This is a genomic window from Amycolatopsis sp. NPDC051373, from assembly GCF_040689465.1.
In the GTDB taxonomy this organism is placed as follows: Bacteria; Actinomycetota; Actinomycetes; order Mycobacteriales; family Pseudonocardiaceae; genus Amycolatopsis.
In genome coordinates this window covers 123543-180889 of the sequence record NZ_JBFBAE010000011.1, presented here as the reverse complement: position 1 = coordinate 180889, position 57347 = coordinate 123543, and the positions used below count along the sequence as shown (strand labels likewise).

At 71.8% G+C, this 57347-nt stretch carries 51 protein-coding genes and 1 pseudogene (1 of these 52 only partly in view); 18 read left to right on the top strand and 34 right to left on the bottom strand.

What is annotated here, in order from left to right; translation table 11 throughout:
* The 4 genes from AB0383_RS22155 to AB0383_RS22140 all read right to left on the bottom strand — a co-directional run.
* Positions 1 to 749, bottom strand: the 5' portion of a protein-coding gene (locus AB0383_RS22155) for a hypothetical protein (RefSeq protein WP_366188402.1). Its footprint begins 121 nt before the window's first position; 749 of the gene's 870 nt are visible here — the first part of the coding sequence; it begins with the start codon at positions 747 to 749; its stop codon lies beyond the left edge, outside the window.
* Positions 746 to 1996 carry a DUF6596 domain-containing protein gene (locus AB0383_RS22150; protein ID WP_366188450.1) on the bottom strand — a complete coding sequence of 417 codons (1251 nt, stop codon included), beginning with the start codon at positions 1994 to 1996 and terminating at the stop codon, positions 746 to 748. Before AB0383_RS22150 ends, AB0383_RS22155 begins: the two co-directional genes overlap by 4 nt.
* Positions 1989 to 2375, bottom strand: coding sequence for a YciI family protein (locus AB0383_RS22145; RefSeq protein ID WP_366188401.1), 387 nt, complete (start codon positions 2373 to 2375; stop codon positions 1989 to 1991). The genes AB0383_RS22150 and AB0383_RS22145 overlap by 8 nt, the downstream gene beginning before the upstream one ends.
* Positions 2376 to 2482: 107 nt before the next feature.
* Positions 2483 to 3331 carry an SDR family NAD(P)-dependent oxidoreductase gene (locus tag AB0383_RS22140; protein ID WP_366188400.1) on the bottom strand — a complete coding sequence of 283 codons (849 nt, stop codon included), beginning with the start codon at positions 3329 to 3331 and terminating at the stop codon, positions 2483 to 2485.
* Between the two features lie 111 nt (positions 3332 to 3442).
* On the opposite strand from AB0383_RS22140, the gene AB0383_RS22135 reads away from it, so the two are divergent.
* On the top strand, positions 3443 to 4003 hold the full coding sequence (locus AB0383_RS22135) for a TetR/AcrR family transcriptional regulator (protein ID WP_364170967.1): 561 nt from the start codon (positions 3443 to 3445) through the stop codon (positions 4001 to 4003).
* Here AB0383_RS22135 and AB0383_RS22130 read toward each other — a convergent pair.
* On the bottom strand, positions 3993 to 5225 hold the full coding sequence (locus AB0383_RS22130; RefSeq protein ID WP_366188399.1) for a cytochrome P450: 1233 nt from the start codon (positions 5223 to 5225) through the stop codon (positions 3993 to 3995). The two genes, AB0383_RS22135 and AB0383_RS22130, sit on opposite strands and share 11 nt — an antisense overlap.
* Positions 5226 to 5627: 402 nt before the next feature.
* Positions 5628 to 6290 (bottom strand): TetR family transcriptional regulator, encoded by a 663-nt coding sequence (locus AB0383_RS22125; protein ID WP_364170971.1) that lies wholly within the window; start codon positions 6288 to 6290, stop codon positions 5628 to 5630.
* 88 nt (positions 6291 to 6378) lie between these two features.
* Here AB0383_RS22125 and AB0383_RS22120 point away from each other — a divergent pair, with 88 nt between their 5' ends.
* A complete protein-coding gene (locus AB0383_RS22120; RefSeq protein WP_366188398.1) occupies positions 6379 to 6576 on the top strand; it encodes a hypothetical protein in 198 nt (65 codons plus the stop codon).
* A gap of 8 nt (positions 6577 to 6584) precedes the next feature.
* On the opposite strand, the gene AB0383_RS22115 is transcribed toward AB0383_RS22120, so the two are convergent.
* On the bottom strand, positions 6585 to 6734 hold the full coding sequence (locus tag AB0383_RS22115) for a hypothetical protein (protein ID WP_366188397.1): 150 nt from the start codon (positions 6732 to 6734) through the stop codon (positions 6585 to 6587).
* 233 nt (positions 6735 to 6967) lie between these two features.
* Here AB0383_RS22115 and AB0383_RS22110 point away from each other — a divergent pair, with 233 nt between their 5' ends.
* Positions 6968 to 7465: an SCO family protein gene (locus AB0383_RS22110; protein WP_364170975.1), complete on the top strand. Its 498-nt coding sequence runs from the start codon at positions 6968 to 6970 to the stop codon at positions 7463 to 7465.
* Between the two features lie 54 nt (positions 7466 to 7519).
* Here the strand turns inward: AB0383_RS22110 and AB0383_RS22105 are convergent, their stop codons facing one another.
* Both AB0383_RS22105 and AB0383_RS22100 read right to left on the bottom strand, forming a co-directional pair.
* The gene (locus tag AB0383_RS22105; protein WP_366188396.1) at positions 7520 to 11152 is read right to left on the bottom strand and encodes a discoidin domain-containing protein; all 3633 of its coding nucleotides are present in this window, start codon (positions 11150 to 11152) and stop codon (positions 7520 to 7522) included.
* Positions 11153 to 11416: 264 nt separating this feature from the next.
* Complete coding sequence (locus tag AB0383_RS22100; RefSeq protein WP_366188395.1) at positions 11417 to 12985, bottom strand: phosphodiester glycosidase family protein; 1569 nt, start codon at positions 12983 to 12985, stop codon at positions 11417 to 11419.
* A gap of 587 nt (positions 12986 to 13572) precedes the next feature.
* Here AB0383_RS22100 and AB0383_RS22095 point away from each other — a divergent pair.
* Positions 13573 to 15876 carry a LuxR C-terminal-related transcriptional regulator gene (locus AB0383_RS22095; protein ID WP_366188394.1) on the top strand — a complete coding sequence of 768 codons (2304 nt, stop codon included), beginning with the start codon at positions 13573 to 13575 and terminating at the stop codon, positions 15874 to 15876.
* Between the two features lie 3 nt (positions 15877 to 15879).
* Here the strand turns inward: AB0383_RS22095 and AB0383_RS22090 are convergent, their stop codons facing one another.
* On the bottom strand, positions 15880 to 16449 hold the full coding sequence (locus AB0383_RS22090) for a TetR/AcrR family transcriptional regulator C-terminal domain-containing protein (protein WP_364170983.1): 570 nt from the start codon (positions 16447 to 16449) through the stop codon (positions 15880 to 15882).
* Between the two features lies 1 nt (position 16450).
* Between AB0383_RS22090 and AB0383_RS22085 the strand changes: the two genes are divergently transcribed.
* The 3 genes and pseudogenes from AB0383_RS22085 to AB0383_RS22075 form a co-directional block, all read left to right on the top strand.
* Complete coding sequence (locus AB0383_RS22085) at positions 16451 to 17503, top strand: hypothetical protein (RefSeq protein ID WP_366188393.1); 1053 nt, start codon at positions 16451 to 16453, stop codon at positions 17501 to 17503.
* A gap of 21 nt (positions 17504 to 17524) precedes the next feature.
* A complete protein-coding gene (locus tag AB0383_RS22080; protein WP_364170987.1) occupies positions 17525 to 18454 on the top strand; it encodes a LysR family transcriptional regulator in 930 nt (309 codons plus the stop codon).
* A 96-nt stretch (positions 18455 to 18550) separates the two neighbouring features.
* A pseudogene (locus AB0383_RS22075) lies at positions 18551 to 18766 on the top strand (muconolactone Delta-isomerase family protein); the annotation flags it as partial.
* A 536-nt stretch (positions 18767 to 19302) separates the two neighbouring features.
* Here the strand turns inward: AB0383_RS22075 and AB0383_RS22070 are convergent.
* Positions 19303 to 20226 (bottom strand): LysR family transcriptional regulator, encoded by a 924-nt coding sequence (locus tag AB0383_RS22070; protein WP_364170989.1) that lies wholly within the window; start codon positions 20224 to 20226, stop codon positions 19303 to 19305.
* Between the two features lie 73 nt (positions 20227 to 20299).
* Here AB0383_RS22070 and AB0383_RS22065 point away from each other — a divergent pair, with 73 nt between their 5' ends.
* Positions 20300 to 21301 (top strand): DMT family transporter, encoded by a 1002-nt coding sequence (locus tag AB0383_RS22065; protein ID WP_364170991.1) that lies wholly within the window; start codon positions 20300 to 20302, stop codon positions 21299 to 21301.
* On the opposite strand, the gene AB0383_RS22060 is transcribed toward AB0383_RS22065, so the two are convergent.
* Entirely contained in the window at positions 21219 to 22358 is a 1140-nt protein-coding gene (locus tag AB0383_RS22060) for a hypothetical protein (protein ID WP_364170993.1), read from the bottom strand. The two genes, AB0383_RS22065 and AB0383_RS22060, sit on opposite strands and share 83 nt — an antisense overlap.
* Before the next feature lie 4 nt (positions 22359 to 22362).
* Positions 22363 to 22929, bottom strand: coding sequence for a hypothetical protein (locus AB0383_RS22055; RefSeq protein WP_366188392.1), 567 nt, complete (start codon positions 22927 to 22929; stop codon positions 22363 to 22365).
* Positions 22930 to 23028: 99 nt separating this feature from the next.
* Here AB0383_RS22055 and AB0383_RS22050 point away from each other — a divergent pair, with 99 nt between their 5' ends.
* On the top strand, positions 23029 to 23409 hold the full coding sequence (locus tag AB0383_RS22050; RefSeq protein WP_366188391.1) for a hypothetical protein: 381 nt from the start codon (positions 23029 to 23031) through the stop codon (positions 23407 to 23409).
* A gap of 145 nt (positions 23410 to 23554) precedes the next feature.
* Positions 23555 to 24058: a hypothetical protein gene (locus AB0383_RS22045; RefSeq protein ID WP_364170998.1), complete on the top strand. Its 504-nt coding sequence runs from the start codon at positions 23555 to 23557 to the stop codon at positions 24056 to 24058.
* Positions 24059 to 24076: 18 nt separating this feature from the next.
* Here AB0383_RS22045 and AB0383_RS22040 read toward each other — a convergent pair whose 3' ends face one another.
* Positions 24077 to 24916, bottom strand: a complete 840-nt coding sequence (locus AB0383_RS22040; protein WP_364171000.1) for an alpha/beta hydrolase — start codon at positions 24914 to 24916, stop codon at positions 24077 to 24079.
* Between the two features lie 104 nt (positions 24917 to 25020).
* On the opposite strand from AB0383_RS22040, the gene AB0383_RS22035 reads away from it, so the two are divergent.
* On the top strand, positions 25021 to 26163 hold the full coding sequence (locus AB0383_RS22035) for a serine hydrolase domain-containing protein (RefSeq protein ID WP_366188390.1): 1143 nt from the start codon (positions 25021 to 25023) through the stop codon (positions 26161 to 26163).
* A gap of 569 nt (positions 26164 to 26732) precedes the next feature.
* Here AB0383_RS22035 and AB0383_RS22030 read toward each other — a convergent pair.
* Together AB0383_RS22030 and AB0383_RS22025 are read right to left on the bottom strand one after the other, a co-directional pair.
* Positions 26733 to 27386 carry a phosphate uptake regulator PhoU gene (locus AB0383_RS22030; RefSeq protein ID WP_364171004.1) on the bottom strand — a complete coding sequence of 218 codons (654 nt, stop codon included), beginning with the start codon at positions 27384 to 27386 and terminating at the stop codon, positions 26733 to 26735.
* Between the two features lie 11 nt (positions 27387 to 27397).
* Positions 27398 to 27757: a hypothetical protein gene (locus tag AB0383_RS22025; RefSeq protein WP_364171006.1), complete on the bottom strand. Its 360-nt coding sequence runs from the start codon at positions 27755 to 27757 to the stop codon at positions 27398 to 27400.
* Positions 27758 to 27931: 174 nt separating this feature from the next.
* Between AB0383_RS22025 and AB0383_RS22020 the strand changes: the two genes are divergently transcribed.
* On the top strand, positions 27932 to 28579 hold the full coding sequence (locus AB0383_RS22020; protein ID WP_364171008.1) for a DUF4232 domain-containing protein: 648 nt from the start codon (positions 27932 to 27934) through the stop codon (positions 28577 to 28579).
* 14 nt (positions 28580 to 28593) lie between these two features.
* Here the strand turns inward: AB0383_RS22020 and AB0383_RS22015 are convergent, their stop codons facing one another.
* The 3 genes from AB0383_RS22015 to AB0383_RS22005 form a co-directional block, all read right to left on the bottom strand.
* Entirely contained in the window at positions 28594 to 29190 is a 597-nt protein-coding gene (locus tag AB0383_RS22015) for a TetR/AcrR family transcriptional regulator (RefSeq protein ID WP_364171010.1), read from the bottom strand.
* 82 nt (positions 29191 to 29272) lie between these two features.
* Positions 29273 to 29842, bottom strand: coding sequence for a helix-turn-helix domain-containing protein (locus AB0383_RS22010; protein WP_364171012.1), 570 nt, complete (start codon positions 29840 to 29842; stop codon positions 29273 to 29275).
* Positions 29843 to 29909: 67 nt separating this feature from the next.
* The gene (locus tag AB0383_RS22005; protein WP_364171014.1) at positions 29910 to 30593 is read right to left on the bottom strand and encodes a GntR family transcriptional regulator; all 684 of its coding nucleotides are present in this window, start codon (positions 30591 to 30593) and stop codon (positions 29910 to 29912) included.
* Between the two features lie 138 nt (positions 30594 to 30731).
* Between AB0383_RS22005 and AB0383_RS22000 the strand changes: the two genes are divergently transcribed.
* A complete protein-coding gene (locus tag AB0383_RS22000; RefSeq protein ID WP_364171016.1) occupies positions 30732 to 32471 on the top strand; it encodes a helix-turn-helix domain-containing protein in 1740 nt (579 codons plus the stop codon).
* Positions 32472 to 32815: 344 nt separating this feature from the next.
* On the opposite strand, the gene AB0383_RS21995 is transcribed toward AB0383_RS22000, so the two are convergent.
* The 10 genes from AB0383_RS21995 to AB0383_RS21950 all read right to left on the bottom strand — a co-directional run bounded on the left by AB0383_RS21995 (position 32816) and on the right by AB0383_RS21950 (position 45054).
* A complete protein-coding gene (locus AB0383_RS21995) occupies positions 32816 to 33103 on the bottom strand; it encodes a hypothetical protein (protein ID WP_366188389.1) in 288 nt (95 codons plus the stop codon).
* Positions 33103 to 34125 (bottom strand): ABC transporter permease, encoded by a 1023-nt coding sequence (locus AB0383_RS21990; RefSeq protein ID WP_366188388.1) that lies wholly within the window; start codon positions 34123 to 34125, stop codon positions 33103 to 33105. The genes AB0383_RS21995 and AB0383_RS21990 overlap by 1 nt, the downstream gene beginning before the upstream one ends.
* The gene (locus AB0383_RS21985) at positions 34122 to 36656 is read right to left on the bottom strand and encodes an ATP-binding cassette domain-containing protein (RefSeq protein ID WP_366188387.1); all 2535 of its coding nucleotides are present in this window, start codon (positions 36654 to 36656) and stop codon (positions 34122 to 34124) included. The genes AB0383_RS21990 and AB0383_RS21985 overlap by 4 nt, the downstream gene beginning before the upstream one ends.
* A 31-nt stretch (positions 36657 to 36687) precedes the next feature.
* Positions 36688 to 37833, bottom strand: coding sequence for a substrate-binding domain-containing protein (locus AB0383_RS21980; RefSeq protein ID WP_366188386.1), 1146 nt, complete (start codon positions 37831 to 37833; stop codon positions 36688 to 36690).
* Between the two features lie 215 nt (positions 37834 to 38048).
* On the bottom strand, positions 38049 to 38975 hold the full coding sequence (locus AB0383_RS21975; protein WP_364171024.1) for a 3-hydroxyacyl-CoA dehydrogenase: 927 nt from the start codon (positions 38973 to 38975) through the stop codon (positions 38049 to 38051).
* Positions 38972 to 40204, bottom strand: coding sequence for an iron-containing alcohol dehydrogenase (locus AB0383_RS21970; RefSeq protein WP_364171026.1), 1233 nt, complete (start codon positions 40202 to 40204; stop codon positions 38972 to 38974). The genes AB0383_RS21975 and AB0383_RS21970 overlap by 4 nt, the downstream gene beginning before the upstream one ends.
* A complete protein-coding gene (locus AB0383_RS21965; RefSeq protein ID WP_364171028.1) occupies positions 40201 to 41691 on the bottom strand; it encodes an NAD-dependent succinate-semialdehyde dehydrogenase in 1491 nt (496 codons plus the stop codon). The genes AB0383_RS21970 and AB0383_RS21965 overlap by 4 nt, the downstream gene beginning before the upstream one ends.
* A gap of 24 nt (positions 41692 to 41715) precedes the next feature.
* Positions 41716 to 42477: an SDR family oxidoreductase gene (locus AB0383_RS21960; protein ID WP_364171030.1), complete on the bottom strand. Its 762-nt coding sequence runs from the start codon at positions 42475 to 42477 to the stop codon at positions 41716 to 41718.
* Between the two features lie 14 nt (positions 42478 to 42491).
* Complete coding sequence (locus tag AB0383_RS21955; protein WP_364171032.1) at positions 42492 to 44117, bottom strand: NAD(P)/FAD-dependent oxidoreductase; 1626 nt, start codon at positions 44115 to 44117, stop codon at positions 42492 to 42494.
* 31 nt (positions 44118 to 44148) lie between these two features.
* Positions 44149 to 45054 carry an alpha/beta hydrolase gene (locus AB0383_RS21950; RefSeq protein WP_364171034.1) on the bottom strand — a complete coding sequence of 302 codons (906 nt, stop codon included), beginning with the start codon at positions 45052 to 45054 and terminating at the stop codon, positions 44149 to 44151.
* Between the two features lie 221 nt (positions 45055 to 45275).
* On the opposite strand from AB0383_RS21950, the gene AB0383_RS21945 reads away from it, so the two are divergent.
* Positions 45276 to 45995: a glucose 1-dehydrogenase gene (locus AB0383_RS21945; protein WP_364171036.1), complete on the top strand. Its 720-nt coding sequence runs from the start codon at positions 45276 to 45278 to the stop codon at positions 45993 to 45995.
* On the opposite strand, the gene AB0383_RS21940 is transcribed toward AB0383_RS21945, so the two are convergent.
* Complete coding sequence (locus AB0383_RS21940; RefSeq protein ID WP_364171038.1) at positions 45989 to 48010, bottom strand: hypothetical protein; 2022 nt, start codon at positions 48008 to 48010, stop codon at positions 45989 to 45991. The two genes, AB0383_RS21945 and AB0383_RS21940, sit on opposite strands and share 7 nt — an antisense overlap.
* Positions 48011 to 48044: 34 nt before the next feature.
* Positions 48045 to 49286 (bottom strand): carboxylate--amine ligase, encoded by a 1242-nt coding sequence (locus AB0383_RS21935; protein ID WP_364171040.1) that lies wholly within the window; start codon positions 49284 to 49286, stop codon positions 48045 to 48047.
* Positions 49287 to 49553: 267 nt separating this feature from the next.
* Here AB0383_RS21935 and AB0383_RS21930 point away from each other — a divergent pair, with 267 nt between their 5' ends.
* Positions 49554 to 49817 carry a GlsB/YeaQ/YmgE family stress response membrane protein gene (locus AB0383_RS21930; protein WP_364058448.1) on the top strand — a complete coding sequence of 88 codons (264 nt, stop codon included), beginning with the start codon at positions 49554 to 49556 and terminating at the stop codon, positions 49815 to 49817.
* Between the two features lie 44 nt (positions 49818 to 49861).
* Here AB0383_RS21930 and AB0383_RS21925 read toward each other — a convergent pair whose 3' ends face one another.
* From AB0383_RS21925 to AB0383_RS21915, 3 genes are read right to left on the bottom strand one after another with little or no spacing between them, the layout of a single operon-like run.
* Positions 49862 to 50608 carry a dienelactone hydrolase family protein gene (locus tag AB0383_RS21925; RefSeq protein WP_366188385.1) on the bottom strand — a complete coding sequence of 249 codons (747 nt, stop codon included), beginning with the start codon at positions 50606 to 50608 and terminating at the stop codon, positions 49862 to 49864.
* Between the two features lie 36 nt (positions 50609 to 50644).
* The gene (locus AB0383_RS21920) at positions 50645 to 51202 is read right to left on the bottom strand and encodes a TetR/AcrR family transcriptional regulator (protein WP_364171043.1); all 558 of its coding nucleotides are present in this window, start codon (positions 51200 to 51202) and stop codon (positions 50645 to 50647) included.
* The gene (locus AB0383_RS21915) at positions 51195 to 52253 is read right to left on the bottom strand and encodes an agarase (RefSeq protein WP_364171045.1); all 1059 of its coding nucleotides are present in this window, start codon (positions 52251 to 52253) and stop codon (positions 51195 to 51197) included. Before AB0383_RS21915 ends, AB0383_RS21920 begins: the two co-directional genes overlap by 8 nt.
* A gap of 101 nt (positions 52254 to 52354) precedes the next feature.
* On the opposite strand from AB0383_RS21915, the gene AB0383_RS21910 reads away from it, so the two are divergent.
* From AB0383_RS21910 to AB0383_RS21900, 3 genes are all read left to right on the top strand, one after another.
* The gene (locus tag AB0383_RS21910) at positions 52355 to 53191 is read left to right on the top strand and encodes a DUF4436 family protein (RefSeq protein WP_364171047.1); all 837 of its coding nucleotides are present in this window, start codon (positions 52355 to 52357) and stop codon (positions 53189 to 53191) included.
* A gap of 236 nt (positions 53192 to 53427) precedes the next feature.
* Positions 53428 to 54351 carry an acetamidase/formamidase family protein gene (locus AB0383_RS21905; protein WP_364171048.1) on the top strand — a complete coding sequence of 308 codons (924 nt, stop codon included), beginning with the start codon at positions 53428 to 53430 and terminating at the stop codon, positions 54349 to 54351.
* 221 nt (positions 54352 to 54572) lie between these two features.
* The gene (locus AB0383_RS21900; protein WP_366188384.1) at positions 54573 to 57230 is read left to right on the top strand and encodes an exo 1,3/1,4-beta-D-glucan glucohydrolase; all 2658 of its coding nucleotides are present in this window, start codon (positions 54573 to 54575) and stop codon (positions 57228 to 57230) included.
* Positions 57231 to 57347 lie beyond the last annotated feature (117 nt).

Sequence of the window (57347 nt, the reverse complement as noted above, 5' to 3'; positions counted from 1 at the left end):
TCCGCGTCGGTCACACGGTAGGACGCCGTGCGGACGGCTTCGGCGTAGGTCTGCCACGGTTCGGCCACCGGCGCGTCCGCGATGAGCGCCGCGCGCAGGGCCCGGTCGGTGACGCCGCGGGCCTCGGTCACCGCGTGGCGGAGGTTCGAGACGACGTCGCCGTGGTCGGTGTGCGGACCGCCCGACAGCAGGAAGCCCGGGAAGCGGTAGCCGAAGCGGTGCAGCGACCGGGTGCCGCTCTCCAGCTGGCCGTCGCGCAGCTCGAAGCCGAACGCGTTGGCCAGGCGGTTGACCACGTCCCACACCAGGTTCACCCGCAGTGCCTCCAGCACGGCCGGCGCGGGCACGTCGGCGACCGGCGACGCGTCCGGCTCGCCGCCCGGCTGCGAAACGGTGTCGAGGAAGGCGCGCACCGCCCGCAGTTCCGGGCGGGCGGACGCCGGCTCGTCCGGGTCGACCTCGCCCTCGCCGGCGATGCGCGTGAGCTCCGCGTGGGTGACGATGCAGAACGGGCACTCGTGCAGCTTCGCGGTGCCCATCGCCAGGTACTCGCGCTCGCCGGGCGTCCAGGACGACGGGCCGCGCATGGCCGCCGCCGTGAGGTCCAGCAGGGCGCGGGTCATGAACTCCGGCCGGTACAGCAGCGTCAGCACGATGTCGGGACTGTCCACGCGGGACACCGCGGACGTGGCCGAGAGGAACAGCTTCGCGCGACGACGGTGGCCACGCTCCAGAATGGACAGTCTCACGGTGTCTCCCCAGGGTCGAGTGCGTCGAGGTCGAGCAGGCGGCGGGCGAGGAACCGCCGGTCCGCCGGCGTGTGGGCCAGTTCGTGGGCACGCCGGTAGGCGGTGGCCGCTTCGGCACGCCGGTCGAGGCGGCGCAGCAGGTCGGCGCGCGCGGCGTGCATCAGGTGGTAGTGCTCGAGGCCGTCGATGCGGTCGATCAACGCGAGCCCGTCGGCCGGGCCCCGCGCCATCGCGACCGCCACGGCGTGGTTCAGCGCGACGACGGGGGAAGGCGTGAGCTCCAGCAGCCGCGTGTACAGGCCCGCGATACCGGCCCAGTCCGTGAGTTCGGCCGACGGCGCCTGCGCGTGCAGCGCCGCGATCGCGGCCTGCACCTGGTACGGCCCGGGCTCGCCGTGGCGCAACGCGCGGTCCAGCAGCCCGAGGGCTTCCGCGATCTCGGCCCGATCCCACCGCGCGCGGTCCTGGTCTTCCAGCAGCACCACGTCACCTTCGCCGTCGTGGCGCGCGGCCGCGCGCGAATCGTGCAGCAGCAGCACCGCGACGAGGCCGAGCGCCTCCGGTTCGTCCGGCATCAGCGTGGCCACGAGCTTGCCGAGCCGGATCGCTTCCTGCCGCAACGCGGTGTGCTCGGGTGAGCCGGCCGCGGCGGTGTAGCCCTGGGTGAAGATCAGGTACACCACGGCAAGCACGCCGGCGAGCCGTTCGGGCAGCAGGTGATCAGGGGGGACTTCGAGCGTGATGCCGGCGTCGCGGATCTTGCGCTTGGCCCGGACCAGCCGCTGTGCGAGCGTGGCTTCACCGATCAGGAAGGTCCGCGCGATCTGCCCTGCCGTCAGCCCGACCACGGCCTGCAGCGTCAGCGCAACGCGCGCCGGCTCGGCGAGCGCCGGGTGGCAGCAGGTGAAGATCAGGCTGAGCCGTTCGTCGCCGACTTCGAGCAGGCGCCGGTCGGAGAAGTCGGACATCGGCACCTCCTCCGACCGGACCCCGATCGCCGCGAGCTTCTCCCGGCCCAGGCGGGCGCGGCGCAGCCGGTCGATCGCGCTGTTGCGCGCCGCCGTGAGCAGCCACGCGACCGGGTCGTCAGGTACGGCGGCCCATTTGCGCAGGGCGAGTGCGCACGCCTCCTGCAACGCGTCTTCGGCGAGCTCGAAGTCGCCGAGCACGCGGATCAGCGCGGCGAGCATTCGCGCACGGTCCGCGCGGTAGACCCGCTCCACCGCAGCGGGCGCCGACTCACTCAGCAGGGGCCGCCACGTCAACCGGCGCGTGGCTCACACCCGGGATCCCGACGACCGGCCGCACCTCGATCGACCCTTCCTCGGCCATCGGGCACAACGCGGCGAGTTCGAGGGCTTCGTCGAGGTTGCGGCAGTCGAACAGGTAGAACCCGCCGAGGTGTTCGTGGGTTTCCGCGAACGGGCCGTCGGTGATCAACGTGCGCCCGTCCCGCACACTCACGGTGGTCGCCGTCGACTCCGGCTGCAGCGGCTTGCCCTCCACCCACACGCCGCGGCGCCGGCACTCGTCGGCGAACGCGTTCACCCGCGCCACCGCCTCCTCGAACCCGGGGTCGCCTGGTTCGGGGCGTACGCAGTTGTAGATCAGCAGCATGTACTGCACGTGTCCTCCGCCTCATCTGGTCCAGCTCGTCCGAAGAGGATGACGAACAGCCCGACCGTAACTCGACACGGCGCGGCGAGCGTGGCGAAAAGTTTCTTCGGACCGGTTCAGCCGAGCAGCGACGGGTGCGGCTCAGGAGGCGCGCCGAGCTCGTCGCGACGGCTGCGCGGGGCGGTGCCGTCCACGTCGGTGACCCCGAGCCGCGCGCCGAGCTCCGCGCCGATGAGCGCGCGGCCCGAGTAGGCCATCAGGTCGGGCGACGCGTAGAGCGCGGCGATCACGCGGCCGGTGAACTGCGGCGACTCACGCGGGACGGCCGTGCGGGCGGCCGGTGGGAGCGTCGCGAGGTGCGCCTCGGCGCGTTCGGTGCGCAGGCCGCCCATCCAGATCGATACGGCGGCGACGTGGTGCGGACGCAGGTCTTTCGCCATGTCCGCGGCCATCTTGTCCGCGCCCGCCTTCTGCGCGCCGTAGGCCGGGCCCTGGTGGTAGGACACGGCGCCGTAGTGGCCCGTGTGGACGATCAGGCCGCGGCCGTTGGCCAGCAGCAGCGGCGCGGCGTGGTGGGCGGCGACGAAGTGCGAGCGCAGGCCGACGGTGATCAGGTCGGCCGCCTCGATCGGGTTGGCCCAGAACCCGCCGGGTCGCATCGGCTCGGCGACCTTCGCCGCGTTGTTCACGAGGATGTCGAGCCGGGCGTGCTCCCGCGCGCCCCGGGCGAACAGCGCGGCGACGGCCTCGTCGTCGGCGTGGTCCACGACCACGGGCACGCCGGTGCCGCCGGCCTCGTCGATCAGGGCCGCGGTGTCGGCGACCGTGCCGCCGTGGGGCGAGTCGCCGGGCTTCGCGCTGCGGCCGGTGACGTAGACCGTGGCGCCGGTCGCGCCCAATGCCAGGGCGATGCCCTTGCCGGCGCCGCGGCTCGCGCCGGTGACCACGGCGATCACGGGGGCCATGGGATCTCCTCTCCATCCGGACGTCGTGTCCGTTTCCTGCCACCGACGATATGGACACGGCGTCCGGTTGTCATGGTGATAGCGGACACGGCGTCCGGATACACTGGCGGCGTGACCGGTCCGGCCAAACGCCAGCGCGCCGATGCGCGCCGCAACTACGACGTGCTCCTCGAAGCAGCGAAGGACGTCTTCGCGCGCCTGGGGACCGACGCACCGCTGGAGGTCGTCGCGCAGGAGGCGGGGGTCGGACGCGGCACGCTGTACCGGCACTTCCCGTCGCGCGAGCACGTGTTCGCCGCGATCATGCGCGAGAGCGCGGACCTGCTCGACGCGCGGGCCCGCGAACTGCTCGACGCACCCGACGGCGCCGGCCGGCTTCCGGAGTGGCTGCGGCTCTACGACCGCGCCGCTACGGAGTACCCCGGGATGAGCGGGCACGTCGGCGACGGGCTGGCCGACGACGGCTCCCCTGTGGCCACCACCTGCGCCCCGATGAAGACGAGCTTCGCCGCGTTGCTCGACCGCGCCCGCGCCGAGGGCCACGTCCGGCCCGACGTGACGGCGACGCAGGTGCTCACCCTCGTCGGCGCTCTGCCGAAGGACCCGGCGACGGGCCGCACCGCCGAGCCCTACCTCGACGTGGTGCTGGAAGGGCTTCGCATCACCAAGTGACGGGCAGCTCGTACATGCCGTATACGGAACCGTTGTGCTTGAAGGGAATCTCGTCGAGGCCGGCCGCGAGGGCGAGCGTCGGGACACGCCGGTAGAGCGTGTTGTAGACGACCTGCAGCTCCACCCGCGCGAGCGGCTGCCCGAGGCACTGGTGCACGCCGAACCCGAACGCCACGTGCCGGCGCGAGTCCGGGCGGCGCACGTCGAGCCCGTCGGGATCGGGGAACACGCTCTCGTCGCGGTTGGCGATGTCGTTGGCCATGATCAGGCCCTCGCCCGCGCGGATCGTCTCACCTGCGATCTCGATGTCCTCGATCGCCACGCGGCGGCGGCCGTTGTGCGTGATCGTGAGGTAGCGCAACAGTTCCTCGACCGCACCGGCGATCACGGCCGGGTCGTCGGCCTCGCGGACCAGGGCGAGCTGCTCGGGGTGGCGCAGCAGGGTCAGCGTGCCGAGCGCGATCATGTTGGCAGTGGTCTCGTGGCCCGCGATCAGCAGCAGCACGCCCATCTGCGCGGCCTCGGCGCGCGTGAGCTCCCCGGCCTCGACGCGGTCGGCGAGGCCGGACAGCAGGTCGTCCTGCCGGTGGGCGAGCTTCTCCCCCATCAGCTCGTCGAGGTACCCCAGCAGCGCGCGGTGCCCGCCGGCGCGTTCGGCCGGGTCGGCGTCGCGCTTGATGATGACCTTGCTGTTGGTCTGGAAGAAGTCGTGGTCGCGGTAGGGCACGCCGAGCAGCTCGCAGATCACCAGCGAGGGCACCGGCAGCGCGAACGCCTCCACCAGGTCCACCGGGTTCGGCCCGGCGAGCATCTTCTCGAGCGAGTCGTCCACGATCTTCTGCACCGCCGGCCGCAGCGCCTCGATCCGCCGCACCGTGAACGGCGCCGTCACCATCCGGCGCAACCGCGCGTGCTCCGGGTTGTCCATCAGGATGAAGCTGATCGCGGACCCTCCCGGCGGCAACGGCGCGGGGCTCGGGTAACCCGGCCGCGTGATGTCCACGCTCACCCGCGCGTCCGCCAGCAGCGCCCGCTGGTCCGCGTACCGCGTGACCAGCCACGGCGTGCTGCCGTCCCACAGCCGCACCCGCGCCAGCGGCCCCGCCTCCTGCAGCTCGCGCGCCCGCGGCGGCGGGTCGAACGGGCACCCGGCCGCCCGGGCCATCGGGAACTCGGGCACCTCGTCGGCGCCCGGGGTGGCCTGGTCCAGCGTGCTCGTCATGCGTTCCTCCGCGGCGGGTGGGTTCGTCGGTCTGAAGTGGACGGTGGTGGAGTGGTCACCCGTGTGTTGTTACAGCGCAGGCGGGGCGCGGCCGGGGTGCCGCAGGCCCGCCGCGACGTCGGCGCTCGGCAGCGGCATTGCCCAGCCCGCGCCCACGACGCGCGGGGCCGGTGTGCTTGTCGCGCCGACCAGGCGCGCACATGCGCAGGCACAGCCGGCGCGCCTCCCATCGGCCATCGGTTGCCGCCCCGATAACCGAGGCGGCTGCAGAGCTCTCGCTGTGGCGCCCCAGAGCGCGTGCTCGAGCACAACTGGAGCGAACGCCATCGACCATCGGCTGCCGACCGCAGGGCCGGGCGCTTGCCCTGGCAACCCAGCACACGCGCGCGACCGGCACGAGCGTCAGCGGGCATCGGGTGTCGTCACCGTGGCCGGGGCGAGCCAGAGGCCGACGATGGCGTCGACGAGGCCTGTGCCGGCGGTGGGCCAGTCGGGGCGCGGGGTGGGGGTGGCTTCGGCGAGGGCGCGTTCGCGTTCGGCGCAGGTGTGGACCATCAGCAGGCGCGCCATGGCGTCGCGTTCGGTGCGGGCGGCGGGGGTGAGGTGGGGCAGGCAGGTGTCGAGGCCGTGGAGGATGCGGTGCAGCGCCGGGGCGCTGAGGGCCTCCTCGATCATGATCCCGCGCAGCGCGGGATCGGTCATCACCTGCGCGGCGAAGCGCGCGAACCACGTCGGGGCGCGCAGGGCGGCCAGGTGGTCGGTGACGGGCCGCACCAGGCACTCGACCCAGTCGCGCACGCCGGCGTCCTCGGCGACCCGCGCGACCATGCGCGTCCGGATCGCCTCGATGCCCTCCGCGTGCTTGCGGGCGATCGCGCGGACGAGGTCGGCTTTCGTGCCGAAGTGGTAGCCCACGGCGGCGTTGTTGCCCTGGCCCGCGGCCTCGCTGATCTGCCGGTTGGACACCGCGTACACGCCGTGCTCGGCGAACAGCCTCTCGGCCGTCGCGAGGATCCGCTCCCGCGTCGACTCCGCGCGGATCGCCTTCCCGGTCACTCCGGCCACCGTTGCTCCTCCCCGCGTCGGACCTGCGGTTCGTGATCAGTCAACCGGATCTTCGCGAGTTAAGTCAAGTGCTTGAATTCAGACCAGGGTGTGCGGCACCCAGCGGCGCATCACGCAGGACGAGGACGGCACCGTCGTCGACGTCGTCGCGTGGGACAGCGAAGCCGACGCACGCGCCGGCGCCGCCGGCATCATGACCGAGCTCGCCGGCTCCCCCGTACACGCGATGATCGACCAGACGACCGTCGACTTCCGGATCCTGCCGGTGATCCACCGGCTCGACTGACGGGGAGGCTACGCCGCGACGGGGTACCGGTTCTGGAAGTCCAGCCGGTGGTCGGACCCTGCCGCCAGGCGGTCGAGTTCTTCGTCGAGCTTCGGGAACGTCTGCCACGGCTGCTCGCCGGTGGCATCGGCGGCCCGGTCGACGACGAGCTGCTCCAAGTCCGGGACCCGTTTCGCTTTCCAGACCTTGCCGGCCAGGCTGACCAGCAGGTCGTCGAGCTTTTTGTCGGGCCGGTCCCAGCAGCCGTGCGTCCGCGCGAACCGCGCCAGCCGCTCGTCGATGCCCTGTGCGAGCAGCAGCTCGTAGCCGGCTCCCTCGTGATCCGAGCCGCACGTTCACGACGGAGTAGCGTCACACCGCGCGACAGCCAGCACGACAAGGAGGACCCGGCGTGACGCCGATCGACGCCACCTTCAGCCTCGTCGACCACCACGGCGCGGCGGTGACCGAGCAGGACTACCGAGGCAAGTGGGTGACGGTCTTCTTCGGCTTCACCCACTGCCGCATGGTGTGCCCGCGTGCGCTCGGCCGCCTTACGGCCGCGCTGGACGAACTGGGGCCACTCGCCGACAAGGTGCAGCCGCTGTACATCACCGTCGACCCGGAGCGCGACAGTCCCGAGGTGATGCGCGCTTACCTCGAAGGGGACCACCCGCGCTTCACCGGCCTCACCGGCACGCCGGAGCAGATCGAGCGGGCCAAGCGTGCCTTCCGCGTTTTCGCGCGCCGCAAGGACGATCCCGAGGACCCTGACGGCTACGCGGTGCCGCACACCGCCATCACCTACGTGCTGAACCCCGGCGGCGCCTACGCAACGCACCTCACCGACGGCCTCGACGACAAGACATTCACCGAACGGCTGCGCGAAACCGTCACGCAAGAAGCCTGAAAACTGGGGTCCGGTTGCCGGAGCGGCCCTGCGGCCAGCTCCGGCAACCGGAGGTCAGCTCAGCTTCGCCGGCACGTTGTAGGCCTCCACCGACAGCCGCGGGGACTTCACGGACCGCCGCGGCGCGATCGTGACCGTGCGGGACTCCCCTGGCAGCAGCCAGAAGTAGTTGTCGCCGTAGATCGTCGGCAGCACGCGGTCCTTGCCGTTGTTCTCGCGCAGCGACAGCCGGACCATCGCGGCCACGGTCGTGCCCGTGTTGCGGATCGTCGCGGTGTAACCGTCCTTGCCCGCCGAACGAAGGCTGGTCGACAGTTGCGTGCGCCCCAGCTGGTTGAGCGCGCGCATCGCCGTGTCCGCCTGGTAGCGCCAGTAGGTGTTCTCCGAGACGACGGCGCCGTGCGAGTCCGTCATCGTCAGGCGCAGCAGGTGCAGTGCGGGCAGGTCCGCACCGAACGGCACCGTGAACGCGGCCGTGCCCGAGATCGGGGCCACGTCGACCTTCTGGGTCTGCGCCGCGCCCAGCGGCTTGCCGTCGAGCCCGTGCAGCTGCGCGGTCACGGTCATGCCGCTCATCGCGTTCGGCGTGTGGTTGATCGCCCGCACCTGCCAGGTCGTGAGGTCCGCCTGCACGTGCCTCGACTCGCAGCCCTTCCGGGAACCGTAGTAACTGCCGTTCACGTCCAGGTCGTAGTCGTAGGTCTGCCACACCGTGCTGTGCCAGGCCGGGTGCGACATCCACAGCAGCACGCCGGTGGCGTCGTTCCACAGCTTGGAGTTCCACGCCTCGAAGATCGCGCGCATGCTCTCGAAGTTCACGAACTGCGCCTTGCGGCAGAACTCCTCCAGGCTCGACGACGGCGCGAGCCGGGCGTCGATCGCCGCCAGGTAGGTCTGCGGCGACTGGTTGCCCTGCGTGGACCAGTCGTGCAGGAACCACGGCGCGCCGATCGGCCAGCCCGCGTCGCCCTCGCCGACGAGGTTGCGCATGCTCTCCACCACGGACACCGTGGGGATGCCGATCTCGCTCCAGAAGCCGGCCTTGCCGCCCGTCGCCTCACCGGTGAAGTACTGCTTCGGGTCGAGCCAGCGGTACGGGCCGTCGCCGGTGATCACGCCGCCGGCGGAGTTGCTCTGGTAGAGCAAGTCCGTGTTCTCCGTGACGATCGAGCGCAGCGCCTGGTCGATCACCGCCGGCGGGGTGCCCTCGTTGCAGCCGAACCACACCGCGACCGACGGGTGGGCGCGGTAGCGCAGCACCGTGTCCGTGGCCTGGGCCAGGAAGATGTCGTGGTTGGCCGGGTCCGTGGAGAAACCGTCCCAGAACTCCGTCCACACGAGAATGCCGTAGCGGTCGCACGCTTCGAACAGCTCTTCGCGGTAGGAGGAGCCGATCCAGTTGCGCAGCATGGTGAAGTTCATGTCGCGGTGCATCGCGACGACGTTGTCCACGCGCTCCGGCGGCATCCGGCGCAGCAGCTCGTCCCAGCCCCAGCTGCCGCCGCGGCAGAACACCTTGACCCCGTTGACGATGAACGTCAGCGGCTTCGCGGAGTTGTCCACCGACGCCGCGTCGGTCCAATTGTCGCCGTCGGCCGAGACCTGGATCCGGAACGTCTGCGCGTACGCGGTCTCCCACGCCAGCACGACGCGGTCGAACGACGTCGTGGCGCCGAGGTCGACCTGCAGCCACTGGTTGTCGGCGTACTCCGAGGTCCAGCGCGTCTTCGGGTCGCCGTCGAACGCGTTCTGCGGCGGGTTGCCGTCGGCGACCGTGGAGCTGGTGCCCGTCTTGCCCTGGGCCAGGTCGGTGCCGGCGTTGGCACTGTCCACCACGGACATCGTCCAGAGCGAGAAACCCCAGCCGGTGGCGCGTTTGTCGCACTGCACGCGGACGTAGCGCGCCTGCTGCGGCGCGAGGTCCACGGTCTGGGAGGCGACACCGTCGACGGGCACGATCGGCACGTCGTAGGTGTAGGTGATCTGGCGGATGCCGAACTTGAGGCTCTTGCGGTCGCTCACCGCGGAGCCGATGGCGGCGGTCACGGTGAGGTCGTGCAGGGTGGCGTCGCCGTAGCCGTTGGGCCACCACAGCTTCGGGTTCTTGATCCGCAGCTGGCCGAACGCCGACGGCGCGAAGACGGCCGCGCCCTCCTCGCCAGGCGCGACGGTGACGGTGCTGGACAACGAGATCCCGTCGAACGCCGCGGTGACCTTCACGCGCTGGGCCACCGAACCGGCGTTGCGGACGGGGACCGTGATGGTCACCTCGGCGACGTCGGTCGCGGGCAGGTTGGGCAGCTTGGTGTCCACGCGGGTGTCACCCACCACGATCGCGCCGGTCGAGCGCAGCCGGACGTGGTTCCAGATGCCGGACGCGCGGTCGCGCACCGCGGGCATCCAGTCCCAGCCGGACACCGCGACGAGCGTGGGCGAGTTGGCGAACATCGTGCCGCCCGCGTCCACGAAGGACTGCCCGGCCGGCCCCTTGTCGCCCGGGCTGCCGGGGAACGGCATCGGCGCGATCTTCACGGCGACGTTCTGGTCGCCGGTGCGGCGCAGCGCGGCTGTGACGTCGAGGGCGGCGCGGCCGAACGGGTGCGCCAGGTTGCCGACGTGGGCGCCGTTGAGCCAGATGTCGGCCTCGTGGTTGACGCCGTCGAACTCGAGCCACACGTGCCGGCCCGCGGAGGTGTCGAGACCGCGCGGCACGGAGAACGTGCGGCGGTACCACCAGGAGTGCCGCGACAGGGCCTCCGGGATGTGCATGTTGCCCATGCCCTTGACCGGGTCGGGCAGCTGGCCCTGCTCCACGAGCGAGCCGAGCACGGTGCCCGGCACGGACGCCGGCAGCCAGCCGCGCGTGTCTACCGCGGTGCCCGACAGGACGGCGCCGTCGGTGCTCGGCGCCCAGTCCTGCATGGTGAGGACCCAGCCGGACTCCAGCGGCACGGAGCCGTCGGCGGCCACCGCCAGAGCGGGCGGGTTATCGTGCCCGCGCACGGGGAACGACGTCCAGCCGCGGACCGCCGGGCGGTTGTCGCGGGTCGAGCCGTAGACCTGGAACCCGTTGAGCCCCAGCGGGTTGGTGGTCGAGCCGGCGGAGCTCGTGAGGCGGACCCAGCGCGCGGTGACGGCCGGCTGCAGCGGGATGGTCACCACGCCGCCGGTGCCCTGCGCGGTGCTGTGGACGGTGCGCCAGGACTTGCCGTCCTGGGAGATGTCGAGGTCGAACGCGGTCGCGTAGCTCGACTGGACCTCGGTGCCCTTGGTGTTGCTGCGCGAGGCGGTCGTGTCGAACGCCGGGTCGCCCGGGCGGGCCTCGAACGTGAGCACCACGGAGTCGACCTGGCAGCGGCCCTGCAGGTCCACGATGATCCACTGCGAGTCGCCCTTGGCCGCGCGCCAGCCGGAGCCCTGCACACCGACCTGCGCGAGGCCGTCCACCGCGAACTCGGCGGGGGTGGCCGCGTAGTCCGTGGAGGACACCTGCACGGGGCGGAACAGCGCCAGGTCGGTCGAGGTGTGCCCGTCGGTCACCGCGGGGGCCGCGGGCGCCGCCGAGGCCACGCCGGGCAGCACCGCCGTCAGGCCGAACCCGGCCAGCAACCCGGTGCCGGCGGCCAGCACGCCCCGTCGCGACAGTGCCGAATCCGCGCCCGGCGCGCCGCTCTGGTCCAACGTCATGGGATCTCCCGGTCTCGAGACAAAACCCGTCCACATGACGCGGGGACCGCAGGCGTCGACGTCGACGGGTGACAACGTTGCCAGGAAGCTTCCCGGCCGGTCACCCGCTCGTCAAGAAGACAAGAGAGACAAGAATCGGCCGTGATGACATCGATGTCGGGACCTGGGAGGGCGCCGGTCGTCAAGAGCCGGAGTGAAAGCCGAGGTGCCCGGTTTGTCCGGCCGGGCGCGTCCGGGTGGAGCGGACGCGCCCGGCCGGACGCGTCAGCGCACGAGCACCGCGTCGCCGATCGGACGCTCGCCCGTGGCGTCCGACGGGTGGTTCACGAGCTGTCCCGCGACGGCCATGGCGGTGGAGCCGCCGCCGTCGAGGTTGAGCGCGTCGACCGCGCCGAGGCTGCGCATCAGCTGCGCGCCCTCCTCGATCGTCACGCCTTCGCTGACGCCGGGCTGACGGCCGTCGACGGTCACGAGGAGCAGGCGGCCCTGCGCGTCGAGCCCGGCCATCGTGCGCGGCTGGCGCTGCTCGGCCCACGCGTAGCCGAACGACAGGTCCTGCGGGTCCAGCACGCCCTCGGTCGCGGCGTCGATGGCCTGGCGGCCGTGCCGCAGCAGCACCGGCGCCGCGCTGACGATGCCGTCGCCGGCGCGGAGGTCGACCGGCCGGCCCGACGCGGTGCGCACGCGTTCGTCGACGGTCAGCTTGCGGCCGGCCACGGCGTGGGCGGCGAGCCAGCCGGCAGCCGGGCCGATGCCCTGCACGGCGGAACCGCCGGCGGGCACCGCGCCACCGCGCGCGCCCACGGTGAGCACGCGGCCGTTGCGGTCGAGCGTGACCTGCGTGCCCGTGCCGGTCGGCAGGGCGGCGCCGAACTCGGCGGTGAAAACGACGAGGTCGTCGACGGTGGTGCAGGTGAAGTCCTGCCGCGGCTTCGTGGTGGGCGTCAGGCCGGGCCGGCCGCAGTCGCGCACGACACCGGGTTTGCGGTTCACGCCTTCGACCGCGTGGGTCGCCGCGCCGGAGCGCAGCGTCACCGTGGACGTCAGGTTCTCGATGGACACGTCGCCGCGGCGGCCCAGGACCAGCGCGGCGCGGGCGCCGGACGACTGCGACTCGAGCTTGCCGTCGTACGCGGCGAGCCCGGCGGGCACGCCCTGGAAACCGTCGGCGTCAGCGGTCACGAAGAACCCGCCGTTCACGGCCACGAGCGCACCCGTCTTCGCCGCGATCGACGACGTGGTTTCCCGCTGTGCCACCGTGCCGTCGTGCGTCGCCTCGATGCTGCCGTGGAAGCGGCCGCGGTCGATCACGGCGACGTGCACGCGTTCGGCGTCGGGCGCCTGATCGGCGTCGTAGCCCGTCCACTCCGCGACGGCGCTGAACCCGGCCGCCTTGAGCGTCGTCGCGGCCGCGGTGGCCGCCGCCTGCGTCGGGTAAGAGCCGGTGCGCACGCGCACACCCTCGACGCCGTGCGGAGTGTCGGAAAAGCCGGGCCAGCGGACGGTGTCCTGGCGCACCGGGTAACCCGCCGCCTTCAGCCGGGCGGCGGTGTCGCGCGCCCACGCCGCCGTGCCGAGCTCGGCGGTCGTCGCGGCGCCGGTGAGGATGTTCTTGGCCGGCGCGGTGATCGTGACCGTCCAGAACGGAGGGTGGGCCGTGCGGCTCAGCACGCCGGTGCGCACGGTGACGCCCGGCGCGACCGCGTCGGTGGTCCAGGTGTAGCCGGCGGGACCGGGCACCGAAGCGTCGGCGGCCGGCGTGAGAACCGCCGCCGCCCCTGCGACGACGACGGCTGCCGCGAGCACGCGCCGAGCGCGTGACGAGGTGAACACTGTGGGTTTCTCCCTTGCCTCAAGCGGATCCGGGTGAGTTCACTCGCTGCGGTCGACCCGGACCTGTCCGGCGGCTGGAGGTGCGGTGAACCTCTGCCGAACCGGGTGCGTACGTAATTTCTCCGTAGGACTCCCGATGTGCGAGCCAGGCTGAGACGCGAACCTGGAAGGGCAAGAAGCACCACCGACACGGAGGTTTTTTCGATGGCGATCGACTCCCCTCGCCAGCCGTGCCCGGTCTGCTTCCGGTCCACCGTCCTCATCAGTCACTGGTGGGGCCGGCAGTGGACGCACGTGGGTACCTGGCGCCCCGGCTGCGAGCCGGCCGAGCGTGACCGGGAAGCGTTGCACTCCCCCACACCGGACACCAGACCGCCCGCATCGGATCTGGCTGCCTGAAAGAGAATCGCGCCCCCGCGGAAAGGAGGTCCTCACTCTCCCCCTGATCGAGTGAGCCGACCCGCTGGACCCCGTACCACGCAGCACACGACGTGGTACGGGGTTCGGTGCTGCCCGGATAAAACGGAACAACCTGACATCGGCCGCCGCGCGACGTAGTCTCACACCAAGTCGTGGAGGTGGTCTCGATGGGGACGCTGCCCGCCGAGCTGACCAGCTTCATCGGCCGGCAGCGGGAACTGGTCGAGATCCGCAGGCTGCTCTCCGCGGGCCGCCTCGTCACCCTGACCGGGGCCGGCGGCGTCGGCAAGACGCGGCTCGCCATGCGCGTCGCCGACCAGGTGGCGCACACGTTCCCCGACGACGTCTGGTTGATCGAGCTGGGCGACCTCCACGATCCCGCGCTGCTCGTGCAGACGGTCGGCGCGGCGTTCGGGATCCGCGACGCCGACGAGGACCCGCCGGCCCGGCTCGCCGATTACCTGCGCGACAAGAGCCAGCTGCTGGTGCTCGACAGCTGCGAGCACCTCGCCGACGCCTGCGCGCGGCTCGCGCGCGACCTCCTCGCCGGCGCGCCAGACCTCCGGATCCTCGCCACGAGCCGCCACGTGCTGGGCATCGAAGGCGAACGCGTCTACTCCGTGGCGCCGCTCGCGGTGCCGGAGGTCCGCGAGCTCGCCGACGCGATCGGGCTCGACTCGGTGACGCTGTTCACCGAACGGGCCGCCGCCGTGTCGAGCGGGTTCGCTCTCGACGCCACCAACTGGTCCACAGTCGTCGAGGTGTGCCGCCGCCTCGACGGGCTTCCGCTGGCGATCGAGCTCGCCGCCGTGTGGCTGCGCACCCTGGCGATCGACGAGCTGCTCGATCGGCTCGACGACACCTTCCAGCTGCTGAGCCCCAACCCGGTCGCGCCGCAGCGGCAGAAGTCACTGACGAGCACGATCGACTGGAGCTACCAGCTGTGCACGCCCCGGCAGCGCGTGCTCTGGGCCCGCCTTTCGGTGTTCGCCGGCGGGTTCCACCTCACCGCGGCCGAGGAGGTGTGCGGGGCCGGGGGAATCGAGCCCGGCGATGTGCTCGCCCTGGTGGCGGCGCTTGTGGACAAGTCCATCGTGGTCACCGCACCGGGCCGGGCGCCGACGCGGTTCCGCCTGCTGCAGACGATCCGCGAGTACGGCCGGCAGAAGCTGACCGAAGCGGGTGACGAGACCGCACTGGCCGACCGGCACAGCGCCTACTTCCACGGCCTGGCCGAACGCGCGCAGCACGACTGGGACACCGGCGTCGACCAGGTCAAGGTCTACGCGACCGTGCTGCGGGACCAGGCGAACCTGCGGGCAGCCATCGACCACGACCTGAGTGTCCCCGACCGGCACGCCGCCGGCCTCGACCTCGTGGTGACACTGCACTTCTTCTGGCTGCACTGCGGGCACGTCACCGAAGGGCGGCTGTGGCTGGCCCGAGCGCTGGCCGTGAATCCCCGGCCGAGCCGCGATCGCGCGCGGGCGCTGTGGATCAGCGCCTACGCCGCGTGCCTGATGGGCGAGCCCGCCGCGGCGCGGCCGTTGATCCGGAAGTCCGAGGAATGGGGCCGGCACGACGGCGACGCAGTCGTGCTCGGCTACGCGGACATGCTGACGGCCGCGTGCCACTTCCTCGAAGGCGATTTCAGCACGGCGACCGCGTTGTTTCACGAGGCGTACACCCGGTTCGAGGCGATCCCCGGGCACGTCAGCATCAAAGTGCTCAGCCTGGGCACGGTGTCGCAGTCCGAGGCGTGGGGCGGTGACCCGGCGACGGCCGTGACGATCGCCCAGGAGGGTCTGGCCGAGGCCGACACCACCGGTGAGCTGCGCGCCCGCACCCACCTGCTCTACTCGCGCTCACTCGGGCAGTGGATGCTCGGCGAGCACGAGGCGGCGGAAACGGGACTGCTGCGCGGACTTCGCACGGCACGGCTGTTCAACGACGTCCTCGGCGCGGCGCTGTCGGTGGAGCTGTTGTCGTGGACCGCCGCCGCGACCGGCCGGACCGAGCTGGCGGCTGAGCGCCTCGGCGTGGCGAACCGCGTGTGGCCGCTCGTCGGCGGCAAGGCGATGCTCGGGCTGTGCCGCATGATCGACGAACACGCCGCGTGCGAACGCGACGTCCGGGAAGCCTTGGGCGACGCCCGTTTTCGCACGGCGTTCAAGCGCGGCGTCGAGGCGTCGACCGGGTTCGAGGCCGCGCTCGCCCACCTGCTCGGTGAAAATGTCGCCCCGCCCCCGCCGGTCACACCCGTCCGGGACACGTCGGAGCCGGAGCTCACGAGCCGCGAGCTCGAGGTGGCCGAACTCGTGGCCGAGGGGCTGACGAACAAGGAAATCGCGCAGCGGCTGGTGATCAGCCGCCGCACGGTGGAGTCCCATGTGGACCACATCCTCGGCAAACTGGGCTTCAGCTCGCGCAGCCGGATCTCGGCGTGGCTCGCGCGGCGGCGCGGCCGCTGAGAATCACCTCGCCGGCAGCCGGGTCTCGATGCCGTCGAGGAGGAAGCCGAGGCCGAGGTCGAACTGCGCGTCGCGGGGCGGGCCGGCGGGGTTCGTGAGCCACGCGGTGAGCAGCGGCACGGCGGGGTCCGCGGCGCCGAGGTCGCGCACAGACGCCAGCGCCTCGGTGAAAGCTTCGCCGGTGGGTTGGTGGCGGGCTTCTTCGGCTTCCTGCACACCGCTGCCGAGGACGTGACGGTCGATCAGCGCGGCGTAGGTCATCGCGTCGGGCAGCGCGGCGCCGCGCGTGGTGAGGACGGCGAGCATGAACTCGAGGCGCCGCATGAGGTGCGGCCCGGCGGGTGGGCGGGTGTGGGCGAGCAGGGCGCACCACGGGTGGCGACTGAGCATGCCGCGCGTGTCGAGCGCGAGGGCGCGGAGGTCTTCACGCCAGTCGCCGCTCGGGGCGGCGGGCACGGGGACCTCGGCGACCACCGCGTCGAGCATGAGGTCGCTGAGGCCTTCGCGGCTGTGGACGTAGCGGTAGAGCGCCATCGACGTGTAGGGGCCGAGCCGGGCGGCCACGGACTTCATGGTGACCGCGGCGCCTTCGTCGGCCAGGGCGATCGCCGCGACGACGATCTCTTCCCGGCCGAGGGAGCGCTGGCGCGGCGGAGGCGGGGGCGATCCGGCCGCGCTGGTCGTCCTCGGCGGCTGCGGGTACGACGTGTTCTCAAGCGAACCCGGCAGTGAGCCGCGGCGGTTCTTCGACCACCTCGTGTCGGCGGGGCGCGAACATTTCGACGTGTTCAGTGCGCACCTCTACGGCGACCCGCAGACGGTGCCGTCCTCTGTGGACGCGGCTCGCGCGATGATGGCGGCCTACGGGGAGCCCAAGCCGATCGTGGCGGGTGAGCACGGCGGGCCGGTGCCGTTCGAGTTCCCGGAGCTGGAACCCGTGATGCAGCAGGCGTTCCTGAGTGCGTTCGCCGACGCGCCGGCCACTCAGAGCACAGACGAGCTGCAGGAACGCGCGGTGCGGGAGACGCCGGAGCGTGCCGCGATGCGATCGCTGTACGCGCGAATGGCCGAGCTGCCGCCGCGGCTGCGGATGTTCCTCGACGGCTGCCCGCCCGAGCTCGACGCGTTGCGCGACCGGATCGGCTGCCGCCAGCTCGTGGTGCGGACAGTACTGGCGCTCGCGGCGGGGATCCGACGCACGGCGTACTGGGACCTCGCGCCCGAGGTGCCGAGACCCGTCGACCCGCTGCAGATGATGCACCTGCTGTTCGGAAAACTGCCGCTGCTGGGCTACCGCGGCCGTTCGCTGGAGGTGCGGCGGCCGATGGCAGAGACGTTTTCGCTGGTCGCCGAGCGGTTCGCGGGGGTCGAGCGAGTGTCGCGAATGGACGCCGTGGTGCAAGCCTACGCCGTGGAGCGCGCCGGGCGTGGTCCGCTGGTGGTGGTGTGGGACCAGCGCGACCCGGTGGACGGGGAGCAGGAGCCGCCGGTCCCGGTGACGCTGCCGTGGACCGCACCCGAGGCGGTTGCCGTCGACGCCTTCGGTGCGCCCGTCTCCGTGCGTCTCGAGCGCGGCTCGGTGCGGCTGGACGTGTCGCTCACGCCGGTGTTCGTCAGGGGGCCGTGACGCGCGAACTACGATGCGCTGGTGGAACTGCGCCAGCTGCGGTACTTCGTCGCCGTCGCCGAGGAGATGAACTTCGGACGGGCCGCGGAACGGCTGCACATCGCCGGACCGTCGCTCTCCCAGCAGATCAAGGCGCTCGAGCGCGACCTGGGCGTGCGGCTGTTCGACCGGGACCGCCGTTCGGTGGCGCTGACCGCGATCGGCGAGTCGCTGCTGCCGGGCGCCCGCGCGCTGCTGCAGCAGGCGGACGACCTGCGCCGCCAAGCGGCCGGGCTGTCGGGCACCGAGGCCGTGCGGCTCGGCTGTGTGAACTGGCGCCCCGCCGACCTCGTCGAACGCACCGCGGGCGTCGCGCGCGTGCAGATCGACGCGTGGGTGCTGCCCTCGCACGCGCAGGCCGGGCGCGTCGCCGACGGCAGCATCGACCTGGCCATCTGCTGGGTGCAGACGCCCGACCTCGCCGACCAGGACCTCGCCGCCCGACTGATCGGCGCCGACCACCTCTACGCCGTGGCCACCGGCACCGACACCTCGCCCGTCGCGGCGAAGGACCTGGTGGTGCTGGTCGACTCCGACACGCTCAGCTGGTCGTCGTGGAACCTCTACGCCGGCCAGTTCGCCCGCGACACCGGCGCCACCGTCGTGGAGACCGACGACGGCGGAGTCACCGGCCCCGCGTTCTTCGAGCATGTCCGCCGTCTGCGCCGGCCCGTCGTCAACTCGCCGAAGGGCCAGACCACTCCCCTGCCGCCGGACCTGGTGCGCCGCCCCATCGTCTCCCCGACGCCGTGCTGGACCTGGTCGCTCGTCACCCGCCGCGACGACACCCGCGCTTCCGTACGCGCCGTCGTCGACGCTCTCACCGCGGACCTCGGCACCTTCGGCCTCGACGACTCCACCTGGCTGCCGGCCACCGACCCGTACTCCCGGCGCACCGCCGACCCCGTGTGAGCCGCGGCCTCCGACCTACGAGCGATCCGGTCGTGGCGCCGCGGGCCGGCGCGGCGCAGGATCTCCTTGTCGGAACGGCTTCCCGAGGAGACAGCCATGCAGGAGTTCCTGGTCCGCATCACCACCACCGTCCCCGACGGCACCGACCCGGCCGAGGTCGACCGCCGCCGCGCCGCCGAAGCCGTGCGCGCCCGCGAGCTCGCCGCCACCGGCCACCTCGGCCGCCTGTGGCGCCCGGTCGGCGAGCCGCGCAGCATCGGCCTCTGGCGCGCCGACACCGAAGCCGCCCTCCGCAGCGACGTCCTGGGCGAACTCCCGCTGCACGACTGGATGACGTTCGAGATCACGGCCCTCGAACCGCATCCGAACGACCGGGCCCGAAGGCCTGACCCCGGCCGCCGGCGCCCCGCCCCAACCACGCGCAGGCGGCGCGCCCAGCGACGAGTGCGGGAAGCTCCCGCCGCACGACCGGACCGGTTCCACCGCAACGGCGGTCGAGGACCTCGGCGCGGAGGCGGCGAGCGCGTCCGGCCGAAGCCCCGGCGGGGCCAGCTCCCCTGGGGGACCGCATCCACGCTGCGGAGACTTGCACCAACCTCAGCGGATCGGCTGCGTCCCGCCACGCGCGGGCGACTCGCACGATCCCGCGGAAGGTCCGGTCGGGTCAGTTCCCTCCCACAGCGCGCGAACGAGCCACGCTCAGCGCACTGCCTGCGCAGACTCCCTGCCGCGCGCCCAGCTCGGCGCGCTGGCCGGGCTCAACCTCAGCGCTGCGCGCAGCGTCCTGCGGACGCCCGGGTGGGAGCAGCTGCCTCGGCACCGCACCCAGAGCGCCTCGACGTCCGGCCTCAGCGGACCGGCTGCACCCCCGTTGCGAAGCGGGCCGAGGCGGCGAGCAAGGCGTCCAGTGCGGCGCGGATCCCGCTGTGTTCCTCCTCGCCCGCGCGGCAGATCGCGACGATCGTGCGCGACAACGCGGGCCGCGTGGTCAGGATGCGCACCCCGGCGGGCGGCGTGCCGCGGGCGAGGCGGGGCACGAGCGCGGCGCCCGCGTTGCCGGCGACGAGCGCCAGCTGCGTCGGATAACCGCCGACGGTGCAGCTGATCTTCGGCTCCAGCTGTTGCGCCCGGAGGACGTGGACGAGCCATTCGTAGCAGCCCGAGCCGGCGGTCCAGGCGATCCACGGCACGTCGTCGACCTCGGCGAGGTCGACGGTGCGGCGGTGCGCCAGGCGGTGAGTGCCGGGAAGGGCGAGGTCGGCGACATCGGAGAACAGCGTGGTGGCGGTGACCGTCGGCGGGAGCACGGTGGGGCGGTCCGCCCAGCTCTCGGCCACGGCGATGTCGAGGTCGCCCGCCACGACCTGGGGCAGGGTCTGCTCGGCCTCGCCCTCGCGCAGGGTCACCTCGAGGCGCGGGTGCTGGGCGGCGAGCGTCGCGAGGGCGGGCGGCAGGAGGGCGTGGATGGTCGTCGGGATGGCGCCGAGGCGCAGCGGGCCGAGCACGTCTTCGTTGAGCAGCTCCAGATCCGACCGCGCCTGCGCGACCTGGGCGAGAATCCGGCCGGCGTGCCCGGCGAGCACCTGGCCCGCGCGCGTGAGCCGCACGCCGCGGCCGCGGGGTTCGAGCAGTGCCTGGCCGGCCTCGCGTTCCAGCTTCGCGAGCTGCTGCGACACCCCGGACGGCGTGACGTGCAGCGCCGCGGCCGCCGCGGCCACCGAGCCGTGCTGGGCGACCGCGTGCAGGGCGCGCATCCGGTCGAGACTGAACACAGTAGTGATGCTACCGAATTCCGCTCAGGAACATTCGCTTGTCCTTGACAGTTGCGCACCGCAGGCTTGAGGGGTGACCACGACCGAGCTCCCGACCCCTCCCCCCGTGGCCGGGCCGATCACCGTTCTCACCGAACGGGTCGACCCGCGCCTGCTCGCGGCGGCCGGCAGCCTCTGCATCGCGTTGTCGTCGGTGTTCATCAAGGTGTCGGGCGCGAGCGGTTCCACGAGCTCGTTCTGGCGGTGCCTGCTCTCGATCCCCGTGCTGGCCGCGCTCGCCTTCTGGGAGTGGCGGCGGACGGGCGTGCGGCCGAAGATCCTGTTCCCGCTGCTGGGCGGCGTCGGTCTCGGCCTGGACTTCGTGCTGTGGGGCGAGTCGATTCCGCGCGTCGGCGCCGGGATCGCGACGGTGCTGCTCGGCGTGCAGGTCGTGATCGTGCCCCTGCTCGCGTTGCTGTTCCTCTCCGAGCGCCCCGGCCGCCGCTTCCTGCTGACGGCCCCGGCGCTGCTCGTCGGCATCGTGCTCAGCGGCGGGTTCCTCGGCAAGAGCGCCGTCGGCTCCGACCCGCTCAGTGGCGCGCTCCTCGCGCTGGCCGCGGGCGCCGGCTACTCCTGCTACCTGCTGCTCATCCGGCTCAGCAGCGGCCCTGCCACGCAGATCCGGTCGCTGCTGCTCGCGACGGTGTCGGCCGGCGTCGTCGCCGTCGCGCTCGGCGTGCCCACCCACCGGCTCGACTTCACGCCGGGGTGGCCCGCGTTCGGCTGGCTGGTGGCGCTCGCGCTCGTGGGCCAGGTCGTCGGCTGGCTGCTCATCGCCGCCGGGCTGCCGCGGATGACGTCCGCGACGGGCTCGGTCCTGATGCTGCTGCAGCCGATCGGCGCGGTCGTCTACGGCATCGTGCTGCTCGGCGAGGAGCCGACAGTGCTGCAGCTGGCCGGCTGCGCGGTCGTCGTGGCGGCGGTGTGTTTCGCCGGCCGCGCGCCGCGCGAGGTCAGCTCTCCGGGAACGCCAGCCCCACCGACGCGAGGATCGCGCCCACGAGCTCACGCGCCTCGTCGCGACGGAACTCGATGACGTCCGGCGTGCCCAGCAGCTCCTCCTCGAGCTGCTCGACCGGCCACGTCACGACGGTGCCGTGCCGCGCGAGCAGCAGCCCGAGGTCGCGGATCCGGTAGATGTCCCCGACGTCGAGCCACGCGTAGAGCAGCAGCTGCCACAGCCAGCGGCCGACGCGGTCCGGATCACGGACGCCGACCACGGTTTTCACGTCGAGCAGCGTCGCCGTGCCGTCGCCGATCCCGCCGGCCGGGTCGATCGCGCCCAGCAGCACGTCGCCGTCGGCCCAGCCGGGCACGATCGTGGGCCCGGCGATGCCGAGCTGGGCGCCGTCCAGCGGGTTTCCGCCCCTGCGGCGCAGCTCCCACAACGCGCCCCGGTCGTGCAGCCGCTTCGCGATTTCCGCCAGCTCCGAGACCTGGTCGCCGGTCGCCAGCCCGCGCAAGGCGTCGACGCTCGCCCCGCCGCCGTCGACGACCCGCGCCAGCCGCGGGTCGATCCCGCCCGAGCGGTAGACGTCCTCGCACGCCGAGAGCACGAAGTTCGTCCGCGCCAGGCCGGCCTCGACTCCCGGCGACCCGAGCGTGCCCGGGGGCGCGTACCGGTCCTGGTACGCCCGGGTGCGGTCGAAGAACTCCGCCCACGCCTCGGCGACTCCGGGCAGCGGCTCGGCCACCGCGCCGCCGAGCTGGTCGCCGAGGTCCAGCCACGTGGTCGCGGCGGGCCGCACGCCGAGCGCGCGGGCGCGGAACTCGGCCGGCAACCCGCGGTGCGTCGGGTACTCGGCGGCCTGCGCGTGCGCCCACGCCCCGGTGGCCCACTGCGCGCCGATGAGCCCGAGCAGCGCGTAATACGGCGGCGCCGGCTGCACGAGATCGGCCACGCGCTGCCCGAACGCGCCCCCGATCTCGGCCCAGTGGCGGCGCGGGACGTCGCGGGCGGCCGGACGGACCGGCCGCACGTCCTGCACCGCCGCCTCGACCTGGGCCGCCACGGCCGGGGTGCCGGTGAACACGCGGGCGCACCAGGACGTGAGAACGCTCGCCGGGTCGGCAAGCTCCGAAGTCAGCGACACGCGGTCATCCCGCGAGCGCCTGGCCTTCGCGGAAGAACGCGAGGAGGTCGTCGAGCTCCCGCACCGGGTGCGCGGCGCCGAACGGCGCGTTCCAGAACTCGCCCTCGCGCGGCTCGTGCGGGCCGACGTAGGCGTACGGCTCGGGCAGGTAGCCGTCGCCGGGCGAGACGCCGTAGTTGACCGCGCCGAGCGTGATCGCGACGTCGAAGTGTTCCGGCCACAGCACCGGGGTCTCGTCCGGCGCGAACTCGCGCAGAGCCCGGTCCCCGGCGGCGAAGGCGGACAGCAGGGTGGTCACCGCTTCGGCATCGAGCTCGATCGTCTCGTCGGCGCGGACGGACGGTCCGTCGGAGTAGACGTCGGCGAGGTCGCTCGGCTCCACGCCGATCGACGCCGCCACCTCGCGGTAGGTACGGCCGGGCAGCTCGACTGCCCCGGTCGGCGTACGCAGCCGGGTTCCTTCCACCGCCAGGTCGGGCTCGGTGATCGTTGCGAACCCCTCGCCCACCACCCGCAGCTCGATGCGCTCGGACGTGCGGAACTGTGGTCCGGCCAGCAGCAACTCGGCCACGCCGTGGAGGGAACGCCTGGTTGTCGTCAACGCCGTCATGCCCCGATCCTGCCCTTCGCCTGCGCGGCGGGCGAACCGGACACCCAGTACAGTCCCCGCGTGATCAAGAAGGCATCCCCCGCGGCCGTCGTACTCGCCGCGCTCCTCGGTCTCGTCGCCTGCACCAACCCCACCGGGAAGTCTTGGGCCATCAGCTACGAGGTCACCGGCAGCGGGACCGCGAGCGGGATCACCTACTCGCAGTCGGTCGACCGCTACCAGGACGACTCGACGCAGCACCAGCTCACCGGTCCGCTCGGGCTGCCGTGGAAGCAGGACGTGATCATCAGCGCGGGCCGCGACGCGTCGGTCACCGCCACGCCGACTGGCAACGTCACGCTGACGTGCCGGATCCTGCTGGACAAGCAGAAGGAGCTCGCGAAGGCGACTTCGCCCGCGCCCGGCAAGCCGGTGACGTGCAGCAAGACCACGGACGACTGAGCCGGCTTCCCCCGCCGCGCTGATCGGAGACGTCGGGACCGGTCCCGCCCGGATGTGGTGGTCTTGGCCGGTTCCTGCCGCCGTCCACCGGAGAGCGCCCCGCAGGGGTTTGTTCGGCGGACGTCCCCGAGAGGTGGTGCCCGCCGTGTCCGACCCGAATCCCTTCGAGCTGCCGGCTCAGCAGTATCCGTACGACGACGCAGACATCCGCCGCGCCGTCTCCTCGGCCCGGTGGGCGATGACCGCGCAGGCGACGCTCTACCTCGCGCTGTCGGTGTTCGTCTGGGTTCTCGTGACGAGCACCGCCGACACCGACGGCCTGGGCGGCGTCCTCGCGCTGGCCTCGCTCGACGCCGCGCTGGCCGTGGCGGTCGCGGTCTGCGCGGTACTCCTCGGTCGCCGCCGGCCCGCGGCGTGGTGGACGACGCTCGGCGTCGAGCTCGGCTTCGCGCTGATCCTCGTCGTCGGCGGCGTCATCACTCTGCTCTCGGACGCGGGCGGCAGCGCCGCGCCGGTCGGCATCTTCCTGTGGCTGCTCCTGGCGCAGGCCGTGCTGCGGCCGCTGCAGCGGCCCGAGGTTAAGGCGGCGTTCGGGCTGCGCGTCAAAGACGAAGAGTGGCGGCGAGCGGCGCGGCGAAAGCGGCGTTGACCCGCGCCGGAAACCGCGTCAGGACAAGAACTTGGCGACGGCCTCGGTGAAGACGGCCGGGTCGTCGATCCACGGGTAGTGGCCCGCGCCGTGCTGGGTCACGGTGTGCGCGTCCGGAAAGAGGGCCGCGATGGCGGCGGCGACGTCGGGTGGGGTGATCCAGTCGAGCTCGCCCGCGAGCACGAGCACCGGGGCCGTGACGGCAGCCAGCTCGGCTCGGGTGCGCGGCGGGTCGAAGGCGCCTTCGGAGTTGTAGCCGCGGGCGGCGCGGGCGTTGCGCTGGGCCGATTCGGTGGCGTGGTGGGCTTTCGCGGTGTCGTCCCAGCGGCCGTAGTACATCGGCGCGAGGGCAGCCCAGGCGGCGCTCGGGGCGCGGCCGGCGGCGATCTCTTCGTACGCCGCCGCGACGGCCGCTTGCCAGGGTTCCGCCGCCCGGCGGCCGATCGAGTGCCGGCGCTGGTCGGGAGTCTGTTCGAAGGCGACGGAACGGGCGCTCGGGGTGATCAGCGCGAGCCGGCCGACGCTCTGGGGCCGCGTGGCCGCGTACCGCATCGCCAGGCTCGCGCCCGCGGAGTGGCCGAGCAGGTCGAGGCTTTCGAGGCCGAGGTGCTCGCGCAGGGCCTCGACGTCGCCGACCTGGCGGTCGCAGCGGTAGGTGTCCGGATCTTCGGGCTCCGCGGACGCGCCCGTGCCGCGCAGGTCGAGCACCAGCAGGCTGCGGTGCGTGGCCAGTCCCCCGAGGTCGCCGAGGTACGCCGCGTCGCGCATCGGGCCGCCCGGCAGGCAGACGACGGGTGTGCCCGAACCGAGCACGCGGTAGGCGAGGGTGGTCCCGTCCGGCGCGGCGAAGGTCGGCATGCGCGGATCTTGGCACCGCCGGGTGACCGGCGGCAAATTCGGTGGTCGGACCGGGGTTCCCGCCGTAGCGTCCGCGTCGGCATCGAGCGCGAAGGAGCGGGACAGTGAGCACGATCCACCACGGGGAAGCCGACGAGCGGTTCGGAGCCGTCGCCGACGCGTTCGCGCGAAACTTCGCCGAGTTCCCCGAACTGGGCGCCGCGGTCACGGTGTTCGTGGGCGGTCGCAAGGTCGTGGAGCTTTGCGGCGGCGTCGCCGACGAGGCCACGGGGCGCGCGTGGGGACACGACACCGTGGTGCCGGTTTTCTCCTGCGCCAAGGCGATCGTGAGCCTGTGCGCACACTTGCTCGCGCAGGAGGGGAAGCTGGACCTCGACGCGCCGGTCAGCCGGTACTGGCCCGAGTTCGCGCCGGAGGGCAAAGAGGACATCACGCCGCGGATGGTCCTGGGGCACCGCGCGGGGCTGCCGGTGCTCGACAAGACCGTGCCATTCGAGGAGATCGCGCGATGGACGCCGGTGATCCGCGCGATCGAGGAGCAGAAACCGTTGTGGGAACCGGGAACCACGTACGCCTACCACGGCCACGTGTTCGGGTTCCTGCTCGGCGAGCTCGTGCGGCGGCTCACCGGGCTGACGCCGGGCGCGTACTTCCGTTCGGCGGCCGGCGAGCCGCTCGGGCTGCGCGCGTGGCTCGGCCTGCCGTCGACCGAGATGGCCGGGCGAGCCCGGCTGGCGGAAGCCGAGGGCCGCCCGCCCATGCCGCCGCCCGAGCACATCCTGACCCGGATCGTCACGATGAACGGCGCGCTCGTGTTCCCGGGCCTCGACGAACCCCACGGCTGGAACGACCCGGCGCTGCTGGGCATGGAACTGCCGGGCGCGGGGGCGACCGCGTCGGCGAGCGGGCTCGCCGGCCTGTACGCGGCCGCGGTGACCGGCCTCGACGGCAGCCCGCGGCTGCTGTCGCCGGACACCGTGACCGACGCCGTCCGCGAGGTCTCCTCCGGCCAGGACTGGTTCGGCTTCGACGCGGGCGCCCGCTGGGGCTCGGGCTTCCTGCTCGATTCGGCGTTCCGCCCGATGCTCGGAGCGCGCAGCTTCGGCAACGACGGCGCCGGCGGCCAGTTCTCCTTCGCCGACGACGAGCACGGCGTGGGTTTCGCCTACGTCGCCAACCGCATGGTCGGCCACGGCGACGCGCGGGCCACCAACCTCGTCACCGCGCTGCGCGAGTGCCTGGGCTGACTGGGCTGCGTCACTGAACGTCCACATCGGACACCACCGGCGGCCGGTGTGGCTTCGCTCAGCGCGAGGAAGCGCCGGTCGCGGCGGGGAGTATCAGCGAGGACGCAGCACAGCATGCGTCGCCGCGAGTATCGGGCACGCGCCGACCGAGACAGCCGCGTCGGCAACACGCTCACCGAAACGGCAACGAGCGAGCGGCGACCACGCCCAGCGCGAGAAACCGCCGGACTGAAGGGTCAGCGCGGGCCTGGCAGCGCGCCGGTCGCGGCGAGGAACATCAACGAGGACGCAGCACAGCATGCGTCGCCGCGAATATCAGGCACGCGCCGACCGAGACAGCCGCGTCGGCAACACGCTCACCGAAAGGGCAACGAGCGAGCGGCGACCACGCCCAGCGCGAGAAACCGCCAGCCCGAAGCGTCAGCGCGGGCCTGGCAGCGCGCCAGCCGCCGCGAGGAACATCAACGAGGACGCAGCACAGCATGCGTCGCCGCGAATATCGGGCACGCGCCGACCGAGACGAGCGAGCGGCGGCCACGCCCAGCGCGAGAAACCGCCGGCCTGAAGCGTCAGCGCGGGCCCGGCAGCGCGCCGGTCGCGGCGAATTCGAGGCGCTTGGCGACCGACACGGTCTGGTCTGCGAAGCGTTCGTAGAAGCGGGTGAGCAGCGTGGCCGCGACGGCGGTGCGCTGGCCGTGGGTCCACTGCGCGGAGGTGATCGTGGCGAGGACGCGGGCGTGGAGGGCGTCGACGGTTTCGTCGGAGCGGCTGAGCTCCGCGTAGCCGCCTTCGACGCCGCCGCCGCGGATGAACTGGGTGAGGCGGTCGGCCATGCGGGCGGTGACGTCACCCAGTTCGGCGAAGACCGGCTCCAGGTCGGCGGGCACGGTGCGCTCCGGGTGGCTGCGCCGGGCCGTGCTGGCGATGTGGGCGGCCAAGTCGCCCATCCGCTCGATCTTCTCGGCGCAGTACACCACCGCGAGGACGCCACGCAGGTCGCCGGCGACGGGGGCCTGCAGGGCGAGCAGCGAGTACGCCTCTTCCTCGCACTCGGCGCGCTGGCCGTCGAGTGCGGCGTCGGCGCCGATGACCTGCTCGGCGAGCGCGAGATCCGCGGTCAGCAACGCGCGGGTCGCGGACCTCATCGCCGCGGCCGCGGCATCACCCATCCCGGCGAGCCGTTCGTCGAGCCGGTCGAGGTCGTCCTTGAAGCCTTCGCGCATGAATCGCGACTCTACCGAGGTCCGGCCGGCCTCGCCGCGTCGGCCAGTTCCTCGACGTGCTCGAGGTCCACGAGGTCAGACGGATGACCGCCCTCGTGCCCACCGGGTACGCGGCACACCGCGCCGTTTTCGGCGAGCGCGCCGCACTCCGCGCGGGCCTCCAGCACGCGCCGGCCCGGCCACCAGCGCAACCACCACCTCGGGCCGCCCGGCCCGTCACCGCGGACGCCCGCGACGTGCTCATGGCCGTGTCCTGCTTCGAGCTCGCAGTACAACGACGAGGACGCCCCGCGGACCGCAACGCTCCGCAGGACCGATCGTTCCCGCCCGGACAGCTCCAGTGGCTCCAGGCACAGCGCGCGATCCGCCATGACCGTAGAGCGTAGGCGCATTCGCCCGCGCCCACTTCCCTCCCCTGGTCCACCGGCGCGTCGTGCCTGGTCACAGACCGGGAAACCCTTGCGGTGAACCGGATTCCGCCGGGGTCCGTGATGGGCGGTGAGCCGGGCGGACGATCCGGCACCTCGAGAAAGGGTTCGTGTCCCATGCGCGTCACCACCGTGGCCACTGTCGTCTCCTTCGCCGCGCTCGCCGTGTCCCTCACCGCGTGCAGCGGCTCGACGGGTGGCGCGGCCTCGCCCGACCCGCTCGTCGCCCGCAACGCCACGGCGTCGGCCACCGCGCCCGTCACGGTTCCGGCCACCACCCAAGCCACCACCCGCGCCCCTTCGACGTCCGCGAAACCGCCTGTCCAGAAGGCCACCGCGGCCGAGACGTTCCACGCGGAGCTCACTCTGCAGCCGGACCAGAACGTCGCCCTCCTGACGCTCGAGAACCGCGGCAAGACCACCGTGACGCTCAAGGGCTGGCCGAAGCTGCGGTTCCTCGGCGCCGACGGCTCGCCCCTCGACTTCCCGATCCACGACGTCGAGATCCCGGGCGCGGCCATCCCCGTCACCCTCAAGCCCGGCACGACCGCGTTCGCCGGCGTGAAGTGGACGCTCGGTGACAAGGCCGACTCCGACGCGTTCGTGGCCAGCAACTTCGAGGCGACCCCGCCCGGCGCCACGGGAACCACGAACATCGACCTCATCGGCCTCGACGGTCAACCCGTTCAGGTGCCCCAGTTCCCGATCAAGTCGGTGGAGGTCGGCACGCTGCAGCCCGCCGCGCAGGGCGTGCTCGTCTTCTGAGTCCGCAAAGGACCTCAGCTGGGCGGCGCGACCAAGAGTTCCAGTGCCGTGCCCACCGACGCCAGCGAAGCGTCGTCGTGCGAAGCCAGCGCGACGACAAAAGCCCCTTGCAGCAACGCGAGCACGGCGTCGGCGAGCAGCTCGGCCGGCTGGTCCGCCCGCACGTCACCGCGCCGCTGCCCTTGGCGCAGCAGCTCGGCGATCCGTCCTTTCCAGACAGCCAGGTCCTCGGCCAGCTGTGCGCGGAACGCTTCGTGTTCCGCGCACAGCTCCGTGGCGAGCTTGCCCGCCAGGCAGGCGTCCTGGTGCCCGGAGGCGATGAACCGGTCGGCCATCGCGCGGAAATACCCCGAAAGCACAGCGGGTGTGGTCAGGTCCGCGCGGCCGCTCCACTCGCCGAGCTGGTCGAGTTGGAACTGCACGTATCGCGCGAGCACCTGCTTGGCGAAGCCTTCCTTGGAGCCGAAGTGGTGGTAGAACGAGCCCTTCGGCACGCCGGCGCCCTCGAGGATCGCGTCGATCGTGGTGCCGTGGAAGCCGTGGACGTAGAGCCGGCGCATGCCCTCGCGCAGCAGCTTCTCCCGGTGCGGGATCGTCGTCGACGCAGTCATCTGCACCTTTCCGCATCGGCCGGACTCGGGCCACGCGGAGCGTAGCGCCGGGCGCCGGGCCGGTCCAGCCGGCGCCGGAGGACTACGCGTGCAGCCCCGCGACCAGCAGTGAGACCAGGCGGCGCGCGTCGTAGCGGTCGTCGTTCTCCGCGCCGATGCAGAGGTTGCCGACACCGCGCATCAGCTCGTAGGCCTCGACGTCGGCGCGGATCTCCCCGGCCCCGGCCGCCGCGGTGAGCAGCTGCGCGCACACCGGCATCAGGCGATCGAGGAACAAGGAGTGCAACGCCTCGAACCCGGCCTCGTCCGACTGCATCGCACTGGCCAGCCCGTGCTTGGTGACGAGGAAGTCGACGAACAGCTCGATCCAGCGCCCCAGCGCGGCGTGCGGCGTCGGGCCTGCCGCGAGCAACTCCGGCCCGGCCTCCGCGCACGCCTCGATCTGGTGCCGGTACACGGCGACGATCAGCTCCGCCCGCGTCGGGAAGTGGCGGTAGATCGTGCCCATCCCGACCCCGGCTTTCGCCGCGATGTCGCGCACCGGCGCGTCGACCCCCGACGCGACGAACACCGCGGCCGCCGCGGCCAGCAGCGACTCCTCGTTGCGCCGCGCGTCCGCCCGCTTCGTCCGCGCGACGGGCTCCTCGTTCACCACAGCTCTCCTCACCGGCCTGAACGGAACAGTGTTCCGCCTGTCCATGATGCCACGGTGGCCCGGCTCAGACCGTGACCGTGCCACCTTCGCGCCGGGTCTCGTACTCGACGATCGCGAGCTCGCCGGCCAGGCGGATGTGCTCTTCGCAGGCGCGCCGGGCCTCGGCCGGGTCGCGGTGCACCGCGGCGGCCGTGACGATCGCCCGCACCTCGCGCAGCGACAGCTCCGCCCGCCGGTCGTCAACGAAGGCGAAGTGCCGGAAGATGCTGATCCGCGAATGGATCCCGCGCAGCTGGTCCGCGAGCACCGGGTTGTGCGCGCCGAGCAGCAGCAGCCGGTAGAACTCGTCCTTCTCCCGGCCGCGCGTGGTCACGTCGCCCGCGAGGAACGTCGACTCCATGTGGTCCAGCTGGGCCACCAGCGCCTCGGCGTCGGACTCCGACGCGCGCTGCGCGAACTTCTCCCCCGCGAGCCCCTCCAGATTCTGGCGGACCTCGTAGAGTGCTTCGATGTCCTCCGGAGTCAGGACCGTGACGATGGGCCCGCGGTTGGGCCGCATCGTGATCAGGCTTTCGGTCTCCAGCTGGCGCAGCGCCTCGCGCACGACCGTGCGGGAGACGTCGTACGCCTCGCAGAGGGCGGTCTCGACGAGCCGTTCCCCCGGTTTGCGCACCCCGTCCAGGATCTCGCCCCGCAGCTGCCGGACGACCTGCTGGCGCAGCGGAGCGGCGTGCCGCTCGAGGCTCATGAGCAGCCGACCTCATTCCATCCCTGGGAGTGACACCCCGGTCTCGGAACGGTCACCTTTGTGTTCATGCCCGCCCCCTCGTATGATTGTGTGATCGTATTACGCTCCCGTCCCTAAGCCTACCGCCGGAGTCCGACCGTGGCCCATGACGACGAAGTCAGCCGCATCCAGAAGGCGAAGGACGACTTCCTCGCCACGGCGGCACCCGAACGCTGGCACAACGTCGAGCTCATGAGCTCCTGGCAGCGTTCGCAGCTGGCCATCGGCACGCCGGAGAACGTCATCGACGTGCCCCACGTGCGGGAGGACCTGCTCGACGCGCACCTGCTCGACATGTTCCAGGCGCCGCTCGCGCGGTTCTCCGAGAGCCTCGACGGGACCGGTCTCGCGGTGCTGCTCGCCGACTCCAGCGGCCGGATCCTGCAGCGCTGGTGCCACGACACCACGGCGGCCGCGCACCTCGACCGCATCGGCACCTCGCGCGGCGCTGTGCTCGCCGAGAACGCGGTGGGTACGAACGGCGTGGGCACGGTGGCCGTCACCGGCAAGAGCGTGCAGATCCGCGGGGTCGAGCACTTCGCCGATCTCTACCGCAACGCCGTGTGCACCGGCGCGCCTGTGCTGCACCCGGCCACGGGAAAGCTCCTCGCGGTCGTCACGGTCTCGTGCGACGTCCGCCCGGGCACCGACTTCCTGCGGCCGCTGCTGCGATCGGTGACCACGCAACTCGAACAGCACGTGCTCGACGTCGAGCAGCCCTCGGCCCGGCACACGTTCAACGCGTTCCTCAGCGCCACGCGCACGCAGACCGCGCCCGTGCTCGCGTTCGGCCCGGAAGGGCTCCTGATCCAGAACCCGCAGTCGGGCAGTCTGTCCACTGAGGACATCGGGCTGATCCGCGAGCTGTGCGAGGACGGGATGCGCGACGGCAAGCACTCCGTGCCCCTTTCGCGTGGCACGGCCACGATCTCCGTGACCAACCTCGACCCCGGCAACCGGATCGTGGTGCTGCTCCCCCGCGAGGCGGGCACGCCGGTCGCCCGGCAGGCACCGGCGCCGGAGCGTCCGCGGCGCGACGAGCTCGCCGGGCACTCCGCGGACTGGCTGCGGACCGCGCGCGAGGTGGCCGCGCACCGCGAGGCCGGCACCCCGCTGATCGTCGCGGGCGAGCCCGGGGCGGGGAAGACTTCGCTCGCGCTCGGCACCCCGTTCCGCCCCGAGTCGCACGCGCGCGGCGGCCGGATCGCCGACGCCGCCGAGGCGCACGTCTGCGGCGCGTCGCCGTGGCTGCAGCAGGTGGCGAGCCGCCTGGCGGAAGCGGGCCCGCTGGTCGTCCGGGGCGTCGAGACGCTCGACGCGAAGGTCCTGGCGGGCCTGCGGTCGGTGGTGGAGTCGACGCCCGCGCGCGGGCCGGTGGTGCTCACGCTGACCGCGGCCGACGAGGCCGAAGCCGAGGCGTTCGCGCTCAAGCTCGGCATCGCGCACCTGTGGGTGCCGCCGCTTCGCGAGCGCCCGCAGGACATTTCCGTGCTGTGGCACGCCTTCGCGCTCGCGGCCGCGCCCGGCACGGGGCTCGTACCGAGCCGCGAGACCCTCGAGCTGCTGCGCGCCTACCCCTGGCCCGGCAACGTCCGCGAGCTGAAGTCCGTGTTCACCCAGGCCGTCAAGAGCCGCGGCAAGGGCCCGGTCGAGCCGGCCGACCTGCCGCGGGCGCTGCAGAAGGCGCAGGCGCTCACGATGATCGAGCGGATGGAGCTCGAGGCGATCCAGCGCGCACTGCAGGAGGCGGGCGGCAACCGCGGCAAGGCCGCCGAGATCCTCGGCATCTCGCGCGCCACGGTGTACCGCAAGATGAAGGCCTACCGGCTCACGGCGTGACCGGGGCCCGCCGCGAGCCGGCAGGCCCCGGTATCCCATTTCAGACCGCCGCGGGCAGCGCCGGATCCGACCGGAGCGGCCGCCGGACGAGCACCGGCTCACGCACCACCACCCGCACCATCAGCACCACTGTCTGCACGATCAACCGCGCCCCACGACCTGGGCCAGCCCACAACCCACCCACCACCATCACATCACCGCCGGTAGCACCGGATCCGGCCCACACAACCGCCGCACGAGCACCGGCACCGGCTCGCGCACCACCACCCGCACCATCAGCACCACTGTCTGCACGATCAACCGCACCTCGCGAACTGGGCCAGCCCACAACCCACCCATCACCATCACATCACCGCCGGCAGCACCGGATCCGGCCGACGTAGCCGCCGCACGAGCACCGGAACCGCCTCGCGCGCCAACACCAGCACCATCAGCACCGCCGACTGCGCGATCGACTGCAGCTCGCGACCGCGGCCAACCCACAACTCACCCATCACCGCCGACAGCACCGGATCCGACCCACGCAACCGCCGCACAAACATCGGCACCAGCTCGCGCGCCACCAGCACCACTGACTGCGCGATCAGCTGCAGCTCGCGAACAGGGCCAGCCCACAACCCACCCGCCACCATCACACCACCGCCGACAGCACTCGGTCCGGCCCACGCAACCGCCGCACGAGCACCGGCACCAGCTCGCGCGCCAGCACCACCGCCACCAGCACCACCGACTGTGCGATCAGCTGCGTCGAGTCGGGCCAGCCGACCGCGCGCAGCAGCTGGCCGAGCTGTGTCAGGAACAGCGCCGCGGCACCGGAGGCGACCACGCTGGCGAGCCCGCCCGTGAGCGCCGTGCCGCCGAGCACCACCGCCGCGACCGTCGGCAGCAGGTAGGAATCGCCGAGGAACAGCGGCGGGGTTTTCGTGTACCCGGCCAGCAGCACGCCCGCGAGCCCGTAGCAGACGCCGGCGAACCCGTAGGCCAGCAGCTGGTGCGAGGGCACGCGGATGCCGGTGGCGGCGGCCGCGCGCTCGCTCACCCCGACGGCGGTGAGCCGGTGCCCGAACGCCGACCGCTGGGCGACCACACCGGAGACGCCCACGACCACGATCGCGATGAGCGCCGTGTTCGGCACGCCCGCCGTGCGGTCGAGCGCGAACTGGTTCAGCCCCTCCGGCGCGCCGGCGGGCGTGCCGTTGGCCACCGCGAACACCGTGCCGAGCAGCACGGCGTTCATCCCGAGCGTGACCACGAGCGGCATCACGCGGAAGACGGTCACCAGCAGGCCGTTGAGCAGGCCCGCCACCGCCGGCGCCAGGACCCCGGCCGCGACGGCGGCGGAGACCGGCCAGCCGTGGTTCTGCGGCAGCCCGGTACCGAGCGCGGCGGCCAGCGCGATCATCCCCGGCACCGACAGGTCCAGGCCGCGCTGCTGTACCACGAGCGTCTGCCCCGCCGCGGCGATCGCGAGCACCGCCGCGAACGGGAGCATGCTCAGGATCGGCGCCGCACCCAGGCTGCCCGGGGCCACCAGCGGGCTGATCGCGAACAGCACCACGCACGCGGCCCAGATGGCGGCGGACCGGCCGCTGAGCAGGCGCGTCCACACGCGGTCCACGGCCGCGGTGTCCACAGTGGAGCGTTTTTGCGTCATGCCCGTTTCCTTCCGCCACGCAGCCGGGCGTACAGCAGGGCCGCGCCCAGCGTGATCAGGCCCGGCAGCCAGTACGACCAGGCCTGCGACAGCCCGAGGAACGGCGAAGCCGTGACCAGCTGCTGCACGAGCAGCGCCGCCGCCAGCACGCCCAGGAACGACCCGCGCCCGCCGAACACGCTGGCCCCGGCGAGCACGACGATCGTGATCGACGAGAGTGTGTAAGTGAGGCTGGGCCGCCCGTCGCCGATACCGATCTGCGCCATCACGATCACCGCGGCCGGGAAGCACAGGAGCGCCGAGGCCACGTAGGACAGCAGCTGTGTGCGTCCGAAGCGGACGCCGAGCTGCTCGGCCGCCGTGCGGTTCGAGCCGGCCGCCCGTAGCTCCACGCCCCAGCGCGTGCGCCGCAGCGCCCACTCCAGGACCACGATCAGCACCACCGCGCCGATCGTGACCACGGGCAGCACCCCGACGCGCAGCGAGATCTGGGCCGTCACGCCGTCGGGGAACACCCCGCCCGGGGTGCTGCGCAGCGTCAGGTACACGCCTTGCAGCGCCATGTACGTCGCCAAAGTCGCCACTACCGCGTTGACCCGGAACCTGGTGACGAGCAGGCCGTTGACCACGCCCACGAGCAGCGCGGCGCCGAACATCAGCGCGTACCCGATGCCCGCCGGTCCCCCTGCGACGACCCAGAACGACGCGATCACCACCAGGAGCCCGACGAGCGGGCCGACGGACAGGTCGATCCCGGCGCCGAGCACGACCACGTGCTGCGCGGTCCCCACCAGGATCAGCGGGGCCGCGGCGAACAGCAGGTTGTAGAGGTTGAACTCCGATAAGTAGCTGGTGCTCCCGGCTCCGACCACGAGACCGAGCAGGAGGAACACGAGCGTGAGCACGGCCGCGGGCGTGTGGTCGCCGCGCAGCCACCGATTCGCCGTGAGCCACCGCCCGGCCCGCGCCGCGACGCGCGCGCGGACAGTCGTCGCGGTCAGGGCCGCCTGCGTGATCGCGGCTTCGGAGACCTCGTCGCCCGCCAGCTCCGCGACGATCGAGCCGCGGGACATGATGAGCACGCGGTCGCACAGCCCTTCGAGCTCGACGCCGTCCGAGGAGAGCAGTAACACCCCCGCGCCTTTGTCGGCCGCTTCGCGCAGGATCCGGTAGATGTCCACGCGGGCGCCGGCGTCGACACCCTGCGTGGGCTCCTCGGCCAGCAGCAAGCGTGGTTTCGCGAGCATCGCGCGCGCCAGCACGACTTTCTGCTGGTTGCCGCCCGACAGCGCGGAGATCGGCGTGGCGACGCCCGGGGTCTTCACCCCGAGCCGCGCCACCTCTCCGCGCGCGACGGCGTCGACGCGCCGGCCGGACACCAGGCCGGCCGTGGTGACCTCGTCCAGCGTCGCCAGCACGGTGTTCTCCCCGACGGCGAGCGGCCCGAAGACCCCCTCGCCGTGCCGGTCGGCGGGCACGTACACCGCCCCGGCGCGCACGGCCGCCGCGTTGCTGCCGAGCCGCACCTGCCGGCCGGCGACCGTGACCGTGCCCTTGGCGGGCTCCAGCCCGGCCAACGCGCGCAGCACCGAGCTCTGGCCGTTGCCCTGCACGCCGGCGAGGCCGACGATCTCGCCGGGCCGCACGGTGAACGCCACGTCGGCGAAGTGCGCGCCGGACAGTTCCTCGACCCGCAGCAACTCGGTTTCGCCGGTGCCGCCGCCCTTGGGCGGGAACACCGTCTCCAGCGCCCGGCCGATCACGCGCTCGACGATCAGCTGTTCGTCCACTTCGGACGCCGCGAACGTGCCGCGCACGGCTCCGTCGCGCAGCACCGTGATCCGGTCCGCGATGAGTTTCACCTCGGGGATCCGGTGGGAGATGTAGACGACGGCCGCGCCCGCCCGCGCGCATTCGCGGACGCGGTCGAAGAGCGTCTGCACCTCGTCGAGACTGAGGTGCTCGGTCGGCTCGTCGAGGATCAGCACCTTCGGCCCGAGCGCGAGCGCCTTGGCGATCTCGACCACGAACCGCTGCTCCACGCTCAACTCCGCCACGCGGCTGCGGGCGCGGATGCCCATGCCCCACGGGTCGAGCTGCTCCTGCGCCCACGTCGGGGCGCGCCGCAGACCGCCGACGCGCCCGTAGCCGACGGCCACGGCCATGTTCTCCGCGACAGTCAGGTCCGGCAGCAGCGCCGGCTCCTGCCGGACGATGCCGAGACCGAGCTCGCGGGCGAGCTGGGGCGAGGCCGACGTGAGCCGCTCACCGCCGATGACCACGGTCCCCGCGTCGGGGGCCAGGACCCCCGACGCGACGGCCATCAGCGTGGACTTGCCCGCGCCGTTCTCACCGACCAGGGCGTGGACCTCGCCGGCCCGGATCTCCAGGTCCACGTCGGACAGCGCCCGGACGGGGCCGAACGACTTCGAGATCGAGGTCAGGCTCAGTACCGCCGGTGCGGCCGCGCCGACGGATTCGGCGGGCTCGCCGGCGCGTTCACCGACGACGGGGACTTCGAATTGCGTCACGGTCGCCCCTCTTCTCCTCGGGCCGGGGCGCTCACTTGAACAGCGCCTGCAGGTCGGGCACCGACAGCCCGGACGAGAGGATCGCGTCCGGCGGCAGCGACTTCTCGCACTTGGGCTGCTTGGCCGGGTCGGTCGAGTCCTCGATGATCTTCAGGTCGTAAGTGGACGGTTCGTCGTCGGCGATGCCGTTGGCCGCGGCGAGTCCCTTGTGGAGGGCGACGTTGACGATCCAGTTGCGCGAGGACTCCGTGGCGATCTGGTAGCCCGGCTGGGAGTTCTTGTACTGGTACCACAGGCAGCCGAACTCGTTGGAGTCGTTGGCCGACCACACCGGCAGCGGCTTGTTCGCCGCGATGAACGCGCGCACCCCGCCGACCGAGCCGCCGCCGTAGTCCGACACGATCCCGTCGATGGTGCCGTACTTGGTGATCAGCCCGGCCACGACCTGCTGGGTCTTGCCCGGCTCCCAGTCGGTGGCGACGGGGCCGTCGGTGTTGAGCAGCTTCACGTCCGGGTGCTTCTTCACCGCGTCGAGCACGCCCTGGTACACGCCCTGGGAATAGGAGTTGCCGGCGATGCCGCCGAGCATCACCAGGTTCCCCTTGCCGTGCATCGCGTTCACCGTCCACTCGGCGAGGGCGGAGCCGTAGGTCTTGATGTCCTCGGACACGAAGTCCACGTAGTCCTTGCCGGGCACCCCGCCGGGCGAACCGACGAAGGGCACGACCTTGACCCCGGCCGCAGTCGCCTTCTTGATCGTGGGCAGCAGCGCCTCGCCGCCGTCGACGAAGGTGACGATCACGTCCACCTTCTGCGCGACGAGGGAATTGAGGTCGGAAATGGCCTTCTGCGTGTCACCCTGCGCGTCGGTGTAAAGCACCTTCGTGATGTTCGGGCACTTCGCGGCCTCTTCCTCGAACAGCTTGCGCGTGATCTTGCGCCAGGAATTGCCGCCGAACCCGTCGGCGAACGCGACGGTGAGCGGTTTCGTGCCGCAGAACTTGCTCACGTCCTGGATCTGCTCCTGCGTGCCGACGACCCCGACTTTCTGCTGCAGGGCCGCGTTGTTCGCACCGGCCTCGCTCCCGCCCTGGCCGGTGGGAGCGCCCGTGGCGCAGCCGCCCAGGAACAGCGCGGCCGAAACGGCCACAATCGCGGTTCTCTTCTTGATCGCCATGTTCGCCTTCCCGATATTCCGCCCCCGAGTTGGCAAAAGTGTCGGCTACCGCAGGGGGTGCGGACCCGGTCAGTGTGAGACGCGGCTGTGTCAATTTGACACACGCCGCGGAATTTCCCGACCGTTTTCCGCGCGAGGCGGTAAAGGATCTCCGGCGCACGCGAAAAAGCCGGAGCCGCCCCGGTTGTCGGGGCGGCTCCGGCTTTTCGCCTTGTTCAGTCGCGCGGTCTCATCGCGGCCCGCAGCCGCATCAACCGCTCGTCGCGCCAGCTCACGCGGGCGTCCCACTCGTCCAGCGGCACGAGGGCTCTGCGCTGCTCGCTCGCGAGCGCGACGAGGTCGTCGGTCCACGGATCGTCCTGTCCGCGTTCGGCGCCCATCCGCGCGTAGGCGGGACCCATCCGCGCGGCGTGCGCGACGATGCCGCCCCGGGTGTTGAGGTCGACGGTCTCGAACGGGCCGATCACGCTCCACCGCGGACCGAGCCCGCTACGCACCACCTCGTCGATGTCCTCGACGTCGGCCACGCCGTCGCGCAGCAGGCAGTACGCCTCGCGCAGCAGCGCGCCTTGCAGGCGGTTGAAGACGAAGCCCTCGACCTCCTTGCGCACCAGCACGGGTCTCATTCCCGCCCCCTCGTACACCGCCCGCGCGCGGGCCAGGATGTCCGCACGCGTGTCCGGCGCCGGGATCAGCTCGACGACCGGCAGCAGATACGGCGGGTTGCCCGGGTGCGCGCCGAGCACCCGGCCGCCGAGCCCCGTGCCGAACGAACTCGGGACCAGCGCCGAGCTGGAACTGGCGAGCACCGTGTCCGGACCCGCGCGCGCGGCCAGGTCGGCGAACAGCGCGCGCTTCACCACCACGTCCTCGGCCGCGCATTCCTGCACCAGCGCGACGCCGTCGACGGCCTCGCCCAGCTGCTCGTGGTAGGAGATCTCCGCGAGTTTCCCGGGCAGCAGGCCGTGTTTCCCGAGCAGCGCCAGCCGATCGGCCACGGCCGCGCGGGCCCGGTCGTACGCCGCCGCGTCCGCGTCCCACGCCCGCACCGGGACCCCGGCCAGGGCGAACAGCACGAGGAACCCGACGCCGATCGCGCCCGTGCCGATGACCGCGACCGGGTCGACGGGGTCTTCGGTCACAGCTCCCACCACGTGCGGTCGTCGGCGTACCCCCGCTTGAGGATCTCGACGATCGCGGACTCGCTCAAGTCCCGCGGGTTGTTCGCCGTGAGGCGGGTCGCCAGCATCGCCTGCTCGGCCACGTAACGGAACTGGTCCGGTTCGAGGCCCAGGTCCTTGAGGTTCAGCGGCACGCCCAGCGCGCCGAGGATCTCCTCCGTGCGCTCGATGGCCGCGCGCGCCCGCTCGGTCTGAGACAGGGCCGGGTCGGTGATGCCGAACGCCACGCCGATCTCGGCGAACTCCGCCTCCCGCACCGGCAGGTTGAACCGCATCACGTACGGCAGCAGCGCACCGACACCGAAGCCGTGCGCGGTGTGCGTGAGCGCGCCGATCGGCGACTGGATGGCGTGCGCGCCCGCCGTGCCCGCGGTGTTGATGGCCATGCCCGCGCTCAGCGCGCCGAGCATCGTGTCGGTCCGCGCGGCCAGGTCCGCCGGGTCCTTCGCGACGCGCTCCAGCGAGCTGTTGAGCAGCGTGAACCCGCGCAGCGCGTACATGTCGGTGAGCACGTTCTTGCCGGCGTAGAGGTGGCGGTGCAGGTGCTCGGCATCGGGGTGCTTCTCGCGGCCGGTGAACGACTCGACCAGGTGCGAGAGCGCGTCGGCACCGGTGGCGGCGGTCAGCCCCGGCGGGCAGCTCAGCGTGAGTTCCGGATCGACGACCGCCGCGTACGGTTCGAGATACGGGCTCGCGACCCCGACCTTCATGCCCTTGTCCGCGTCGTAGACCACCGCGATGCACGTGACCTCCGCGCCGGTACCGCCGGTCGTCGGCACCGTGACCAGCGGCAGGCCCGGGCCCTCGACGAGGTTCTCGCCGTAGAGGTCCGCGACGTTCCCGCCGCGCTTGAGCATGATCGACGCGACCTTCGCGAAGTCCAGGCAGCTGCCGCCGCCCAGGCCGATCACCGCGTCGATCTCGCCGCCGTCCACCTCTGCGAGCAGCGCCTCCACGTTCTCGCGCGGCAGGTCCGGCTCGACGCGTGAGAACACACGCACGTCGAGGCCCTGGCCGGTCAGCGAGTCGCGGATCCCGGCGAACTCGGGGCTGCCGGCCATCCGCTCGTCGGTGCACACCAGCACCGTGCGGCCCAGCGGCTTCACCAGATACGGCAACTGCGCGCGGCGGCCGGGTCCGAACAGGACGGTCTTGGGCTGGCGCAGCAGGCCCAGGGTTTCGGAGCTCACGCGCCCATCTCCTCTTCGTTCACGGTCACGGCCAGGTACTTCGGCTCGAGGAACTCGTAGATGCCGTCGTGGCCGCCCTCGCGCCCGAGGCCCGACTCCTTGACGCCGCCGAACGCGGCGGCCGGGTCGGCCATGATGCCGCGGTTGATGCCGACCATGCCGAAGTCGAGCCGTTCGGCGATCGCGAAGGCGCGCGACAGGTCCTTCGTGAACAGGTACGAGGCGAGCCCGTAGTTCGTGTCGTTGGCGAAGTCCAGTGCCTCCTTCGCCGAGTCCACCGTGAACAGCGCGGCGACCGGGGCGAACAGCTCCTGGTTGCACAGCACGGGATCCGCCTCGCGCAGCCGCAGCACGGTCGGCTCGAAGAAGTTGCCCGCCGACTCGATGCGGTTTCCGCCGGCGAGCAGCTCGGCGCCGGCCGCGGTGAAGGTGTCCACCAGCGACTGCACACGCTCCAGCTGCAGCGGCGTGATGATCGGACCGACGTCCACGCCGTCCTCGAACCCGTCACCGACGCGCAGCGCCCGCGTGGCCGCGACGAACTTCTCCGTGAACTCGTCGGCGATCGCTCGGTGCAGGATGATCCGGTTGGCCGCGACGCACGCCTGCCCCGCGTTGCGGAATTTGCACGCGATCGCCTCGCGCACGGCCAGGTCCACGTCGGCGTCGTCGAGGACCACGAACGGCCCGTCGCCGCCGAGCTCCATCGAGGAGTTCACGATGTGCTGGGCGGCCTTCGCCAGCAGCAGGCTGCCGACGCCGGTCGACCCGGTGAAACTGATCTTGCGCAGCCGCGGGTCGGCGAGCACGACGTCGGACACCGCGGCGGAGTCGCTGGTGTGCACGAGGTTCACCACACCGGGCGGGAACCCGGCGTCGTGCAGAGTCCGGATGAACAGCGCCGCGGTCAGCGGCGTCTCCTTGGCCGACTTGACCATGACCGTGCAACCGGCCGCGAGCGCCGCGCCGCCCTTGCGCGCCACCATCAGCAGCGGGAAGTTCCACGGCGTGACGAGGAAGCTCGGACCCACCGGCTGGTGGGTGGTGACCACGCGGTACCCGCCGGGCGAGCCGGGCGCGTACGTGCCGTGCAGGTGCGCGATCTGCTCGGCGTACCAGAGGAAGAACCCGGCCGACAGGGCGAACTCCCCCGCCGCCTCGGCGCGGGGCTTGCCGCTCTCCAGCACCATCACGTCGGCGAACGCGTCCGCCCGCTCGACGAGCAGCGCGTGGGCGCGGTGGAACAGCGTGGCGCGCTCGCGCGGCGACCAGTGCCACCACGCGTCCTGCGCCGCCACGGCGTGGCCGAGCGCGGCCAGCGCGTGGTCCGGGCCTCCGTCGGCGACCTCGGCTAGCGGTTTCCCGGTGCTCGGGTTGAGCACCTCGAAGGTCTTGCCCGGGTGCGTCCACTCGCCGTTGAGGTAGAGCCCGAGCGGTACTTCGTGCCCGGCGAAGAGCCCGGCCGGGGATTCGGCCAGTGCGGTCATGGTTGTCGTCCTTTCTCGGCGCGCTCAGCGCGCGGTGTAGCCGCCGTCGACGGGGAGGTTCACGCCGGTGACCCAGGCGGCCTCGTCGGAGGCGAGGTAGAGCACGGCGTAGGCGACGTCGATCGGGCGCCCGAGCCGGCGCAGGGACTGGTTCGCGGTCATCATGCGTTCGTAGGCGGGCAGGCCGCCCTCGTACGCCTCGGCGATCCCCTCGACCAGCGGGGTGAGCACGGTGCTCGGGTGTACGGAGTTCACGCGGATGTCGTACTTGCCGTACATCGCCGCGTCCTGGCGCGTCTGCATCGTCACCGCGCCCTTGGCCACGTGGTAGGGCGTGAACTCGTCGTTGCCGACCAGGCCGTAGATCGAGGAGTAGTTGACGATGCTGCCGCCGCCGTTCGCGATCAGGTGCGGCACGGCGTGCTTGGTCGAGAAGAACACGCCCTTCACGTCCACCGCGAACAGCGCGTCCCACTCGGCCTCGGTGACCTCGTGCGTGGGCTTGTCCACCCCGATCACGCCGGCGCAGTTGACCAGGATGTCGAGCTTGCCGAACTCCGCCACGATCTCGGTGTACGCGCGCTCGATCGACTTCTCGTCGCGCACGTCCACCGCGTGGAACCGCGCGGCGGCGCCGATTTCGCGCGCCGCCGCCGCGCCCTGATTCGCGTCCACGTCGGTGAGCGCGACCCGAGCGCCCTCCGCGGCGAACAGCTCCGCGGTCGCCCGGCCCATCCCGGACGACGCGCCGGTCACGATCGCCGTCTTGCCCGCCAAGCGGGGCATGGCCGTCTCCTGTCTCACGCGTCGGCGGTCTGGGGCACGAACCCGGGGTAGCCGGCGTCGGCGATCTCGGCGCAGCGGCGGAAGTAGGCGTCCGCGCCTCCCATGTAGACGTTGAACTCCAGCGGTTTGCCCGGGATGTTCGCGCCGATGAACCACGCGTTGGCCTTGGCGCCGCTGGCCATGATCGTCGCCGAGCCGGCGCGGTTGACCTCCTCGGCCCACTCGCGCTCGGCCTCCGCCGTGGACTCCAGCCGCTCGATTCCGTGCTCACGGGCGTACTCGACGGCGTCGGCGATCCAGCCCACGCCGGCCTGGATGGCCACCGGCAGGTTCGCGTACGGCGTCTGCGGCCCCAGGATCATGAAGAAGTTGGGGAAGCCGTGGGCCGAGAGGCCGAGGTTGGTCTTGATGCCGTCGGCCCAGTGATCACGCAGCACCTCGCCGTCGCGCCCGACGATGTCGATGCGGGTGAGCGTGCCGGTCATGGCGTCGAAGCCGGTCGCGAAGATCAGCACGTCGAGCTCGTACAGCTCGCCGCCGACCACGATGCCGTCCGGCGTGATCTCGTCGATACCGCGGGTCTTCACGTCGATCAGGTGCACGTTCTTGCGGTTGTAGGCCTCGTAGTAGCCGTGGCCGCCCGGCGGGCGCTTGCCGTTGAACGGGTAGTCCTTGGGACACAGCAGTTCCGCGGTCACCGGGTCCGTCACGGTCTCGCGGATCTTGCGCCGGATGAAGTCCGACGCGTGGTCGTTGGACTCCTGGTCCACGGCCAGGTCGTTGAACGTCTCCAGCATGAAGTGGAAGCCGCCCTCGGCCCAGCCCTGCTCGAACACGCGCTCGCGTTCCTCGGCGTTCGCGTCCTTCGCACCGAGCTCCGGCTTGACGAACGGCACGGCGAAGCCGTGGTCGAACGCCTTCTCGAAGCTCTCGTCGTAGTTCTCGCGGACCTCGTTCATCCACTGCTCGTCGACCGCCCGGTTGGAGCTCGCGACGACGTAGTTCGGCGTGCGCTGGAAGACGAACAGCTCGCCGGCGGTCTCGGCGACCACCGGGACCAGCTGCACGCCCGACGCGCCGAGGCCGAGCACGCCGACGCGCTTGCCCCGCAGGTCGACCTCACGATCACGCGGCCAGCGCGAGGTGTGGTAGCTCTCGCCCGCGAACGTGCTCGCGCCCGGGATGTCGGGCAGGTTCGGCGCGGACAGCACACCCATGCCGCTGACCAGGTACTTCGCGGTGAGGACCTGGCCGTCGGCGGTCGTCACCGACCACAGGTTCGCGTCCTCGTCGTAGGCGGCCGTCTCGACCTTCGTCCCGAAGCGGATGTCCTTGTACAGGTCGAGCCGGCGCGCGACGAACTCCAGGTACGCCTTCACCTCCGGCTGCGACGGGTAGCGCTCCTGCCACGTCCACTCCTCGCGGACCTCTTTCGAGAAGGAGAACGAGTAGTAGTAGAACTCGCTGTCGGTGCGGGCGCCCGGGTAGGTGTTCCAGTACCACGTGCCGCCGACGCCCTCCGCGGAGTCGAGCACGACCGAGCGCAGGCCGAGCTGGTTGAAGTGGTGCAGCATCGCCAGCCCCGAGAAGCCGGCGCCGATCACGATGGCGTCGAAGCTGGTGTCCTGAGTGGACGGCATGGTGATCCCTTCGGTGATGGTGGGAAAAGTCTCAGCGGCCCGCGCGGTAGAAGTCGGCGATGGTCCGGATCTCCTGGTCCGCGCGCGGATGGCGGCCCGCCAGGAACGGGTAGACGTGCTGCATCCCCTCGCCGACGACGAAGGTGACGTCGACGCCGTGCTTGGTGGCGAGCGCGTGGAACCGCACGCTGTCCTCGTAGAGCGACTCGGTGTCCGCGGCGCTGATGTAGAGCCGAGGGAAACCGGTGAGGTCGGCGTAGAGCGGGTTCACGAGCGGGTCGCGCGGGTCGGCGCCGCCGCTGAGGTAGCGGTCGATGTTGGCCTGCAGACCTTCGCGCGCGATGAGGAAATCGGTGTCGTTGTTGGTCTCGATCGTGGTGCCGCTGTTCTCCATGTCGAGCCACGGCGACAGCGTGATGACCTGGGCGGGCAGCTCGCGGCCTTCGTCGCGCAGCTTCAGCACGGTGGCGACGGCGAGGTTCGCGCCGGCGCTGTCGCCGACCGGCGTGATGTCGCGGACGCGGTGACCGCGCGCGAGCAGCGCGTCGAACGCCTTGACGCCGTCTTCCAGCGCCGCGGGGTACGGGTGCTCGGGCGCGAGGCGGAAGTCGGCGACGAAAGCCGTGGTGCCACAGGCTTTCGCGAGGTGGCCGGCGAGCTTGCGGTGGCTCGCGGAGGACCCGAGGGCGAAGCCGCCGCCGTGGAAGAACAGCAGCACCTGGTCGGCGTCGGCGCCCTCGGGCGTGACGAAGATGCCGGGCACGCCACCGAGTTCGGTGTGGGCGTAGGACACGCCTTCGGGTTCGGCGGTCGCGCGCTGCCAGTCGTCGAAGACGATCCGCAGCAGCTCCACCGACATGTCCGGGTGGCGGTTCATCTCGACCGCCCACCCGGCGTAGATCTGGCCGAGCAGGTCCGTCGGCTCGGGCAACGTCATGGGCTCTCCTGGAGGGGAATCCCGCTTCGACAGCGAGGTCACAGGGGTGTCCGGTGCCCGTCCGGGCGCCGGTCCACCCAGCATCACCACGCGAGAGCCGCCCGCCACGCGCTGTCGCAAAATGACACATCCGCGTCTCACACTGAGCGACCACGACGTCCCCGCGACGGGCGAAGCTGAGCCGGACAGCCTCCCCTCTTCCGTGCTTCGAGCGAGGAACCATGAACCGTCTGCAGGGCAAGGTCGCCCTCGTCACCGGCGCCGGCCGCGGCATCGGCCGCACCATCGCCGACACCTTCGCCCGCGAAGGCGCCACCGTGATCGCCACCGGCCGCTCCGAGGCGAACGGGTTCGCCGACGGCGTCGAGTACCACCGCCTCGACGTCGCCAGCGACACCGACTGGGCCCGCGTCGTCGGCGAGGTCGCCGACCGCCACGGCCGCGTCGACGTACTGGCCAACAACGCCGGGGTGATCGCGTACGAGTCCCTGCACGAGCTCTCGCTCGAGTCGTGGCAGCAGGTCGTGGCGATCAACCAGACCGGCGTGTGGCTCGGCATGCGCGAGGTCGTCCCGCTGATGCAGCGCAACGGCGGTGGCTCGATCATCAACGTCTCGTCGATCTGGGGCACCGTCGCCGTCGCGGGCGCCCACGCCTACCACGCGACCAAGGGCGCGGTGCGGAACATGTCGAAGAGCGCGGCGATCACCTACGCGCGCGAGAACATCCGCGTGAACTCCCTGCACCCCGGCTTCATCCGCACGCCGCTCACCGAGGCGCAGGACCCGGAGATCAACGAGTTCGTGATCGGCCAGACCCCGATGGGCCGCGCCGGTGACCCCCAGGAGGTCGCCAACGGCGCGTTGTTCCTGGCCAGCGACGAGTCGAGCTTCGTGACCGGTTCCGAGCTGGTCGTGGACGGCGGTTATCTGGCTCAGTGAGGCGGCGGCGCGGCCTGGAGACTTCCCGCCGGCAGCCGGTCGGCACCCCAGCTGCGCTCGAGGTACCCCACGATCCGCTCGACGTCCTCGGCCGGCACCTTCTCCGGCTCACCGTGTTCGAGCGGGTCCACGTGGAAGAGGTAGAGCCGCGAGGCGAACTGGTCGAACGGCAGTGACGCCTCGCCGAAGCGTTCGCCGTTGCCGGCGGTGGAGACGACCACGCCGTCGCCCCAGTCCTGACCGCTGTCGTTGTTGGGGTTGAAGAAGTACACGCGCATCACGTCGTGCGGGTCGGGCGCGACGCGCAGGATCGTGATCGCGTGCCAGCCGACGTAGCGGGCCGCGCTGTCGGTGACGGCGACGCCGGCCGGCTGCGGGTGGATCAGCGGCTGGTCGCCGTTGTAGGCCGGGTGGTAGCTGGCGTGGAAGGCGCGCAGGAACTCGTCGAGGTCGATGAGGTTCCCGGTGGCGACGTCGACGTTGATGCGGAAGCCGCGGAACGCCCACCAGCCGTGGAACTCGGGGTTGACCCAGCGGTGCGGATCGCCGGGCCGGTCGACGCAGCGCCGGCCCATCTCGGCGTAGATGCGGTCGAGGTGGGGCACCACAAGCAGCGACACCGGGTCCAGATCCACGGGCAGTTTGCGCGCGATGCCGCCCTCGCTCTCGCGCGAGGAAATCGGCTGGCCCTCGAAGTGCATGGTGACCTCGTCGTCGCGGGCGGCCCACACGACCATCTGCAGGAGGTAGTCCGGGTCGTTGCCCGCCCACATCGACAGCGCGCGGGCCGACTGGCAGGTCGGGTTGTCGCCCTGGCCGACGCCGAGCGGCAGACCGAGCATCGACAGCACGCCGGCGGTCAGGCGCGCCTTCGCGTCGGGCGCGGGGCCGAACACGGCCGTGAGCCGTTCACGCGCTGCCGGGCCGAGGGTGAGCGCCAGCTGGCGCCACAACGCGGGTACCACCGGGGGCTCGTGCAGGATGCCGCGGTCGAGCAGCAGCGCGAGGCCGTAGACGCACTGCGCGGTCTCCGGGTGCACGGCCTCCTCGATGAGCTGGTGCACGAGATCGCGGTAGCGCAGCAGGCAGTTGCGGCCGGTGTCGGACAGCCCGAGCGCCTCCGCGACGAGGTAGTCGCCCTCGTGGCGCACGAACCGCAGCAGCTCGGCGTGGTACGGCGAAACCAGCCCGGTGTCGTGCATCGCCCGGGCGAAGCCGGACGCCTCGTACTGCAGGCCACCAGCGTCCATCGCCTCGAGCCGCGAGCGGAAGATCTCGAAGCCCGGGTCCTCCCTGCACGCCTCGGTGGTGCCGAACAGGCTCGTGATGAGCCGGTCGAGCCCCTGCCCGGAGTTCGGGCCCAGGTCGACCTCGGGGTCGCCGCGGTACACGGAGATCCGAGTGATCAGCGACTGCACCTGCTCGACCTGGATCGGGCGCTGGCGCAGGATCCGCCAGATCTCCCCGACCAGCTTGTCGAGCACGCTGGCGTAGCCGATCCCGTCGGCCACGTGGCGGAACAGCGCGCGGATGAGCTGCGCGGTGCGGCCCTCGTGCGCCCGCTCGGCCTCGGTGGGCGGGGTGAACAGCAGCTCCAGGTTCATCGCGAGCACCTGGGAGAGGAACCCGCAAGCGTCCTCGGCGGACAGCGTCGGGTGGGTGTACTCCCCCAGCGCGACGGCGAGCATGCGCAGCTCGCTCGCCGCCTCGATCACGACGGTGTCCGCTTCCCCGCTGTGCAGCCCGGGGCCGACCAGCGCCGGCAGGAGGATCTCCGGCGAGGCCCAGTCGGTGCCCTGGTAGAGACCGGCTTCGTCCAGCGCCTGCGCGCGGGCCTGCACGGCGGCGGCCCCGCCGGGCTGCAGCAGCACGCGCCGCAGGGCCTCCAGCACGCGCCGCAGCTTCGTGTGCTTGCCGAAGTCGCGCGTCTCGGCCATGGCCTGGACGGCGTCGTCGAGCGAAGCCACCCGTTTGGCGAGGGCGGTGCTACCCGGCGCGTCGGCGTTCGGATTCACTGGTGTTACCCCGGTCGGCTCTCCCGCCTGATTCTCAGACGTAGAAGTCGAGCTCTTCCTGCTTCTTCAGCGTTTCGCGCATCCGGTAGGCGTCGTCACCGAAGAAGTACAGCAGTCCCCAGTGGGTGCCGAACGCGGTCCGCTTGGTCACCGTCTCCTCCTGCGGCGCCGACAGGTCGTGGGACTCGTAGTAGTCGTCGTCTTCGGTCTCTTCCGGGATCCTCAGTTCGCTGACGACCCGCCGCCGAGGGTAGACCCCGAAGCAGCCGGCGACACCGGCCGCGTCGACGACCTCGCGCGGGAAGAACGCGTCGATCTCCTCCTCGGTCGTCTTCGGGTCGAACGCGAGCGCCAATGCCTGGTAGGCGTTGAAGCCGTAGGCGCGTTCGAGCAGCTCGAAAACCTTGAAGCCAGGCGGGCGGTAGGCCACCTCGCCGAAGTACATCTCGCCGTCGCTGGTCACGAAGTACTCGGGGTGCACGAACCCGAACTCGATGTCGAAGGTCTTCACGAGCTTCTCGATCTGCGCGGTGATCTGCGGCCGGTAGCGCTCCAGCTCCGGCGTCGCGGGCACGAACACCGAGTACCCGAGCGTGACGTACTCGGAGATGTTGAGGAACTTGATCTTCCCGCCGTGGATCCACGCCTCGACGGCGAACTCCCAGCCGTCGAGGTGGGATTCCATGAGGACGGGGAACTCCTCCTCCGGAATCATGTCGATCTCGTCGGGCGTGCGGATCACGCGGTGGCCCAGGCAGCCGGCCTTGTCGAACGCCTTGAGGTGGATGGGGTCGTTGGGGTCGCCGTCGAGCTTGAGCAGCGTCTGGTTGACGCGCTTGAGGAACCGCACCACGTCGTCACGCGCGTGGGCCTCCTCGAAGATGCCGACACGGATGCCGCCCAGCTGCGCGCGGCGCTTCATCAAAGCCTTGTCCCGCAACAACATCGCCTGGCCGAACAGGCGCGGGTTGTCCATCAGCACGGAGTTGATCGCGCCGGCCCACTCCACCGTCTCCTCGAACAGCGGGATGGCGACGTCGACCCCTTCCTGCTTCAGGGTCTCGGCGATCTCCATCGACCGGTCGTTGAGTCTCTCGAAGTTCCACGGCAGGTAAGGGATGTCGTGTTCCGCGCAGTACTGCTCCGCCCAGTCGGGCGCGACCACGACGTAGCGGCGGTCGAAGCGGTCGAGCGCCTCGACCGCGTTGAGACTCCAGCCGAGCACGGCCAGATATCCTTTGTCGGGATTCTTCGTGACCGGTGCGGGCTGGGCCATGGACCGCTCCTCTGTTCGGCGCGTGCGGGGGGTCGGACGGGGTCTGTACCTCCACGGTCCCAGATGTCCGCACCCCGCGCCGATCGAGCGGGCCGCGTGTCCACTGTGGATACTCTCGATCCGGCCGCCCGCGAGCCTCCGGGTGAGATCCAGGTCACGTCCGGTCCACTCGCCGCGCCACCCGTTCGGGTGCCTGCCATCCTGTGCGCTCAAGAACGCGCGGTTCGCGCCGGAGTTCGACGCCGCACCGCGGCCGGGAGGACAGTCATGGGAATCATCAGCTGGATCGTGCTGGGCTTGATCGCGGGGCTGATCGCGAAGGCACTCATGCCGGGCAAGGACCCCGGCGGCTGCATCATCACGATCCTGCTCGGCATCGGCGGCGCGTTCGTGGGCGGCTGGGTCGGCAAGACGCTGTTCCACGTGCAGCTGGGCACGTTCTTCGACCTGCGCACGTGGGGCCTGGCCATCCTCGGTGCGCTGATCATCCTCGTCGCCTACCGGATGATCTTCCACCGCAGCCGGGACTGACCCAGTGGGCGGGGCGGCTCTTCGCGAGCCGCCCCGCCGGTGGTTCACTTCACGCGTTCCAGCAGCGCGAACAGGTTCTCCCAGTGCCGCTTCTCGCCGGCCTCGTCATACGCCGCCGTGTCGGTCATGGTGTACCCGTGGGTCGCGCCCTCGTAGACCTCCGAGCGGTAGGTGACCCCGACCTCGTCGAGCGCGGCCTCCAGCGTCTTGATCTGCTCGGCCGACATCGAGTGGTCCTGGTCGGCGTGCCCGAAGTACACCTCGCCGGTGATCGAGCCGACGCCCAGGTGCGCGCTGTCGGGCCCGTCCGTGACCACCCCGCCCGCGTGGAACGCCGCGATCGCCTTGACGCGCTCGGGGAACGCCTCGATCACGCGCAGGGCGTTGGTGCCGCCCATGCAGTAGCCCGTGATCACGACCGGTCCGTTCGCGACACCTTCCTGCGCCGCGAAGAAGTCGAGGTACATCTGGGCGTCACGCTGGATCGTGTTGTCCGTACCCAGGGCCTGGATCAGCGGCATGATCTTGCCGAAGATCTCGCCCCGCTTGTCCGGATCGCCCAGCTCCGACACGTCGATCTGCGGCGCCGGGCCCCCGCGGTAGAGCAGGTTCGGGACGAGCACGGCGTAGCCGGCCTCCGCGATGCGCTCCGCCATCTCCTCGATCCGCGGCCGCAGCCCGAACGCGTCGATGAACAGCAGCACCCCGGGGTGCGGCCCGCCATCGGGAACGACCAGGTACGAGTCGGCGACCCCGTCGGCGGCCGGGACGTCCACCTTCTCCTTGCGCATGTCACTCCTGTCGATCAGCTTGCTGGCTCTCGATCGTCAACCTAGTACCCCGTGCAGGACCGCTGTGACGACGGCGTCCGCGTAGGTGTGGTCGAGCGGGCGGCGGCCGGTGAGCAAGCGGTAGTGCAGCGGCGCGAAGACCAAGTCCAGCAGCAGGTCCACGTCGGCGTCCGGACCGACGACCTCGCGGACCGCGGCGCGGACGGGGGCGCGGCGGGGCTCGAACCAGTGCTCGTCGAGGCGGGCGGCGAGGTCGGGGTCTTGCTGCGCGGCGCCGAGCAGGCCGGTGAAGACGCGGCCCAGCACCGTGTCCACGTAGAGGTCGGCGAAGTGGCGGGCGTGGGCGCGCAACAGGCCTTCGGCGGTGGTGGCGCGCGTGGTGACCGGATTGGCGCGGGCGTGGTCGAGGAAGGCTTCGAGCACCACGGCGGCTTTGCTGGGCCACCAGCGGTACACGGTGCGCTTGCCGACGCCGGCGCGCGCGGCGATGGCGTCGACGCTCACCGCGGCCCAGCCGCCGGCGGCGGTGAGGTCCCAGGCGGCGTCGAGGATCGCGCGGTGGGTCTGGGGGTTGCGGCGGGTGGCGTCAGGCACCGCGCACCGCCCACGCGGCGGCCAGGCGGCGGTTGACCTCGGTGATCGGGCCGACGAGGTCGTCGTAGGGCTCGTCCCACGGATCCTTCAGGCCCCAGCCACGCTGCGGGTTTTCGACGTAGGCGCACCAGTGCCAGCCCAGGCACCAGTCCAGCGCGGCGAACGCCTCGGCGGTGCGGACGTACCCGGCGGCGCGGTCGGCCTGGTCGCGCATGCTGCCGGTGCGGTGCGGGCTCAGCCGCGTGGGGCACCAGTTGCCGGTGTCGGCGACGAGCACCGGCAGGCCGGTCCTCGTGTGCCAGCGTTCGAGCGTCTCCAGCGCCGTGTCCAGCGCGCCCGGGCCCGGGAACGTCTGCACCGACAGCACGTCGACGTGCTTCGCGGCGGCATCGAGGACTTCGTCCGGTGCGCCCGCTTTCGTGCCGAAGCGGTCACCGAGGATCAGGTGGTTCGGGTCGTGGCGGCGGATCGCCGCGGTGGCCGTGGCGTAGTAGGCCTCGGCCGTCTCGGCGAGCGGGCCGGGCCAGCCGGCGCCCGTCGGGTGGCGCGCCCAGGCCGGCCCGTCGACGAGGAAGTACCCGAGCAGCAACGGATCCTCCGGGCGGCACAGCGTGCGGGCCAGGTGGTCGCAGTACTCGGCGAACGCGGGCGAGCGCGGGTCGCGGTAGGCCGGGTGCCCGTTCCACGACTCGATCTCCGCGACCCGCAACGCCTGCACATACGGCAACCCGGCCTCGGCGACGTCCGCCCCCGGCAGGTCCTCCGCGTGCCCCAGGTCCACGACGGTGCCCGTGACGCCGAGCCCGGTGCCGCTGATGTACTCCGCGGTCGAGCCGACCGCGGTGAACCCCCAGGCGCGCAGATCCACGCCCAGGCCGTCGCGAAGCCACTTCTCGCGCGAGCCGCCGTAGCGCGTGCGCCAGATGTCCTGATTGTGCGGGTATCGGAGGTTCGTGTCATGCGCGTGCGCGACCCCGATCGACGGGAACGGCTCGCCGTCCGGCCCCGTGAACGTCCATCGGCCGTGGCGGATGACTGTGAAGAACGCCATGGGTTGAGGATACGAACCGGTTCGTCTCCCCTGCTGTCCGGGGTCACCCGCCTGCGTGAGCGGAGGGGCGCGCCGGGACCGCCGGTGTCACCATCACCGCCATGAGGTGGGAAGGCGTGGCCTGGGCCGCGGGCGTACTGGTGGGCATCGGGCTCGCGGCGGGGGCCGGGGTGTGGGTGCACTCCGCCGAGCGCACGGCCGGGGACACGTGGCACTCCATCGGCACGGAGGAACCCGACCGGATCGACGTGAACGCCACCGTGCAGAAGGTCGACGCCGTCGCGCGGGAGGTGACGTTGCGGGTGCTCGTGGTGCCGCGCGGGCGGCTCGGCGAGGACGACGGGGTCGCGCCGGCGAGTGACCTCACGTTGCTGAACTCCTCGAGCCTGCGCGGTGACCAGACGTTCCCCGCCCACGAGCGGATCGCGAGCGCCGATCTGCCGATCGCGCTGACGGGCGGCGCGATCACCGACTACCCGTTCGACGGCTACGAGAGCCACATCCAGTTCGCCGCCGTGCAGGACGGCAAGCCGGTGCCGGTGCTGCTCACCGTGGACAAGGTCGACAGCCTGTTCGGCCTCGCGGTGACCGGCTCCGACAGCTCGGGCGGCCTCGACATCCGCCTCACCCGCGCGACGAGCGTGCTCGTGTTCGCGCTGTTCATGATGTTCGCGATGTGGGCGATCGCCGTCGCGGTGGCGCTCGGTGCGCGCCACCTCGTGGCGCGGCGCGGCGGGCTGGTGTGGCCGGCGTTCGGGTTCATGGCCGCGTCGCTGTTCGCGCTGGCCTCCTTCCGCAACGCCGCTCCGGGGTCGCCGCCGATCGGCACGCTGCTGGACTACACGGCGTTCCTGTGGGCCGAGCTGATCGTGGCGCTGAGCGTGTTCGCGTCGGTGGTCGCCGGCGCCGTCGTGGAGCGGGCGAATCGCGCCGGATAGCGAAGAGCTGTCTGTTTCGCGCTCGCCCGTGAGTCGCCCCTGCGACACCCGACGACGAGGGAGCGCACCGTGATCACTCCGAACCTGGCCTGGCAACTCGACCACCAGACGCGCCGCGACCACCGCGACGCCGACGAACGTCTCGGCCGCCTGGCGGCATTTCTCACTCGGCGGCGCCGGCGGACGAGTGTCCGTGCGACGATCCGGGGCGAGCACCGACCCCAGGGAGCGCGCACATGGCCCGGCACCACCTCGACCCGACCCGTGAAACCACGATCGACGTCTTCAACCGGGACACCGAGCCCGTCCTGACCGTCGACCCCGGGGACACGGTCGTGGTGGGTTCGCTGGACTGCCACGGGTTCCTGGAACGCCAGCGCACACCCGGCGAGCAGCGGCCACGGATGATCGACCCGAGCCGGGGCCACTGCCTCACCGGCCCGATCGCCGTGCGTGGCGCGGAGCCGGGCACGGTGCTCGCCGTGCACCTGGACGACCTGCGGCCCGGCGACTGGGGCTGGACCGTCTCGGCGTCGAAGGACAACTGGCTCACGCGCAAGCTCGGCGTCGCCGGCGGCCCGCCCGGACGGCTGCTGTGGGAGCTCGACGCCGGCGAGCGCACCGGCACCAACGACCGCGGCCAGACCGTGGCGCTGGCGCCGTTCCTCGGGGTGATCGGCCTGCCGCCGGCCGAGCCGGGCGACCACTCCACGGTGCCGCCGCGCCCGGAAGGCGGCGGCAACATCGACTGCCGCGGGCTCGTGGCGGGCTCGACGCTGTACCTGCCCGTGACGGTCCCCGGCGCGCGGCTGCTCGCCGGCGACGGGCACGCGGCCCAGGGCGACGGCGAGGTCGGCGGCACGGCCATCGAATGCCCGATGACCACCGAGCTCACGCTGGACCTCACCACCGACCGGCCCGTGCCCGGCATCCATGCCGAGACGCCCGCCGGGCGCATCACGTTCGGCTTCCACACCGATCTCAACGAGGCCACCGCCGAGGCGCTCGGCGCGATGCTCACGTGGCTGCAGAAGCTCTACGACCTCGACCGCCCCACCGCGCTGGCGCTCGCGAGCCCGGTGGTCGACCTGCGCGTCACCCAGGTCGCCAACCAAACCTGGGGTGTGCACGCCGTACTCCCCGCCGACGCGATCCGCTGATCGATCCGGCGAAGTGTGCCTACGCGGCCACTCGGGTCTGCCCGGGGCGCGCACTGGTCTGGTCCATCCGTGACCCAGGTGCGATCACGCCTTAATTCGAGTCGAGAAATAACGGACTTCCGTAGGGTCCGGACCTCTTGACGCCATCCTCTTTGTCCGGTCAGGATCGCCAAGGCCCGCTTTGGGCCCGTCCCCGCCGCCCTCTGCAGAACGGACTGTCGATGGCCAGAAGATCCCCCGGGTGGTCCCGGGCCCGAAGGACCACGTTCGCCGCGCTCGCGAGCCTCACCCTCCTCGGCGGCGTCGCGAACGCGGCGCCCGCCCCCGCCGCACCGGCCACGCCCGCCGCGGCGCAGCCCGAGATCGGGCAGCCCGCGCTGGACAAGAACGGCTGCGCGCGCATCGAGAAGACCCTGCCGACCCTTTCGGACTGGCCGAAGGTCGACAGCAGGATGCAGAAGAACCCGCAAGACGAGGCGCGCATCGCGAAGATCCTCTCCGGCATGACGCTGGAGGAGAAGGTCGGGCAGATGACGCAGCCCGAGATCAACGCGATCACCCCCGACGAGGTCAAGCAGTACGCGATCGGCTCGGTGCTCAACGGCGGCGGCTCGTGGCCCGGCGGCAACAAGCACGCCACACAGCAGGACTGGCTCAACCTCGCCGACGCCTACTGGAGCGCGTCGAAGACCAGCCGCACGAAGATCCCCGTGATCTGGGGCATCGACGCCGTGCACGGCAACAACAACGTCTACGGCGCCACCGTCTTCCCGCAGAACATCGCGCTCGGCGCCGCCCACGACCCGTGCCTGGTCCGCGACGTCGAGAACGCCACCGCGCGCCAGATCCGCGCCACCGGCCAGGACTGGGCCTTCGCCCCCACGCTCGCCGTGGTGCAGGACGACCGCTGGGGCCGCACGTACGAGGGCTTCTCCGAGGACCCGCGCATCACCCGCGCCTACGGCTACGAGGCCATCAACGGCCTGCAGGACGGCGCCACCAAGCGCATCACCTACAACGGCGTGATCGCCACCGCCAAGCACTTCATCGGCGACGGCGGCACGATCAAGGGTCAGGACCAGGGCGTGAACCCCTCGTCCGACGCCGACATGATCAACATCCACGGCCAGGGCTACTACGGCGCGCTCGCCGCGGGCACCCAGACCGTGATGGTGTCGTTCAACAGCTGGACCAACGCCGAGGACGGGATCAACGAGGGCAAGCTGCACGGCAGTGACAAGGCGCTGAACCAGATCCTCAAGGGCAAGATGGGCTTCGACGGTCTCGTCGTGTCGGACTGGAACGGCATCGGCCAGGTCCCCGGCTGCACCAACGCGAGCTGCCCGCAGGCGATCAACGCCGGCGTCGACCTGATCATGGTGCCCGCCGACTGGAAGGCGTTCATCACCAACACGATCGCGCAGGTCAACGACGGCCAGATCCCGATGGCGCGGATCGACGACGCCGTGACCCGCATCCTGCGCGTGAAGCTGCGCGCCGGGATCCTCGACGAGCAGAAGCCGTCGGACCGCTCCTACGCCAACTCCGACGAGGCGCTCACGGACAACTGGCTCGCCCGCGACGCCGTGCGTGAGTCGCAGACGCTGCTGAAGAACAACGGCAACGTGCTGCCGCTCAAGCCGAAGTCGAAGGTGCTGGTGGTCGGCAAGAGCGCCGACAGCATCCAGAACCAGACCGGCGGCTGGACGCTGTCGTGGCAGGGCACCGGCAACACCAACGCCGACTTCCCCAACGCCACCTCGATCCTCGGCGGGCTCAAGGAAGACCTCGGCGACGCCAACGTCACCTTCAGCGAGAAGGGCGACGTCGACCCGACCGGCTACGACGCCGTGATCGCCGTGATCGGCGAGACGCCTTATGCCGAGGGCGTGGGCGACCTGCAGCGCAAGTCGCTGGAGGCCGCGAAGCTCTACCCCGAGGACCTCGCCGTACTGGACAAGGTCAGCGGCAAGGGTGTCCCGGTCGTCACCGCCTACGTCGGCGGCCGTCCGCTGTACCTGAACAAGGAGATCAACCGCTCCGACGCGTTCGTGGCGGCCTGGCTGCCCGGCACCGAGGGCGGCGGCGTAGCGGACATGATGGTCAAGGGCAAGGACGGCACGGGGTACCAGGGCAAGCTGTCCTACTCGTGGCCGAAGAGCGCGTGCCAGACGCCGCTCAACCCGTGGAGCCCGGACTACGACCCGCTGTTCGCGCTGGGCTACGGCCTCAAGACCGGTCAGCGCGCCACCGTGGCGAAGCTCGACGAGACCGAGGGCCCGACGACCTGCGGGTCGACCGGCGGCGGGGGCACCGCGACCGAGGACCTGTCGATCTTCGACCGCACGGACATCGCGCCGTACAAGAGCTACATCGGCTCGGCCTCGAACTGGGGCGGCACCGAGATCGGCCCCGACGGCACCGCGGAGCACCCGGAGATCACCGTGACTCCGGCCGACGTCAACGTGCAGGCCGACGGCCTCAAGACGACGTGGACCGGCACCGGCGCGGCACAGCTGTACCTGCAGAGCCCCGCGACCAGCGACCTGCGCGGGTACCCCAACGCGGACGGGGCGCTCGAGTTCGACGTGATCGTGAACTCGCCACCGGTGAACCGCACCGTGGTGAGCATGCACTGCGTCTACCCGTGCTTCTCGGAGGTCAACGCCACCAAGCTGTTCACGGACCTGCCGGCCGGGAGCAAGTCGACGGTGAAGATCCCGCTCTCGTGCTTCGCGAACGGGCTCGACTTCGAGAACGTCAACACGCCGTTCCTGGTCTACACCGACGGCGCGTTCTCGGCGTCGTTCGCGAACGTGAGGTGGTCGCCAGGCGGAGCGAAAGATCCGGACGCTGTGAAGTGTTCGGATCTGACGTGAGGTGAGTGCCGGGGCGGGGGGGCGGGGGGTTGAGCGGCGCCGCCCCCCCCCGTGGGGTGGGGGAGGGGTGGGTGGGGGGGTTGGGGGGGGCGAGGTATATAACACTAAGGTCGTCGG

Bases quoted from the DNA above. Each gene is read 5' to 3' on its own strand.
- AB0383_RS22140 (WP_366188400.1), bottom strand. From the start codon at position 3,331: ATGGCCCCCGTGATCGCCGTGGTCACCGGCGCGAGCCGCGGCGCCGGC.
- AB0383_RS22130 (WP_366188399.1), bottom strand. From the start codon at position 5,225: ATGACGAGCACGCTGGACCAGGCCACCCCGGGCGCCGACGAGGTGCCC.
- AB0383_RS22105 (WP_366188396.1), bottom strand. From the start codon at position 11,152: ATGACGTTGGACCAGAGCGGCGCGCCGGGCGCGGATTCGGCACTGTCG.
- AB0383_RS22095 (WP_366188394.1), top strand. From the start codon at position 13,573: ATGGGGACGCTGCCCGCCGAGCTGACCAGCTTCATCGGCCGGCAGCGG.
- AB0383_RS22090 (WP_364170983.1), bottom strand. From the start codon at position 16,449: ATGAAGTCCGTGGCCGCCCGGCTCGGCCCCTACACGTCGATGGCGCTC.
- AB0383_RS22040 (WP_364171000.1), bottom strand. From the start codon at position 24,916: ATGCCGACCTTCGCCGCGCCGGACGGGACCACCCTCGCCTACCGCGTG.
- AB0383_RS22030 (WP_364171004.1), bottom strand. From the start codon at position 27,386: ATGCGCGAAGGCTTCAAGGACGACCTCGACCGGCTCGACGAACGGCTC.
- AB0383_RS22025 (WP_364171006.1), bottom strand. From the start codon at position 27,757: ATGGCGGATCGCGCGCTGTGCCTGGAGCCACTGGAGCTGTCCGGGCGG.
- AB0383_RS22020 (WP_364171008.1), top strand. From the start codon at position 27,932: ATGCGCGTCACCACCGTGGCCACTGTCGTCTCCTTCGCCGCGCTCGCC.
- AB0383_RS22015 (WP_364171010.1), bottom strand. From the start codon at position 29,190: ATGACTGCGTCGACGACGATCCCGCACCGGGAGAAGCTGCTGCGCGAG.
- AB0383_RS22005 (WP_364171014.1), bottom strand. From the start codon at position 30,593: ATGAGCCTCGAGCGGCACGCCGCTCCGCTGCGCCAGCAGGTCGTCCGG.
- AB0383_RS21995 (WP_366188389.1), bottom strand. From the start codon at position 33,103: ATGGTGGCGGGTGGGTTGTGGGCTGGCCCTGTTCGCGAGCTGCAGCTG.
- AB0383_RS21990 (WP_366188388.1), bottom strand. From the start codon at position 34,125: ATGACGCAAAAACGCTCCACTGTGGACACCGCGGCCGTGGACCGCGTG.
- AB0383_RS21980 (WP_366188386.1), bottom strand. From the start codon at position 37,833: ATGGCGATCAAGAAGAGAACCGCGATTGTGGCCGTTTCGGCCGCGCTG.
- AB0383_RS21965 (WP_364171028.1), bottom strand. From the start codon at position 41,691: ATGACCGCACTGGCCGAATCCCCGGCCGGGCTCTTCGCCGGGCACGAA.
- AB0383_RS21960 (WP_364171030.1), bottom strand. From the start codon at position 42,477: ATGCCCCGCTTGGCGGGCAAGACGGCGATCGTGACCGGCGCGTCGTCC.
- AB0383_RS21955 (WP_364171032.1), bottom strand. From the start codon at position 44,117: ATGCCGTCCACTCAGGACACCAGCTTCGACGCCATCGTGATCGGCGCC.
- AB0383_RS21950 (WP_364171034.1), bottom strand. From the start codon at position 45,054: ATGACGTTGCCCGAGCCGACGGACCTGCTCGGCCAGATCTACGCCGGG.
- AB0383_RS21945 (WP_364171036.1), top strand. From the start codon at position 45,276: ATGAACCGTCTGCAGGGCAAGGTCGCCCTCGTCACCGGCGCCGGCCGC.
- AB0383_RS21935 (WP_364171040.1), bottom strand. From the start codon at position 49,286: ATGGCCCAGCCCGCACCGGTCACGAAGAATCCCGACAAAGGATATCTG.
- AB0383_RS21930 (WP_364058448.1), top strand. From the start codon at position 49,554: ATGGGAATCATCAGCTGGATCGTGCTGGGCTTGATCGCGGGGCTGATC.
- AB0383_RS21925 (WP_366188385.1), bottom strand. From the start codon at position 50,608: ATGCGCAAGGAGAAGGTGGACGTCCCGGCCGCCGACGGGGTCGCCGAC.
- AB0383_RS21915 (WP_364171045.1), bottom strand. From the start codon at position 52,253: ATGGCGTTCTTCACAGTCATCCGCCACGGCCGATGGACGTTCACGGGG.
- AB0383_RS21910 (WP_364171047.1), top strand. From the start codon at position 52,355: ATGAGGTGGGAAGGCGTGGCCTGGGCCGCGGGCGTACTGGTGGGCATC.
- AB0383_RS21905 (WP_364171048.1), top strand. From the start codon at position 53,428: ATGGCCCGGCACCACCTCGACCCGACCCGTGAAACCACGATCGACGTC.
- AB0383_RS21900 (WP_366188384.1), top strand. From the start codon at position 54,573: ATGGCCAGAAGATCCCCCGGGTGGTCCCGGGCCCGAAGGACCACGTTC.